At 46.8% G+C, this 57671-nt stretch carries 56 protein-coding genes (1 of these 56 cut by a window edge); 27 read left to right on the forward strand and 29 right to left on the reverse strand.

Annotated elements, in window-relative coordinates:
- The first annotated feature begins 21 nt into the window (after window positions 1-21).
- The 3 genes from BGP75_RS25675 to BGP75_RS25685 all read left to right on the forward strand — a co-directional run bounded on the left by BGP75_RS25675 (window position 22) and on the right by BGP75_RS25685 (window position 6016).
- Complete coding sequence (locus tag BGP75_RS25675) at window positions 22-1482, forward strand: efflux transporter outer membrane subunit (RefSeq protein WP_083705064.1); 1461 nt, start codon at window positions 22-24, stop codon at window positions 1480-1482.
- Window positions 1483-1486: 4 nt separating this feature from the next.
- A complete protein-coding gene (locus BGP75_RS25680) occupies window positions 1487-2767 on the forward strand; it encodes an efflux RND transporter periplasmic adaptor subunit (protein WP_083705065.1) in 1281 nt (426 codons plus the stop codon).
- A 117-nt stretch (window positions 2768-2884) separates the two neighbouring features.
- Window positions 2885-6016 carry an efflux RND transporter permease subunit gene (locus tag BGP75_RS25685; protein WP_076721737.1) on the forward strand — a complete coding sequence of 1044 codons (3132 nt, stop codon included), beginning with the start codon at window positions 2885-2887 and terminating at the stop codon, window positions 6014-6016.
- Between the two features lie 18 nt (window positions 6017-6034).
- Here BGP75_RS25685 and BGP75_RS25690 read toward each other — a convergent pair whose 3' ends face one another.
- The 4 genes from BGP75_RS25690 to BGP75_RS25705 all read right to left on the reverse strand — a co-directional run bounded on the left by BGP75_RS25690 (window position 6035) and on the right by BGP75_RS25705 (window position 9047).
- Complete coding sequence (locus BGP75_RS25690) at window positions 6035-6439, reverse strand: hypothetical protein (protein WP_076721738.1); 405 nt, start codon at window positions 6437-6439, stop codon at window positions 6035-6037.
- 427 nt (window positions 6440-6866) lie between these two features.
- Entirely contained in the window at window positions 6867-7604 is a 738-nt protein-coding gene (locus BGP75_RS25695) for an SDR family oxidoreductase (protein WP_083705083.1), read from the reverse strand.
- 81 nt (window positions 7605-7685) lie between these two features.
- Window positions 7686-8522: a S1 RNA-binding domain-containing protein gene (locus BGP75_RS25700; protein WP_076721739.1), complete on the reverse strand. Its 837-nt coding sequence runs from the start codon at window positions 8520-8522 to the stop codon at window positions 7686-7688.
- Window positions 8523-8651: 129 nt separating this feature from the next.
- Window positions 8652-9047 (reverse strand): DUF1761 domain-containing protein, encoded by a 396-nt coding sequence (locus BGP75_RS25705; RefSeq protein ID WP_076721740.1) that lies wholly within the window; start codon window positions 9045-9047, stop codon window positions 8652-8654.
- Window positions 9048-9237: 190 nt separating this feature from the next.
- Here BGP75_RS25705 and BGP75_RS25710 point away from each other — a divergent pair, with 190 nt between their 5' ends.
- Both BGP75_RS25710 and BGP75_RS25715 read left to right on the forward strand, forming a co-directional pair.
- Window positions 9238-9861 (forward strand): cytochrome c oxidase subunit 3 family protein, encoded by a 624-nt coding sequence (locus BGP75_RS25710; RefSeq protein WP_076721741.1) that lies wholly within the window; start codon window positions 9238-9240, stop codon window positions 9859-9861.
- Window positions 9862-9863: 2 nt separating this feature from the next.
- The gene (locus tag BGP75_RS25715) at window positions 9864-10181 is read left to right on the forward strand and encodes a cytochrome C oxidase subunit IV family protein (protein ID WP_076721742.1); all 318 of its coding nucleotides are present in this window, start codon (window positions 9864-9866) and stop codon (window positions 10179-10181) included.
- Window positions 10182-10314: 133 nt separating this feature from the next.
- Here BGP75_RS25715 and BGP75_RS25720 read toward each other — a convergent pair whose 3' ends face one another.
- From BGP75_RS25720 to BGP75_RS25755, 8 genes are all read right to left on the reverse strand, one after another.
- The gene (locus BGP75_RS25720; protein WP_076721743.1) at window positions 10315-10791 is read right to left on the reverse strand and encodes a DoxX family protein; all 477 of its coding nucleotides are present in this window, start codon (window positions 10789-10791) and stop codon (window positions 10315-10317) included.
- Window positions 10788-11576 (reverse strand): DNA-binding domain-containing protein, encoded by a 789-nt coding sequence (locus BGP75_RS25725; RefSeq protein ID WP_076721744.1) that lies wholly within the window; start codon window positions 11574-11576, stop codon window positions 10788-10790. Before BGP75_RS25725 ends, BGP75_RS25720 begins: the two co-directional genes overlap by 4 nt.
- The gene (locus BGP75_RS25730) at window positions 11573-12502 is read right to left on the reverse strand and encodes a DUF692 domain-containing protein (protein WP_233153029.1); all 930 of its coding nucleotides are present in this window, start codon (window positions 12500-12502) and stop codon (window positions 11573-11575) included. Before BGP75_RS25730 ends, BGP75_RS25725 begins: the two co-directional genes overlap by 4 nt.
- Window positions 12503-12540: 38 nt before the next feature.
- Window positions 12541-12801 carry a DUF2282 domain-containing protein gene (locus tag BGP75_RS25735; protein WP_076721745.1) on the reverse strand — a complete coding sequence of 87 codons (261 nt, stop codon included), beginning with the start codon at window positions 12799-12801 and terminating at the stop codon, window positions 12541-12543.
- A gap of 98 nt (window positions 12802-12899) precedes the next feature.
- Complete coding sequence (locus tag BGP75_RS25740) at window positions 12900-13160, reverse strand: DUF2282 domain-containing protein (RefSeq protein WP_076721746.1); 261 nt, start codon at window positions 13158-13160, stop codon at window positions 12900-12902.
- Between the two features lie 516 nt (window positions 13161-13676).
- Window positions 13677-14357 carry an anti-sigma factor domain-containing protein gene (locus tag BGP75_RS25745; protein ID WP_076721747.1) on the reverse strand — a complete coding sequence of 227 codons (681 nt, stop codon included), beginning with the start codon at window positions 14355-14357 and terminating at the stop codon, window positions 13677-13679.
- Window positions 14339-14911, reverse strand: a complete 573-nt coding sequence (locus BGP75_RS25750; protein ID WP_076721748.1) for a sigma-70 family RNA polymerase sigma factor — start codon at window positions 14909-14911, stop codon at window positions 14339-14341. The genes BGP75_RS25745 and BGP75_RS25750 overlap by 19 nt, the downstream gene beginning before the upstream one ends.
- Window positions 14912-15088: 177 nt before the next feature.
- On the reverse strand, window positions 15089-15907 hold the full coding sequence (locus tag BGP75_RS25755) for an endonuclease/exonuclease/phosphatase family protein (RefSeq protein WP_083705067.1): 819 nt from the start codon (window positions 15905-15907) through the stop codon (window positions 15089-15091).
- A gap of 307 nt (window positions 15908-16214) precedes the next feature.
- On the opposite strand from BGP75_RS25755, the gene BGP75_RS25760 reads away from it, so the two are divergent.
- Window positions 16215-17780: an HD domain-containing phosphohydrolase gene (locus BGP75_RS25760; protein WP_076721749.1), complete on the forward strand. Its 1566-nt coding sequence runs from the start codon at window positions 16215-16217 to the stop codon at window positions 17778-17780.
- A gap of 22 nt (window positions 17781-17802) precedes the next feature.
- Here BGP75_RS25760 and cobD read toward each other — a convergent pair whose 3' ends face one another.
- Together cobD and cbiB are read right to left on the reverse strand one after the other, a co-directional pair.
- Window positions 17803-18915, reverse strand: a complete 1113-nt coding sequence (gene cobD, locus BGP75_RS25765; protein WP_083705068.1) for a threonine-phosphate decarboxylase CobD — start codon at window positions 18913-18915, stop codon at window positions 17803-17805.
- A gap of 88 nt (window positions 18916-19003) precedes the next feature.
- On the reverse strand, window positions 19004-19975 hold the full coding sequence (gene cbiB, locus BGP75_RS25770) for an adenosylcobinamide-phosphate synthase CbiB (RefSeq protein WP_076721750.1): 972 nt from the start codon (window positions 19973-19975) through the stop codon (window positions 19004-19006).
- A 339-nt stretch (window positions 19976-20314) separates the two neighbouring features.
- Here cbiB and BGP75_RS25775 point away from each other — a divergent pair, with 339 nt between their 5' ends.
- The 4 genes from BGP75_RS25775 (at window position 20315) to BGP75_RS25790 (ending at window position 25579) form a co-directional block, all read left to right on the forward strand.
- Window positions 20315-21763: a cobyric acid synthase gene (locus BGP75_RS25775; protein ID WP_076721751.1), complete on the forward strand. Its 1449-nt coding sequence runs from the start codon at window positions 20315-20317 to the stop codon at window positions 21761-21763.
- A gap of 395 nt (window positions 21764-22158) precedes the next feature.
- A complete protein-coding gene (locus tag BGP75_RS25780; protein ID WP_076721752.1) occupies window positions 22159-23454 on the forward strand; it encodes a GGDEF domain-containing protein in 1296 nt (431 codons plus the stop codon).
- Window positions 23455-23727: 273 nt separating this feature from the next.
- Entirely contained in the window at window positions 23728-24930 is a 1203-nt protein-coding gene (fabV, locus tag BGP75_RS25785; RefSeq protein ID WP_076721753.1) for an enoyl-ACP reductase FabV, read from the forward strand.
- 250 nt (window positions 24931-25180) lie between these two features.
- Entirely contained in the window at window positions 25181-25579 is a 399-nt protein-coding gene (locus tag BGP75_RS25790) for a hypothetical protein (protein WP_076721754.1), read from the forward strand.
- Window positions 25580-25581: 2 nt separating this feature from the next.
- On the opposite strand, the gene hutG is transcribed toward BGP75_RS25790, so the two are convergent.
- Both hutG and thpR read right to left on the reverse strand, forming a co-directional pair.
- Window positions 25582-26517 (reverse strand): formimidoylglutamase, encoded by a 936-nt coding sequence (hutG, locus tag BGP75_RS25795; RefSeq protein WP_233153030.1) that lies wholly within the window; start codon window positions 26515-26517, stop codon window positions 25582-25584.
- Window positions 26518-26612: 95 nt separating this feature from the next.
- On the reverse strand, window positions 26613-27134 hold the full coding sequence (thpR, locus tag BGP75_RS25800) for an RNA 2',3'-cyclic phosphodiesterase (RefSeq protein WP_076721756.1): 522 nt from the start codon (window positions 27132-27134) through the stop codon (window positions 26613-26615).
- A gap of 379 nt (window positions 27135-27513) precedes the next feature.
- On the opposite strand from thpR, the gene BGP75_RS25805 reads away from it, so the two are divergent.
- Window positions 27514-29667, forward strand: coding sequence for an EAL domain-containing protein (locus BGP75_RS25805; RefSeq protein WP_076721757.1), 2154 nt, complete (start codon window positions 27514-27516; stop codon window positions 29665-29667).
- A 42-nt stretch (window positions 29668-29709) separates the two neighbouring features.
- Here the strand turns inward: BGP75_RS25805 and BGP75_RS25810 are convergent, their stop codons facing one another.
- The 6 genes from BGP75_RS25810 to pspF all read right to left on the reverse strand — a co-directional run bounded on the left by BGP75_RS25810 (window position 29710) and on the right by pspF (window position 37590).
- Window positions 29710-30414, reverse strand: coding sequence for a M48 family metallopeptidase (locus BGP75_RS25810; protein WP_076721758.1), 705 nt, complete (start codon window positions 30412-30414; stop codon window positions 29710-29712).
- An 80-nt stretch (window positions 30415-30494) separates the two neighbouring features.
- Window positions 30495-31898: a pyruvate kinase gene (pyk, locus tag BGP75_RS25815; protein ID WP_076721759.1), complete on the reverse strand. Its 1404-nt coding sequence runs from the start codon at window positions 31896-31898 to the stop codon at window positions 30495-30497.
- A 197-nt stretch (window positions 31899-32095) separates the two neighbouring features.
- Entirely contained in the window at window positions 32096-32827 is a 732-nt protein-coding gene (locus BGP75_RS25820; RefSeq protein WP_076721760.1) for an START domain-containing protein, read from the reverse strand.
- Window positions 32828-32915: 88 nt separating this feature from the next.
- Window positions 32916-34700, reverse strand: a complete 1785-nt coding sequence (locus BGP75_RS25825) for an ABC transporter ATP-binding protein (RefSeq protein ID WP_076721761.1) — start codon at window positions 34698-34700, stop codon at window positions 32916-32918.
- Complete coding sequence (locus BGP75_RS25830) at window positions 34697-36445, reverse strand: ABC transporter ATP-binding protein (RefSeq protein WP_076721762.1); 1749 nt, start codon at window positions 36443-36445, stop codon at window positions 34697-34699. Before BGP75_RS25830 ends, BGP75_RS25825 begins: the two co-directional genes overlap by 4 nt.
- A gap of 62 nt (window positions 36446-36507) precedes the next feature.
- Window positions 36508-37590, reverse strand: coding sequence for a phage shock protein operon transcriptional activator (pspF, locus tag BGP75_RS25835; RefSeq protein WP_076721763.1), 1083 nt, complete (start codon window positions 37588-37590; stop codon window positions 36508-36510).
- Between the two features lie 339 nt (window positions 37591-37929).
- Here pspF and pspA point away from each other — a divergent pair, with 339 nt between their 5' ends.
- Genes pspA through pspC form a run of 3 tightly spaced genes read left to right on the forward strand, consistent with a single transcriptional unit; the run spans window position 37930 to window position 39386 of the window.
- Window positions 37930-38610, forward strand: coding sequence for a phage shock protein PspA (pspA, locus tag BGP75_RS25840; protein WP_076721764.1), 681 nt, complete (start codon window positions 37930-37932; stop codon window positions 38608-38610).
- Between the two features lie 3 nt (window positions 38611-38613).
- A complete protein-coding gene (gene pspB, locus BGP75_RS25845) occupies window positions 38614-38886 on the forward strand; it encodes an envelope stress response membrane protein PspB (protein WP_076721765.1) in 273 nt (90 codons plus the stop codon).
- On the forward strand, window positions 38883-39386 hold the full coding sequence (gene pspC / locus BGP75_RS25850) for an envelope stress response membrane protein PspC (protein WP_076721766.1): 504 nt from the start codon (window positions 38883-38885) through the stop codon (window positions 39384-39386). Before pspB ends, pspC begins: the two co-directional genes overlap by 4 nt.
- A gap of 103 nt (window positions 39387-39489) precedes the next feature.
- On the opposite strand, the gene BGP75_RS25855 is transcribed toward pspC, so the two are convergent.
- The 4 genes from BGP75_RS25855 to purM form a co-directional block, all read right to left on the reverse strand.
- Window positions 39490-39990, reverse strand: a complete 501-nt coding sequence (locus BGP75_RS25855; protein WP_076721767.1) for a peptidylprolyl isomerase — start codon at window positions 39988-39990, stop codon at window positions 39490-39492.
- Between the two features lie 143 nt (window positions 39991-40133).
- Window positions 40134-40862, reverse strand: coding sequence for a DUF3108 domain-containing protein (locus BGP75_RS25860; protein ID WP_076721768.1), 729 nt, complete (start codon window positions 40860-40862; stop codon window positions 40134-40136).
- Between the two features lie 10 nt (window positions 40863-40872).
- Window positions 40873-41550, reverse strand: coding sequence for a phosphoribosylglycinamide formyltransferase (gene purN / locus BGP75_RS25865; RefSeq protein ID WP_076721769.1), 678 nt, complete (start codon window positions 41548-41550; stop codon window positions 40873-40875).
- A gap of 184 nt (window positions 41551-41734) precedes the next feature.
- The gene (gene purM, locus BGP75_RS25870) at window positions 41735-42796 is read right to left on the reverse strand and encodes a phosphoribosylformylglycinamidine cyclo-ligase (RefSeq protein ID WP_076721770.1); all 1062 of its coding nucleotides are present in this window, start codon (window positions 42794-42796) and stop codon (window positions 41735-41737) included.
- Window positions 42797-43078: 282 nt separating this feature from the next.
- Between purM and BGP75_RS25875 the strand changes: the two genes are divergently transcribed.
- The 4 genes from BGP75_RS25875 to BGP75_RS25890 all read left to right on the forward strand — a co-directional run bounded on the left by BGP75_RS25875 (window position 43079) and on the right by BGP75_RS25890 (window position 46392).
- Complete coding sequence (locus BGP75_RS25875; RefSeq protein WP_076721771.1) at window positions 43079-44167, forward strand: DUF2066 domain-containing protein; 1089 nt, start codon at window positions 43079-43081, stop codon at window positions 44165-44167.
- Window positions 44168-44169: 2 nt separating this feature from the next.
- The gene (locus tag BGP75_RS25880) at window positions 44170-45294 is read left to right on the forward strand and encodes an AI-2E family transporter (RefSeq protein WP_076721772.1); all 1125 of its coding nucleotides are present in this window, start codon (window positions 44170-44172) and stop codon (window positions 45292-45294) included.
- A complete protein-coding gene (gene hda / locus BGP75_RS25885) occupies window positions 45294-46007 on the forward strand; it encodes a DnaA regulatory inactivator Hda (protein ID WP_076721773.1) in 714 nt (237 codons plus the stop codon). The genes BGP75_RS25880 and hda overlap by 1 nt, the downstream gene beginning before the upstream one ends.
- Window positions 46008-46182: 175 nt before the next feature.
- Window positions 46183-46392, forward strand: coding sequence for a hypothetical protein (locus BGP75_RS25890; RefSeq protein WP_076721774.1), 210 nt, complete (start codon window positions 46183-46185; stop codon window positions 46390-46392).
- A gap of 121 nt (window positions 46393-46513) precedes the next feature.
- Here BGP75_RS25890 and BGP75_RS25895 read toward each other — a convergent pair whose 3' ends face one another.
- The 3 genes from BGP75_RS25895 to arsC all read right to left on the reverse strand — a co-directional run bounded on the left by BGP75_RS25895 (window position 46514) and on the right by arsC (window position 47937).
- The gene (locus BGP75_RS25895) at window positions 46514-46888 is read right to left on the reverse strand and encodes a DUF2069 domain-containing protein (protein ID WP_076721775.1); all 375 of its coding nucleotides are present in this window, start codon (window positions 46886-46888) and stop codon (window positions 46514-46516) included.
- A 99-nt stretch (window positions 46889-46987) separates the two neighbouring features.
- Window positions 46988-47587: an NAD(P)H:quinone oxidoreductase gene (wrbA, locus tag BGP75_RS25900; RefSeq protein ID WP_076721776.1), complete on the reverse strand. Its 600-nt coding sequence runs from the start codon at window positions 47585-47587 to the stop codon at window positions 46988-46990.
- Window positions 47587-47937 (reverse strand): arsenate reductase (glutaredoxin), encoded by a 351-nt coding sequence (gene arsC / locus BGP75_RS25905; RefSeq protein ID WP_076721777.1) that lies wholly within the window; start codon window positions 47935-47937, stop codon window positions 47587-47589. The genes wrbA and arsC overlap by 1 nt, the downstream gene beginning before the upstream one ends.
- A gap of 227 nt (window positions 47938-48164) precedes the next feature.
- Between arsC and BGP75_RS25910 the strand changes: the two genes are divergently transcribed.
- The 9 genes from BGP75_RS25910 to BGP75_RS25950 form a co-directional block, all read left to right on the forward strand.
- Window positions 48165-49457, forward strand: a complete 1293-nt coding sequence (locus tag BGP75_RS25910; protein WP_076721778.1) for a YihY family inner membrane protein — start codon at window positions 48165-48167, stop codon at window positions 49455-49457.
- Window positions 49458-49565: 108 nt separating this feature from the next.
- Window positions 49566-49841, forward strand: a complete 276-nt coding sequence (locus BGP75_RS25915) for an acylphosphatase (RefSeq protein ID WP_076721779.1) — start codon at window positions 49566-49568, stop codon at window positions 49839-49841.
- A gap of 142 nt (window positions 49842-49983) precedes the next feature.
- On the forward strand, window positions 49984-51840 hold the full coding sequence (locus BGP75_RS25920; protein ID WP_076721780.1) for a DUF3369 domain-containing protein: 1857 nt from the start codon (window positions 49984-49986) through the stop codon (window positions 51838-51840).
- A gap of 307 nt (window positions 51841-52147) precedes the next feature.
- Window positions 52148-54004: a bacteriohemerythrin gene (locus tag BGP75_RS25925; RefSeq protein WP_076721781.1), complete on the forward strand. Its 1857-nt coding sequence runs from the start codon at window positions 52148-52150 to the stop codon at window positions 54002-54004.
- Window positions 54005-54081: 77 nt separating this feature from the next.
- Window positions 54082-54882: a response regulator gene (locus BGP75_RS25930; RefSeq protein WP_076721782.1), complete on the forward strand. Its 801-nt coding sequence runs from the start codon at window positions 54082-54084 to the stop codon at window positions 54880-54882.
- The gene (locus tag BGP75_RS25935; protein ID WP_076721783.1) at window positions 54879-55184 is read left to right on the forward strand and encodes a hypothetical protein; all 306 of its coding nucleotides are present in this window, start codon (window positions 54879-54881) and stop codon (window positions 55182-55184) included. Before BGP75_RS25930 ends, BGP75_RS25935 begins: the two co-directional genes overlap by 4 nt.
- Window positions 55184-56035: an HDOD domain-containing protein gene (locus BGP75_RS25940; protein WP_076721784.1), complete on the forward strand. Its 852-nt coding sequence runs from the start codon at window positions 55184-55186 to the stop codon at window positions 56033-56035. Before BGP75_RS25935 ends, BGP75_RS25940 begins: the two co-directional genes overlap by 1 nt.
- Window positions 56036-56050: 15 nt before the next feature.
- Window positions 56051-57418: an HD domain-containing phosphohydrolase gene (locus BGP75_RS25945; RefSeq protein WP_076721785.1), complete on the forward strand. Its 1368-nt coding sequence runs from the start codon at window positions 56051-56053 to the stop codon at window positions 57416-57418.
- A protein-coding gene (locus BGP75_RS25950) for a response regulator (protein WP_076721786.1) crosses the window boundary here: on the forward strand, window positions 57415-57671 show its 5' end (the start). 271 nt of this gene lie beyond the right edge of the window; the window shows 257 of its 528 coding nt (coding positions 1-257); its start codon is at window positions 57415-57417; its stop codon lies beyond the right edge, outside the window. Before BGP75_RS25945 ends, BGP75_RS25950 begins: the two co-directional genes overlap by 4 nt.

Below are 57671 nucleotides of genomic sequence, written 5' to 3' on the forward strand. Positions count from 1 at the left end.
TGCATGGACAAGTAAACAGCTATGACAATACGACGTCTTGGACTCCTAACGTTGAGTCTGGTGATACTGAACGGATGTGAATCAGGCCTGAAGCCATTCGTTGTCGAAAAAGCTAACATTGACGTGCCTCCGGTTTGGCAGGAGCTTTCTCATCCTGGAGATCTTTCGGATCAGGGCTGGTTGGCGGAGATCCAGGACAGTCGGCTTCCTGATTTGATTGCTGAAGCTGTCGAGTCCAATCCGGATTTGCAGTTGGCTCGGGCAAAACTGAATGCTGGTTTAGCTCAGGTAACTGTAACAGGGGCCGCCTTGTTGCCCCGCGTTGATGGGCAGATAAGTGGTGCGCGTAGCCGCCGGTCAAGTAACGGCAGTCATAGTATAAGCAATTCGTTTAACGCTGAACTTCAATTCAGCTGGGAAGCAGACCTGTGGAATAAGTTGTCTGACAGTGAACGGGCGGCGGTGCTGGATGCTAAGGCACTTCGGCAGGACCTGAAGGCGGGGCGTCTGTCTCTTGCCGCTAATGTTTCTAAAGCCTGGTTTGCAGCGGTTGAAAGTAAACTGCAAGAGGAACTGAGCCAGAGTTTGGTGGATAACTTAAAGGCTAATCTGGAAATACTGGAAGAAGGGTATCGTTCAGGTATTTTTGGTGCTCTTGACATACATTTGTCCCGGGCAAATCTCGCTGCAGAACAAGGACGGCTTGCCGTAAACCGCCAAACTCATGGTGATCGTGTTCGCAGTCTGGAGGCTTTGATGGGGCGTTACCCAGGCAATGTTCTGGAACTGGTCTCAGACTTGCCGGAACTCCCTCCTCCGGTGCCTGCGGGCTTGCCATCCTCACTACTGGAACGTCGTCATGACATTCGCGCTGCGGATCTTCGTTTTGAGCGGAGTGTTGCGGAGCTTTCCCGTGCCCACAAGGATCGTTTTCCGAGTTTAAGGCTGACTGCCGATTATGGGATCAGTAGTGATGAATTGAAAGACCTTCTGAAAGGCAACAGCCTTGCATGGACCGCTTTGGCCTCATTGGCACAACCGTTATTTGATGGTGGACGGTTGGCAGCGCTTGAACAGCGTGCTGTTGCGGAGGCCGAACAAGCGAAAGCGATTTATATTAATACCGTTTTAGGCGCTTTTTCTGATGTTGAGTCTACGTTGCAGCAAGAACAGCAATTGATTAAAAAGACAGCGGCTTTACGTTTGAGCAGTGAGGAGTCTGAGTATGCCCAGAGTTTGGCTTTTGAACAGTATCGGGCTGGACTTGTCGATTATATAACAGTGTTAGAGGCTCAACGTAGGGCATTTATCGCTCGCAGCAGTTACCTGGAATCCCGTAGTCAGCAGTTGCAGAACCGCATAAACTTATATTTGGCACTCGGGGGAGATTTTATGACTCAGAGTAGAGGGGGAACTGACCTCCAGGCTTTTGAAACAGAGGGTGCTGATTCTCTGATCAAAATGGGAAAGGGCAAAAGGTGATTAGATGAAGTGGTTGAAATGGATGCTGCCAATTACGGTGCTGATAGTCAGTGCCTATGGTGTCAACTACATTGTCAATAACAAACCTGATGCCAAGCGGGGGCGTCCGCAGGGGCCACAAGCCATGACTGTTGAAGGGACGCGCTTGCACCGGCAGGATTTTCAGGTCTGGTTGGATTCTTATGGCGTAGTAAAACCGCGAACCGAAAGTCATCTGGTATCACAGGTAGCAGGGAAAGTTGTAAAGATTTCTGAGCGTTTTCGTGAAGGGGCATTTTTTGAAGCGGGGGATATTCTTATTCGGATAGATCCTCGTGACTATCAGGTTGCCGTGGATATAGCAGAGGCTGAATTGATCCAGGCGCAACTAGGCTTAAAAGAAGAGCAAGCACGTGTCGAACAGGCTCTTCGGGACTGGAAGCGGTTGGGGAAGGGGGTGGCAGGAGACCTCGTTCTGCGAAAACCTCAATTGGCTGCTGCTGATGCTGCAATATCTTCCGCCAAGGCCAAACTGGTAAGGGCCAAGCTGAGCCTGGAACGCACGCGCATTAAGGCTCCTTATGCCGGAAGACTGTTATCCAAGCAGGTTGATCTGGGACAGGTGGTTTCGTCCGGGACTGTTCTGGCGGAAATTTTTGCTGTGGATTACGTCGAGGTTCGGCTGCCTTTAAATAACCGCCAACTGGAGTATGTGAGCTTGCCAGAGCAATATCGGGGCGGTGAGCTTAGAAGTGGAAACTTACCCGAGGTCTCTTTGCAGGCTCAAATAGGGCGCCAGCAATATTCCTGGTCTGGAAAGGTGGTCCGGGTGGAAGGTGCAATCGATCAAGGTAGTCGTCAACTGTTTGTCGTTGCTCAAATAGAAGACCCCTATAGTCTTGGCCCCCAGGGCAACCCACCGCTTAAAATTGGGCAGTTTGTTCAGGCCAAGATTAAAGGGAAGCTGTTACAGGGCGTGTATGTTTTTCCACGCACCGCTCTTAATCAAGACAATACCGTGCTGATTATAGAAAAAGGGCGACTACAGTCTCGAATTCTTGACCCTCTGTGGACCGATGAAGAATCCGTAGTGGCTAGCAGCGGTTTAGAGAATGGTGATTTGCTAAACCTGACTCCGATGGGGGCAGGGGTTAGTGGTCTGGCCGTTCGTGCCGTGATTGATGGTGAGCCTCTGGTTAATAAGAATGGTGCGGACAAAGAAAGAAAACGCAAGCGCCCGAAGCAAGATGAAGATCGACTTCATCAAGGGGACCCGGAGGCAGCAAAGCCTGCTGTATCCGGATGATTTTTCCAGCACCTGTTTTGCTCTGCAGTAACCGGGCGGAAATGACCATCCAAAAAGGTTCCACTGTGACAGATGCCATAGGGGTGGATTCTTAATGCGAGGTGCAATGTGCATTCAATGATTACCTGGTTTGCTCGAAACCCGGTGGCAGCTAACCTGCTGATGATCTTGATTTTGTTATTAGGAGCAAATGCCCTTAATGGCAAGATCCCTTTGGAAGTGTTTCCATCTCGTCAGCTTGACCAGATTGTTGTACGGATAATGTATCCCGGATCCACACCGAGGGAGTCCGAAGAAGGCATTACCATCAGAGTCGAGGAAGAAATACAGGATCTGGAAGGAATTGAAGAGATAAAGTCCGGATCAGGTGAAGGTGCTTCGGTTGTCAGTGTGGAAGTTGCTGACGGTTACAATACTCGTGACCTGATGGATGATATCAAAAGCAGGGTTGATGGCATCAGCACCTTCCCCGAAGAAGCTGAACGACCGATTATCAGCATTAGTGCAAGACGCCATGAAGTAATCAGTACGGTTATTTACGGAGATCGCAGCGAGATGCAGCTGCGCCGTATTGCCGAAGAGGTTCGTGATGAAATAAGCAATCTTTCCGGTATTACTCAGGTTTCACTGGACAGTAGCCGGGACTATGAGTTGGCTATTGAAGTTTCTGAAGCAACATTGCGGGAATATGGCTTGACTCTCAGTCAGGTAGCTGAAGCGGTTAACCGAGGGTCAATTGATTTATCTGCCGGTAATATTCGTACTCTGGGGGCCGATATACTTGTTCGCACCAAAGGGCAGGCGTACAACGCTAACGACTTTCGACGTATTCCCATCGTTACACAAAGTGATGGATCAAGGATTGAGCTGGGGGACATAGCTACCATCAGGGACGGCTTTGAAGATAATCCGGTGAATATGCGCTTTGATGGTCAGCAGGCTGTTGCAGTGGATATTTATCGGGTTGGTAATCAAAGTTCTATCGAAGTCGCTGATCAGGTAAAACGCTATATTGAGCGTAAGCAGTCGTTGCTGCCAGAGGGGGTGAAGCTTGATTATTGGCGGGATCGTTCAAATATCGTCAAAGCGCGCCTGCAAACACTGACCAACAGCGCTATCCAGGGTGGTATTCTGGTACTTCTGTTGTTGACACTGTTCTTGCGTCCAACAGTGGCATTTTGGGTTTGTGCCGGAATCCCCGTCTGTTTCATGGGCGGCTTTATGCTCATGCCCGTTCTTGGTGTATCCCTGAATATTGCCAGTCTGTTTGCGTTTATTCTGGTATTAGGCATCGTTGTTGATGATGCTATTGTGACCGGCGAGAATATTTATACTCACTTCAACCGGGGCAGTGATGGTCTTACTGCAGCAATCCAGGGCACCCGTGAAGTAGCGATACCGGTAACCTTCGGAATACTGACCACGGTGGCTGCCTTTGTACCACTGGCAATGGTTGAAGGGCGTAGAGCGGTTTTATTTGAACAGATTCCCTATGTGGTAATCCCGGTGCTGCTATTTTCCCTTGTTGAGTCGAAATTAATTTTACCTGCCCATCTGAGGCACCTGAAGCCACCCTCAGACGACAACTGGTTGTCCCGTCTCCAGCAGACCATTGCCCGTGGACTGGAAAGAGGAATTCATCGGTTTTACAGTCCATTTCTGGATAAAGTGCTGGAGTTCCGATACCTAACCTTAGCTCTTATTGTTGGTTTCTCTCTAATTGTATTTGCGATGGTGTTCAGTGGATGGACGAAGTTTCTGTTTTTCCCAAGGGTGCAGAGCGAGCTGGCTCGTGCAACTTTGGTGATGCCAGCGGGTACCCCGTTTGCAGTGACGGACAAGCATATTGAACGGATCACTCTGGCAGCTCAGACACTTCAGGATAAATATTTGGACCAGGCTACTGGCAAGAGCATTATTACTCATGTTCTTTCAACTTCAGGATCCGGCGGGAGCTCGGCATCAGGGCATTTGGGACGAGTGATATTCGAGATAGTTCCGCCCGAGTATCGGACCTTGGATATTACCAGCTCTCAGTTGGTCCGAGAGTGGAGGAAGCTGATAGGTACCATCCCCGGGGCCGAGAGCATCAACTATCGAGCTGAAATCGGCCGTTACAGTGATCCCATCGATATTCGGTTGATGGGCGATGATCTTGATCAACTGAAAAGGCTTGCCGGTGAGCTTAAGGCCCGGCTTGCCACTTACTCTCAGGTGTTCGATATTGCAGATTCGTTATCCAATGGAAAACAGGAGTTGCAGATAAAGTTAAAACCGGAAGGTGAGCTGTTGGGAGTTAATCTGGTCAATATTGCTCGGCAGGTTCGCCAGGCCTTTTTTGGATTTGAAATCCAGCGTATTCAGCGCGGAAAGGATGACGTAAAAGTACTTGTTCGTTATTCAGCAGAAGAAAGAAACTCTTTAGAGACGCTGGATAGTATGATGATTCGTACCGATCAGGGCGTGGAGGTGCCGTTCAGGGAAGTTGCAGAATTGAGTTCGGATCGCAGTCCGTCGTCGATTACCCGAATCAACCGCAGGCGCACGGTGAATGTTTCTGCCGATATCAATAAGGATTCAGCTGATTTACCGGCAATCATGAGAGACCTGAATGGATTCCTTGAGCAGCGACTGGTGGACTATCCATCTGTTTCTACTAGTTTAGAGGGCGAGGCAAAAGAACAAAGAGATTCATTTAGCGGCTTGTTCTGGGGTTTGTTGTTTGTTCTTTTTATCACCTATGGATTGTTAGCCATTCCGTTCAGGTCCTATATTCAGCCCTTTATCGTGATGTCGGTCATTCCTTTTGGGGTGGTGGGCGCCATTGTCGGACACTGGCTTATGGGGATGAGCCTGACCATTATGAGTCTGATGGGGATGCTGGCGCTGGCCGGGGTGGTTGTTAATGATTCACTTGTTCTGGTTGATTACATCAATCGTCATCGACAGATGGGAGAGTCTCTTCATCGGACCATCAGGATGGCGGGGGTTGCTCGTTTTCGGCCGGTATTACTGACTTCTCTGACTACCTTTGCGGGTCTGATGCCACTGATATTTGAAAAAAGTACTCAGGCGCAATTCTTGATTCCGATGGCGGTTTCTCTTGGCTTTGGTATTCTTTTTGCGACTCTGATTACGTTGCTGGTGGTTCCGGTTAATTACCTTGTCCTGGAAGATCTTATTCGATTGTTTGGTCGACAGGATGAAGTTGCTACCAAAAGGGCACGGCAGGGAACACCCTCGTCCTGAGGACCTTAAGCATATCTTCTAAGCGACGCTGGCCTCTTTCTCCACTCTGCGTTGAAACAAACTCTGTCGTTCTTTTAAGTGAAGTGAAAGGCGTTTACGGTAATCATCAGAGTACTCTGACGTTGCTTTCTTGCATTTTACCAGTTGCCACCGGGAAAAATCCTGAACCTCCTTTAGCTTATTCTTGAATGAGTCTACGAACAGATGGTCCTGATCAATATCGGAAATATCGAAGTTTCCCTTGAGCAGCTGGATTTCATCATTTTCGTCACAGCAAACTCTTGATTCACAGAATTCGAATAAAAAGTTGGCATATTTCTCATCAAAGCACACGGGCAAATCGAATGGAGAACGCCTTCCTTTCGCTAACTTGAGTTCACCTAGTGGTTTTTTTACTGCGAGGACATAAGTGGGGATATGCATGGTTAAACCTCCGTGTTCTAACTCCTGTTCCTTCCTGTCGGAAGACCTGTAGAGCAGATCAAATTTTAACGAGTAGCTGTACCTTTTGCTTAACAGACCAGGAGATATAGGACTCCGTGGCGTCTGAATTGAGCAAATTTTTAACGTTGATATTGATTTATAGAAGCGCTGAACAACGTTGTCAAGCTGGTTAACTTAGCCAGTTACCGATTTTTGTCTTAAGGTATTGAATATAAAACGATACATTATTCAATAAATTTCAGGTCTGTTTTGTCTGAGAGGTTTCTGAATCGGTCGCGGCCTCCGGCTTTTATTTCCTTCAGGGGGTATGCCGACTTTATGAGCGCTTCAGTCACTCGCTTAATGCCGGAGTATAGCCTGCTCTGAGGGCAGCGTCGCAAGCTCAGCTGTTATGCTTAGATCTTTTTTAAATTCGCCCGCCGCTGACATCAATAAAGCTTCCGGTGGTGTAGCTGGCCTGGTCTGATAATAACCAGAGTATCGCCTGAGCGACTTCTTCTGATTCCCCGCCTCGTTTCATCGGCACTGAGCTTTTCAGTCGGTCAACACGGCCGGGTTCGCCACCACTGGCGTGTATGTCGGTATAGATAATACCAGGGCGGACGGCATTGACTCTGATTCCTTCTTCGGCCAGCTCCTTGGCAAGGCCGATGGTCATGGCGTCGATGGCCCCCTTGGAAGCGGCATAATCCACGTACTCATCAGGGGCACCGAGGCGGGCTGCAATGGATGAGAGGTTGACAATTGCGCCGCCCTCACCACCGTGGCGCTTAGACATCCGTTTTGCCGCTTCTCGGGCGCAAAGAAAACTGCCGGTTACATTAATTGAAAATACCCGGTTCAGGCGTTCCGAATCCATTTCCTCCAGGCGAGCCTGGCGAGCAAGAATTCCGGCGTTGTTAACCAAGTGGGTGATTGCCCCCAGTTGCTGGTCCAATTGTTCAAACATTGCAATAACATCGCCTTCCTGGGATACGTCCCCTGGCAGTGCGATTGCCTTGCCTCCGGCGCCGACTATTTCTTGCACAACCCGCTCTGCAGCCTGAGAGTTATGACAATAATTAATAGCCACAGAATAGCCATCAGCCGCAGCCAACTTAGCTGTAGCTGCGCCGATGCCACGACTTGCGCCTGTAATCAGCATCACCGGGTTGTTGATACTTTTGTTCAATTGATAATGTCCATGTCATCGCTGAAGAAAGAGACAGCTATAATTAAAAATCTATTACTTATCAGAAACTCGTCGAATTCCTGCGTCTTCGATCACAATCAACTTGTTTTTGTATAGCCCGCCAATAGCCATTTTGAATTTTCGTTTACTAACGCCGAAGAGGCGGGATATCTCATCTGCGGGGCTTTTGTCCGTTAACGGTGCGAACCCCTGATTACTATCCAGATGGGCCAGGATTTGGGATGACAAAGCGTCCAGTGCACCGTAGCCCGGTTGTTGCAGATGCAGGTCTATCTTGCCGTCACCCCGTACCTGTTTGATATAGCCCTTGATTCGCTGGCCGTAACGAACGGGTTTAAACAGCTCGTCTTTAAATATCAGCCCCCAGTGGCGGTTGTTGATTACGGCTTTAACGCCAAGATCCGTTTTGTCTGCAATCAGCAAGTCTACCTCCTGATGCTTATCATATTTGGGGCTGGACTTATTCAAATGGCGATTAAGCTTGCTGGAGGCTGCGATACGGTTGGTGTTATCCAGATATAGAAAACAGACGACTGATTGCCCTTCTTTAAGGGGTGTTTGTTGCTCGTTGAAGGGGACCAGAAGATCCTTGGGTAATCCCCAATCCAGAAAGGCTCCTACGGGGCCGGTAGATACGACGTTAAGACAGGCACATTCTCCTACCTGAGCAAAGGGGGTGAGGGTGCTGGCGATCAGTTTGTCGTCAGAATCCAGGTAAATAATGGCTTCCACTTCGTCGCCTTCTTTACAGCCCTTGGGTACCACTCTGTTTGGCAGCAATACCTCTCCCAGTTTACCAGCGTCCAGATAGACCCCGAAGTCGCGAATTTTGACGACTGTCATACGATTGATCTTGCCTAGCTGTGCCATTATTTCCCGGTGTCCTGTTGTCGACTGTTTCAGCCTGTATTGTGCCCTAAGCGCGGACCAGATTCCTCATTTAGATTGATATAAAAGCCCGGAGTATAAAAGCATAGGTTTGAGACTTGTCGCTGATTCTCAAGGCCACAGTCCAATAATCAGCCCCATCAGTGTTAATCGAAAGATATGGAACCCTCCATCAATGGCCCATAGAATGATGCTACGTCCGGCAAACTGATAGTTGATTCCGATGGATGTGGCGACCAAGCCCATTCCCATCAATGCCCCGGTAGCAGAACCGATCACCGGATCCCGGCTGGTACCGAGCACCCATGCCAACGAGATGGCAGCCAACAGAGTCAGAACAAAGGTAACTCCATAGACTCGGCCGGGGTTTGCAATGTTTTTGCTGGGGTCCAGACCGGTTTCCTTGCACCATGCCGGTAAGAACAACAATGGTGAATACCAAAGTGCACCAAATATAAAACTTGCTACTGTTGCCGCAAAAACAGCGAGCATATTTAGTTCATTCATAGCGAACTCCTTAGGGTCTTTATGAGTAAGTCCTGAGTGCCCCTTGCGAGCTTATCGCTTAAGGGACTGGTTCCTGGGTTCCTTATCTACAGTGCTTTAACACAATTGACAATTATCAAATCTATCTCAGTTCGCATTTTATACCATAGTAAAATACTAAAGAATTAATTGCGTCATAACGGATATCTTCATGTCCACTTCACTTTCCCCAAGCTTGGCTCCGACACTTGACAACCAGACAGCGGAGCGGTTGCCTCGCGATAATCGGATTCCCGGTAATGGTGCGGTATGGGTCGGTATTTTTGCTGAGTTGAGCGAATTTGCCTTGATGTTCTTAGTCTACTTTATCGCTAAAGTTCATTATCTGGAGCTATTCCGGGAAGGCCCCGTTGCACTGAATACAACCGCCGGTGTATTGAACACACTTGCACTTTTGACCAGTAGCTATTTTGTTGCAAAAGCCATGAGTTGCGTGCGTATGGGACGTATCAAGACGGCGATCAATTGGCTCTGGGGCACTATCGGTGCTGCAATCTTCTACTTGTTGGTCAAAGGGTGGGAGTACTTCTGGAATAACGCCCAGGGTATTGAGGTCGATACTAATGTGTTTTTCACTCTGTACTACTACATGACGTTCAATCATTTCCTTCATGTTGCCTGGGGAGGAGGCGCCATCTTGTGGGCAATCTTTCGATTAAAAACAGGTGGTTATACTGCGGAAGATCATGAGGGTATGGAAGCTATTGCCTGCTACTGGCACATGATAGATCTGGTCTGGATTATCATTTTCCCTTTGTTATATGTGTTGAGATAAATATGCGTAACTTGTCATACTTCAGGGCTGTCCCTTATCACCGGATACTGGATCTTATCTGGTTTGTGTTGATGGCTATGACACTGCTTAGCGCGTTGATCGCTGAGTCGGCTGAACCCAGTTTGCTGGTAACCGCTATTGTGGCATTGACCATTGGAATAAAGGGGAGGCTGGTTGTGGATCGGTTTATGGAACTGCGCAACGCTAACCCCCGAATTCGCTTTGCGATGAACCTCTATTTCTATCTGCTGCCTCTGGCTATTCTGATTGTCTGGTTGTTTCCTGAATTTCTGGCTGATATGACTCGTCTGAAGAAATAACCAGAGGCTGAATGGAATTGTTCTTAGGTTCCCTGAGACGTAGAGTGCAACCCGTTCTATCAGAAAATATGTGAGGCAATATCAGAGCTGATCTAAGCAGGGCACGAGAACTCATCTCGAACGCCCTGGATTTCTATTGAGGCTGCATTGAGACGGAAGCTGGAGCGCCACCAAACCGCTGGCGAAGCCAATGATCTATTGAAAGCTTTCCCGGTCCCCAGAGCACGATCATTAATAACATTAATCCCCAAAGCTGATGGTCAAGATATCCTTGCTCCCAGAGAACAGGGTAAGAAACCACGGCCATGATGTTAAAGCCGAATAATACTAGCGCCACAGGTCGGCTGAACAGTCCCAACAAAATTAAAGGGGGCAGGCAGAGTTCCACCGCCGCTGCGATGAAAGCTGCAGCTTCAAAAGGAAGGAGTGGGACCTGATACTCATATTCAAACAGGAATAAGGTGCTTTCCCAGTTCGCAATTTTGACTTGTCCTGCCTTAAAAAAAGCGATTGCTGTAAGTACGCGTACTGCCAACAGGACAAGCGGTGTTATCCATCGTTGTACCGTTAGTACGGTCGTATCATAAGTGGATAGAAACGTTTTAATCATGAGTGCTTCTCCAGACTGAAGTTGTTGATAACGCCCAGACTGATCCAGTGACTGAGTTGTTGCTGAAAGTCTGCAGCCAGTACCAAATCAGATAGTGCTGTTCCTGCTTTGAATGCTCTGATCAGCTGATAGTGATCATTCGAAATAAGGGTTAGTTCTGCTCCGGGGCGGCCCGTTGAAGGACTGGTTGGATAAATCAGTATCTGTTCTTTCTGAGACATATCCATCTGTTCCAGCTCGTTGTGTTCCGGGTTATCTGAATGGATTGCTTTCCATATTGAAAACACAGGAGACTGAGCATCGATAATGCTGACCCCAGGGGTTAGCAGAAAGCGAATATCGGATTGCTGGGCTTCAGCCAGTTCGGCGAGAGCTTTAAATGGAAATAGCTCAGTGTGGAAGCTGGTTTTTGCATTTTCCAAATACCACTCCAGTGTTGCCATTTCGGCTAGATAAGGAAGTTCTGCTGTAGGCGTATAGGTGCTGATAAAGGATGAAAAGCCAGTTCCATAATGCGCCAAAGGTGCTTCCGTTAAAGGGGTCTGTTGAATAAATTTTTTGCTCAGCTGTCGAAAAAACTCCTCACCGACAAGGGCTGAAACTGTTGGAAAGCAGGCTTCCAGATAGTCACAGAGACTGATGTAAAAGTTGTTACGATAGAGCTGTAATAACTGTTCAGCAGGAAAAGGCCCTGATATTTCCAGGCTTTTCAATTCAGCACTGAGCCTTAGGTTAGATCCCAGTAGCTGGTGGCAAAACAGACTCTGGACTTCTGATAAATTCATGCGACTACTCTCCGACTGAGCACTTCCGATTGTTCATTTTCTGCTCGTTGAGCTTCCTCGAGAAGAACGTCTAATTCAGGGATATCGGTATCCCATTCGATCAGTGCAGGGGCTCGGCAGATCTGGCGGTATTCTTTAAACAGCTGCCAGACAGGTTCTGATACGCGGCTGCCGTGGGTATCTATCAGTATTTCTCCGGTATCCAGCTGTTTGCGGGTAAACCCTGCCAGGTGAATTTCCTGTACCGCCTCGACAGGAATGTTTGTTAAGTATTCGGATGCGTCGAGTCCAAGGTTTATGCTATTTACATAGATATTGTTTAAATCCAGAAGCAGGCCACACCCGGTACGCTCATGAACTTTTCCAAGGAATTCGGATTCGTGGATAGTGCTACTGTCAAAACTCAGATAGGCGGTGGGATTTTCTATAAGAATCTGCCTGCCCAGATAGTTCTGTACCTGGTCGACTCTGTCGCTGAAATGGGCCAGACTTTCGACCGTGTAGGGAATAGGCAGTAGATCATTAAAATAGCGCCCTTTATTGGAACTCCAGCTAAGGTGTTCTGAAACCAGCGAAGGGTTATATTCTTCTATCAGGTCCTTAAGGGCCTGGAGGTGCCTGGTATTCAAAGGATCTGATGACCCCAGCGAAAGACCTACACCATGAAAGCTAAGAGGGTAGTGTTCGGCGATACTGTTTAGCTGGAAACGCTGAGGACTTTGAGGATCAAAAAAATTCTCACTATGAAGTTCTAACCAGTCTACGGCAGTCTGAGCATCCATAAAGTTCTGATGATGTGGAGATCTCAGGCCGATACCTATCGCCAGCTCTGCAATTTTGAGCTCAGCTTGCTGGCTTGAAACTGAGGAGGGTAATGGATGGGATTGCTGGGATATATTCATAAGTAAGGGCGGTTGCGACAGCAACCGCGTCTCCTGTCGAGTCAGATGGTTTGATACCGGAATCAGGACTTTGGAGTAAGGCTGCCGCCAGAAAGCTTGGCGCAAAGCCCCTTGGGGACTGCAATAAACGCATCACCCTGATTGTCCATTTTTGCGTGTCCTGCACAGGAGTTCATTTTGGTAGCGCAGTCGTTATGACCGGCTGCTGCAACTCCGTAACACTTTTCCTTATCACCGGCTAAAGCGGGAGTGGTGACCATGGCTGCACCCAGAGCAATGATTCCAGAAATGGCGGTAGTGGCTGCTATGTGATTCTTTTTCATGATGTTCACCTTATTTGATTTTGATTTATGGACTGAACAGACAATTATCGGGTTAATGAATAGATATTTATTAATGGTTATTCAGCGAAATAATAGAATTATGATTTAGGTGTTAAACTGCCACCGGAAAGCTTTGAACACAGACCTTTGGGAACAGCTATAAATGCATCACCCTGGTTATCCATTTTCGCAGTACCTGCACAGGAACTGTTTTTAGTAGCACAATCGTTATGCCCGGCAGCTGCTACGCCGTAGCATTTTTCTTTATCGCCGGCTAAAGCCGGAACCGTTATCATTGATGCGCCCAAAGCAATAATTCCAGAGATAGCGGTAGCTGCTGCAATGTTGTTCTTTTTCATATTTATTACCTTACAAGGTTTTATCTAATGGGTTTAAAAGACGCTGTTTATGTCGCGTTCAATAATCTATACGCGGCCAATTATTCTATGGATTCAAAAAAACAGATAAAAAATTTAAAAAAAAGTAACTTGTTGAAATTTAATGAATTATTATTTTTTATTTTGATGTGTCTACTATGATTATGAAATTATAAAAATAATTTTGAAGGGTGTTATCGATGATAAATATACAATTTTCATGGTCGTTCATAGTGAAATTTATGTTGACGAATAGCGATACGTATTGTAGAAAATCTGAGCTTTTGCTGAGATTCAATAATTAATAGAATTCCGAAAGCCTGTAAACAGAGAACACAATAGGTTTGTCCACGAGCTTCTTAACAAGCTCTTAGGCCAGGAAAGCGGGGCGTTAATTAGTCGGGACACAGGATGGAGTAGCGGCTAATAAGTAGTGGGGTATAAAAAAGGGCTCAAAATGAGCCCTTTTATTTCTAGATTAGATAATCTTTTAAGCTGTTAGAATTGTATTCGTTTCCAGTTTGTTTTATCTGATACGGGGCCCATTTCATATCCATTTGGTGCACCATTCGGGCCTTCCATGGTGACGACTATCTCGAATTTCATCAGTCGCTCTTTCCACTCGGCGGGAATTGTTATTCTCCGTTCACCATCTTCCGGTAAGAAACCGAGAGTAATCGGTTCTTTACCTTCTTCCATAAACCAAAGCTCATAAAAACTGTCTTCAGGCATGCTGACGGGACGCATTGATTGAATAATGAGCTGATTTTTTTCAAGAGCCGTATTGACGACCCAGCCGGGTTGCTGTTGCTCATTCTTGATTAAGTGAACATAAACGTTCTCCGGTTGATTTCCTTGCTGAAAGAAAAAGCCGATGGTTACCAGCAGAACCAGGGAAAAGGCAGCGATTGGCTGCCATGACCAGAATGAGAAACCTTTTTCAGGGGTGGTTTCAGCACTGATTTTTTTCCATAGCTCGGGGGAGGGCGCCTGTGGTTCGAGACTGGTATTGAATACATCAAGGTGCTCACGCCATTGCTCGACTTCTTCCTGAGCATCGCTGCTGACAGCCATTAATGCCTCAAATCGAGCTTTTGCTCGTTTGTCTAAAGTCCCGAGTACGTATTCAGCGGCAGCTTGATTACGCTCGTCAGGATCACTTAAATCGAATTCATGCATGTTTGTAACCTCGCCAGTCCGCGACGAATCCAGGTTTTGACCGTACCCAAAGATGTTTCTATACGCTCTGAGAGTCCTTGGTGAGTGAGTCCTTCAAAATATGCCAGCTCCAAGCACAACCTTTGCTGCTCAGGGATATCTTCCAGGCAGCGGTGCAGTTGTTTGCTACTTTGCCAAAGGCTAACCTGTTGCTCTTGGCTAGCTGCATTATCTTCTACTTGCAAAAGTGCCTCTTCACCGTCATGTTGTTGGTTGTGACGGTTTCGTCTGAGTATATCCAGCGCCTGATTCCGCGTAATGGTGTTCAACCAGGTCCTGGCTTTGGCTTTGCTGGAGTCATAGCTATCTGCGTGGTTCCAGACTTTTATGAATACCTGCTGTAAACAGTCTTCAGCAAGACCTCTGTCATTTAATATACGCAACGCAACGCTGAATAGATTCGCTGATGTGAACTGATAAAGCTTTTTTAGATCCTGGTGTTTCCCCTGGGAGCATCCTCGAAGGTATTCTTCAAGAAGCTCCTGCGGATCGTCAAGGCTATTTAACGTCCTCATGAATTGCTGGAGTCCTGTGCCGGATTAGTGTTAATCGGGGTTTCAGAATAGCAGGTGGCAACCCGAATCCTGACGCCAATGATAATGCCCCGCTGTCGTTTGGCAAACAAAGAATTCGAGCTTTTCTGTTATTCCCGTATTCGTGCAATCAGGCGGTTCAGTTATTGACCAGGTTCATTAAGGTGTTTTTATTTCCAGGGAAATGGGGCGGTGGTCTGAAATAGATAAATCGAGAACCTGAGTTTTGATAATCTGAAGGTTATCTGACACCAGAATGTGGTCGAACGCATGTGTCGGGCGCCAGCTTGGATAGGTGAGTAAGTTGGTTCCGAGATTTTGTAGGTTGCAGTCACTGAATGCGGTATGTTCCAGCAAATGACTTTGATGGCAATTAAGGTCACCCATCAGGACTACAGAGTGATGATCTCCGATAAGATCACGAATGTACTCTAATTGACGGAAGCGGGTTCGTTTGCCAAGAGACAGATGAAGGATAATTAATAACAACTTGTGTGGGTCGGGGCCGAAACTGGCGGTTATCGCTCCTCGCCCGGGAAGCAACCCCGGTAGGCGGTGATCTTCGATCCGGGTTGGGGTATGCCTGCTCAGCAAACCGTTACTATGTTGAGCCAGCATACCCAGATTACGATTCAACTGCTGGTACCAATAGGGGAAGCGGGCGGCCTGGGCCAGATAATGGACCTGATTTGTGTAGTTACTACGAAAGCTCCCTCCATCAACTTCCTGTAACGCAACAAAGTCATAGCCCTGAATGGTTTGTGCAATATTGTCCAGGGTTTTTTGTCGCTTGGAATGGGGCAGTACGTGTTGCCAGCTGCGGGTGACGTAATGATGCATCGCCTGGGTGCGAATACCGACCTGAATATTGAAGCTAAGAAACTTTAAGGTTGGGCCAAGCGCACCAGGTTGCTCGAACACCGGGAGGTGATGAGCAGCTGCTTGAAAGGAGTAGGGTTGAGTCTGCTTTAATAGCATTGATGTATCCCCGGCCCAAATAGGTGTAATGTAGATTGTAGTCTTTGTTGGCGTTGATAATATTCTGGCGCTACAGTTTTACAGATTTTTGCCGCTAGTAAAGGCGCAAGCGCGGCATTAATCCGGCTTTGTTACTAAACGATGCCATCTCTCAGGTCGTGGTATCGAAAAAAATCGACTATGTTAAAGGTTAGTGTAATTAGAGTTTATTGTGTTGGCCGGTTAATTAAGTGGTTCTGGCCGGTTTGAGTTGTGTTGTTAGGTTCTGTTGTTTTGCTAGGTAAGAATAGTCTCAAGAGGTACGTTGATGACTGACGAATTGATGTTTCAGGATGATGCTGAAATATCTTCACAGGCAATGCCGACATCGGCTCGTGGTACGTTGCCCCTCCCACCATGGATTTTGCTGGTTGTTGATGACGAGGAATCGGTCCATCAGGTGACCCGGTTGGCCTTACGAGATCTTGTGTATGATGGTCGTAGTCTAAGTATTCTGAGTGCACACAGCGCAGCTCAGGCTCGGAAAATTCTTGAAGATACGCCAGGAATTGCTGTTATTTTGCTGGATGTCGTCATGGAAACTGATCATGCAGGTCTGGAGCTGGCCCGCTATATACGTCAGGATCTTAATAATCATGATTGCCGGATAGTGCTGAGGACCGGGCAGCCCGGGCAGGCACCGGAGATGGATATCATCTCAACCTATGACATAAACGATTATAAGGATAAAACTGAACTCACTGCACAAAAACTCTATACGTTGATGCTGGCCTGCCTGAGATCCTATCGGGATATTGAAGTGCTTCACAACAGCCGCACGGGCTTGCAGAATGTTATTCAGGCGGCCCGAGTCATATTGCAGAAGCAGACGGTTGAGCTGTTTCTGGAAGCGGCGCAGGAACATCTGTGCGGACTCTTGAATCTGGATCCATCCATTGTCTATCTGTTTGAGGTTTCAGCCTATCAGTATCAGGACAACCGTTTTGTCAGGGTGGGTACTGCTGCACCAGATTTCTCCGCAGCAACACCGATAGGGCCAAGTGATCCTGTAAATCTGTTGCTGAGTCGTAGCCAGGCGCAGAAAGAAAGCTGCTTTGAAGACTATAGCGTCGTTGTATATTGTCGTGGTTACAGCAGAAATTTTTTGTTCCACCTGCACAGTCCCAGATTGCTGACATCACTTGATCGCAGCTTGCTTAGCCTGTTATCAGAGAATCTTAATATCGCGCTGGAGAATATCGATCTGAACGAGAAGGCAAGAGAATCACAGCAGGATATGATTTATCGGATGGGAGAGCTGGTAGAAACTCATTCTCCTAATGCGGGATCTCACGTTCGCAGAGTTGCGCTTTATTCGGAACTACTGGCTCGATTGGCGGGGTTGCAGGAAGTTGATGTTGATATGGTAAGGCGGTCTGCACCACTTCATGACCTGGGTAAAATAGGGATTCCCGACAAAGTCTTAAATAAGCCGGGGAAACTTGATTCTGAAGAATGGACACTGATGAAAAGCCATGCTGAATTAGGCTATCAAATGCTCTCAGGATCAGGATCTGCGTTGCTGGAAGCGGGCGCTATTATTTCTCTTTCTCATCATGAGCACTGGGACGGTTCCGGCTATCCTAAGGGGTTGAAGGGAGAGGATATTCCCATACTGGGACGAATCACTGCGTTGGCTGATGTCTTTGATGCTCTGGGTACAAACCGTTGTTATAAAGGTGAATGGGAAGTTGAAGCCATTGTCAGTTATATCGAAGCGCGCAGTGGATTGGACTTTGACCCCCATTTAGTGGAGATTTTTCGTCAGAATCTAGATCTGTTTTTGGAAATCCGAGACGCCACTCTTACTGAAGCGCCCCCGGTTGCTGTTTAATCTGTTTTGGCCGCGAGAACCCCTAACTGGAATAGCTGGTCACGGCAGGCTTCCTAATACAGCACAAGACGCTCTCCAGGCGTTGCCATTGGTCCTCACTGCCAGGAAGCCCAAACCGCAGTAACTGCGGATCCGGAAACAATCGGGTCAGTATGCCCTGCTGAGCCAGTTGTTGGTGATATTCTCCTGCCTTACTGGTTTGCACACACTGAAATAGTGGTGTTCCCCGTGCCTCCAGGCCCAAATTCTGTTCCAGAATGTTCTTTAATCTGAGTGACTGCCGGGAAAGTTCGCCCCTCATCTGTGCCTGCCAATCAGAGTCTGCCAGGGCTTGACGGCAAATATAACGACTGGGACCCGACAGAGTCCAGGGACCCAAGAGTTGTTCAAAGCGCGCTAATATCGTTGGTTCTGAAATAACGAAACCGCAACGAATTCCGGCAAGGCCGAAAAATTTCCCGATAGATCTTAACACTATCAGGCCGTTACGAGCGGGTATTGAAGCGATACTTAAATCCGGAGTGGAGTCAATGAAGGCTTCGTCTACCACTAACCAACCGCCGCGCTTACTCAACTGTGCGTGCCAACGTAGCAGTTCAGTTGAAGAAAATCGTTCGGCTCCCGGGTTGTTGGGGTTGATGACGACAAGTACATCGATTTCTTTAATAATTGATTCGATCCGGTTTGCAGGGACGTCCACTACCTGATGCCCGTTGCTGGCCCAGGCTGCCCGATGCTCGTTATAACCAGGATCGATAATGGCGACTCTACTGGGTTGCCGGAGCTTTGGGAGTAGCTGTATAGCCGCTTGACTGCCGGCGACCGGTAGTAAGGTCTTGCAGCCATAGTAAGTCTCAGCAGCCTGCTCCAGACCGTCATCGTTTTCTGGCAGTCTTTGCCAGCATTCGATAGGGACTGCCGGTACTGGCCAGGTCTGGGGATTAATACCGGTCGATAAATCTAACCATTGATCTCTGGGGCGACCATACTTTTTTACCGCTTCGCCCAGTCGTCCACCATGATGTTGCAACCCGCTGACAGGTTTACCGGTAAGTATCAGGGTATGGTCAGGGGTGGTATGCGGAGCAGGATCAGCTTGCGACACCTTGGCTTGATCTGGATTTTGTTGGGTCATGCAGTGCTGCTCAATCTGTGAGTTAGGTCGTAGGGCTCGCGGAGAACATAATGGAATTATTCGCAGGCTCCTTAGTCAGGGGATTGTATTAAAGGATCATATTAAACAAAAGTACGGTCAGAAACAGCAGTGCAAGCCAAAGCCCCACTGACTGATTAACCAGACTTATGCTCCGCTCAATATCATTCGGTAGGGCATCCCTCCCATTGCCGAGGACTGGACGTTGCTTAATAGAGCCATGATAGGTGGCGTTTCCACCGAGTCGGATGTTTAGAGCACCGGCTCCGGTCGCCATAATAACTCCGCCATTGGGGCTGTCGTAGTGCTTTGCCTGGTTGCGCCAGCAGCTTAGCGCTATTTTTGTTTGCCCGATTAAGGCTAGACTTAGTGCCCCCAGCCGCGCTGGAATCCAATTCAGCAGATCATCCAATCTTGCTGCTCCCCAGCCAAACTGCAGGTATTGCTCTGTCTTATATCCCCACATGGCATCCAGGGTATTGCTGAATCGGTGGAGCAGTGCTGCGGGAAGCCCCCCGACAATAAACCAGAACAAAGTCGCAAAACAGGCATCATTGGCATTTTCCAGTACCGACTCTGTTGTAGCCCGGGTTATTTCATTACTGCTCATCTTTCGGGTATCACGACTGACGATCATGGCAACCTTTTGACGGGCTGAGGGAAGGTCTGATGCGGACAAGGGGATCGCGATGGCACGGGCATGTTCCATCAAGCTCTTTCGGCCAATACACAGGTAGAGCCCGACAATCTGGATCAGGGCGGCAAAGAGGGTTTCTAACCCTTGATTATTAAATAGTGTGTCACCGGTTAATAGATAACCTATCAATAAATAGGCCAGGCAGGCAGGCAGTAGGGTAAGCGACAGAACTGCCAGTAATCCTTTGCTTCTGGCAATCAGGGTTGAATCGGCCTGAAAACGGTTAAGTCGTTTTTCCAGAAAGATGGCCAGGTTACCAAATCCGATTAAAGGATGGTAACGGCGAGGCTCACCCAACAACTGATCCAATAACAATGCTATACAAATAAAGCTGAATGTGACCATTTCTTCCCATTGACCATTTGTGTAGAGTGCGCGGTATCGATCCGTAGTCGTTTATCGCGTTGGGCATTTCGAGAGAGGCAGACATCATAGCGATGCCTCAGCAAAAGGCAAAGTTGGTTTGGGTCGTTTATATGGTAGGCGTCGCTAATTGGAGGTTGTTTGTCGCTATCAATGAGATGCAGGTGACAAATTAAGGTTAACTTGCCGGTAGTTTGAACAGGTAGGTGCCAATGGCTCTTTTTCTATACCGCAGTCGGCAAATGTCAGCATTATTTATGTGTTTCGTTTCAACTGCATTTTTGGGGTGGGAGTAATTATTTGAAAAGTCAGCAGACTTTAATGGTTCAGGGGACAACCTCTGATGCAGGAAAAAGTGCTTTGGTGGCGGCAATCTGCAGGGTGTTATACCGTCGAGGCATTTCAGTGGCTCCTTTCAAACCACAGAACATGGCACTGAATAGTGCCGTATCCGTGGATGGGGGGGAAATTGGTCGGGCCCAGGCGGTGCAAGCTTATGCCTGTGGTCTGGAACCCCATACTGATATGAACCCTGTGTTGCTGAAACCCAATACGGATATCGGTGCGCAGGTCATTATTCAGGGGCATGCCGTTGACGATATGGATGCCCGGGATTATCACCAATATAAGCCCCGAGCCATGGCTGCGGTGCTCGAGTCCTATGAGCGTTTAAAGCGCCAGTACGATGTTATTCTGGTTGAAGGGGCTGGAAGTCCGGCGGAAATTAATCTCCGAGACCGGGATATCGCCAATATGGGATTTGCCGAGGAGGTAGACTGCCCGGTAATTATTGTTGCCGATATCGACAGAGGTGGAGTGTTTGCACATTTGGTGGGAACTCTGGAACTGCTTTCAGCCAGCGAGCAGAACCGTGTTAGAGGGTTTGTTATTAACAAATTTCGTGGCGATATAGGGCTGCTGAAACCGGGTAACGAGTGGCTGGAACAGCGGACTGATAAGCCGGTGCTTGGAGTATTGCCTTACCTGATGAATCTGCATTTGGAAGCCGAAGATGCTGTTGCCAGGGATACTGTGGCCAGCGTTGATAAATGTTTACTGAAGGTCGTCGTTCCTGTCTTTCCGCGAATATCCAATCACACTGATTTTGATCCTCTTCGCCTTAATCCACAGGTTGATATTCAGTTTATCGGACCCGGACAGGCAATCCCAGCTGCTGATTTGATTATCCTTCCTGGATCCAAGAGTGTCGCTGCTGATCTCGAATGGTTGCGAACTCAGGGCTGGGAGAGTGCTATCCACAAGCATCTTCGTTATGGTGGAAAGGTTCTGGGTATCTGTGGTGGTTTTCAGATGTTAGGGCAGGAAATTAATGACCCCCATGGTATTGAAGGACCTGCAGGGTCCTGCCGGGGGTTGCAGTTACTGGATTTTAACACGACTTTACAGCCGGGTAAGCAGTTGCTGCGGGTCAGCGGAAAGATCAACCTTCCAGGAGCGCCTGTCATTGATGGATATGAAATACATACGGGGATAAGTGAGGGGTCTGCACTGGAGCGATCTGCGGTTAGTCTTGAAAATCGTTCTGATGGGGTTATATCAGAGGATAACCAGATTCTGGGTACTTATCTTCACGGGCTGTTTGAACAAAGTTCGGCATGCTCAAGCTTGCTGGAATGGTCGGGAGTTGATAAAGATCAGATAAAAACACTAAACTATCAACAGCTTAGAGAAGAGGGTGTCAATCGTCTGGCTGACACGGTGGAAGAGTATCTGGGGTTTGAGACTCTGGCAAAAATATTAAATCTCTAATTCGATTTGAATTTTTCCAGATTCACTTCCAAACTAGAGGGAAGGAATATTATACGGCCGTTTGAATATGTTGAACCAGATCAGCCCAACATAGGTTGCTGATAGTACAGAAATTGGATATTTTTGATCTAATTGTCTTGATAGGGGAAGATAAATTGGCTCAAAAATATACTATACGCTGATCAATCAGGATTTTGATACTATGGTTTTTCACCATAAAGTGGCGTAGGTTTGTACAAGGAAAATTGTGAGCCTTTACTGGAGACTCTGTCATCGTCTGCAGGTTTGCTGAGGCTCTCAATACCGGCCAATTACCAGAGGTCTGGGTAGTGATTTTATGTACCCCTAAACAATCTCAACACTGTGGCTGTCTAGATGTTTTATACAGGTCATTGATGATTGCTACCTTGCTTTTGCTGCCATCTATGCATGCTTTTGGTGATGTTCTTTCAGGAGATTTGCAGCATCTTTCAGTCGAGTACCTGCCCGTTACACTAGTCGTTAATACTCCTGTCTCTATGGAGATAAGCCTTCAAACAGATAGTTCTCAGCCTTCAGGTCGATCTGACAACGCTGTCCCCATGATTTCACCAACTAAACTCGATGACTCTGTTACGGAAGCGGATACAAGGGAGTCTGTGGTTACAGCAGCGGAAAAGAGCGGGGCAGACACTACTGGGTTTGACTGGGGGCATATCTATGTGCGCATAGGTATTGTCATCGCTGCTGGACTGATGTTCATGAGCGTATTGCTTAGTTACTTTAACAGGAGGTTGCGTCGGGAAGTTGAGCAACGCTGGCGTGTTGAGGAAAAACTGCAAGATAGCGAAAGCCGTTTAAGCCTGGCTTTGTGGGGCGCTAACCTGGGTTGTTGGGACTGGGATCTTGATACAGGGCTGGTTCATATTGATGCCCATGGTGCTGAAATGCTTGGTGGAAAAGCAGAAGCGTTGGATGTTGATATCAATCAGGAAGATAAGATTGCGGAAATATTCCTATCGCTTGTAGAGGATATGGATTCTGATGAGGTTAAGGCTGAACGGCACATTAAGGTGAATTCAGGGTCTCGTTGGGTGTTAATCAGAGGAAGACGGTTACGGCATAGCTCTGGTCGATCACGGGCCTTTGGCACGGTGATGGATGTCAGTACTGATCATGCGTATCAGGAAAAGTTAGTCAAGCTTTCAATTACCGATCCTTTAACGGGTCTTCTCAATCGCCGCTATTTCTTTGATCGCCTGAATCAAAGCTGTTCTCATTGTCAGCGAGACAATAATTTAATTTCTATTGCCTTATTGGATATTGATAACTTCAAAGAAGTTAACGACAACTACGGTCATTTGGCAGGCGATCAAACTCTGGCTCAATTTGCTCAGATGCTCAAAGAGGATTGTCGTCCTTATGATCTGGTGGCTCGTTTTGGAGGAGAAGAGTTTATTATTTTGTTTTTTGGTATGGGGAAGCATCAGGCGAATAAGGTTCTGGAGCGATACCAGGAGCGTTTGCGGACCACTCAGATCGTGACAGACGGTAATCGTTTATACTGCACTTTCAGTTGTGGTATAGCCGACAGCAATGAAATAGCTCCAGGTAAGCTGGGTTCTAATGAGATGGTGAAGTTGGCCGATGAGCGGCTTTATTACGCTAAAGGGAATGGTCGCAATCAAATAGTATTGGAATCGGTTGCATAGTGTTTTGAATTTTCTGTATTTTAGCTCTGGCCCCTGTAAACGATTCTGCGAATGATACTGCATTCCTGCGTATTCAGATAATGCAAACCTCCCCTGGCCGTATTGTAATTTTTCACTAACAAACCTCAGCTTTGAGGTTATAATCGCATTTTGCACAAATTCTTCAAATTCTGCTGCTGGCTGCTGATAGTAGCTTCGGTTTTTGTTACTGAGGCTGATGTACTGATGTCGCTTTTGCAGAATTAACTCAATATAACGGAGTCAAAATAGACTGTGATCATCAAACCGAAAATCCGTGGCTTTATTTGTACAACGACCCATCCTGTCGGTTGTGACGTTAACGTTCAGCAACAGATTCAATATACCCAGTCTAAAGGTCCGATTGAAGGCGGACCAAAGCGTGTGTTGGTTATCGGTTCTTCCAGCGGTTATGGACTTTGTTCGCGAATAGCCGCTGCTTTTGGTTCTGGTGCATCGACCATCGGTGTTTTCTTTGAAAAACCAGGAACTGAGCGAAAAACAGGTACCGCTGGTTGGTATAACTCAGCAGCCTTTGATAAAGCTGCCAAGTCAGCAGGTCTCTATTCTAAAAGCATCAATGGTGATGCTTTTTCTCACCAAGCTAAACAAACTGCGATTGATCTGATAAAGCAAGATCTGGGGCAAATAGATCTGGTTGTTTATTCCCTGGCATCTCCTGTTCGAAAGCTGCCTGATAGCGGCGAAGTTGTTCGTTCCTGTCTAAAACCGATTGGCGAGACATACCGTTCTACTGCGGTGGATACCAATAAGAACTGTATCATTGAAACTGAAGTTGAACCTGCCACTGAACAGGAAATTGAAGATACAATTACGGTGATGGGCGGGCAAGACTGGGAGCTGTGGATGGATGCACTTGATCAGGCTGGCGTTCTGGCTGAGGGCTGCAGGTCTGTTTCTTACAGTTACATTGGTACCAGTATCACCTGGCCGATTTACTGGGATGGCGCTTTGGGTAAGGCAAAAATCGATTTGGACCGCGCAGCCGGTGAAATCAATGCCAAGCTTGCTAAAAAAGGGGGCGGGGCAAACGTTGCGGTACTGAAAAGTGTAGTAACCCAGGCAAGTTCAGCGATACCGGTAATGCCTCTTTATATTGCCATGGCTTTTAAGGTAATGAAGGAGAAGGGGGTACATGAAGGCTGTATTGAGCAGATTGATCGTTTGTTCCGCACTCAGCTGTTTAAGGACGACGGTTCTTCATTCGAAACCGATGAACAGAATAGAATCCGCATGGATGATTGGGAGCTGGCTGATGATATTCAAGATGCCTGTCGAACTATCTGGCCGAAAGTGACCACTGAAAATCTCTCTGAGTTAACAGATTACCAGGGATATAAGGAAGAATTCCTGCGTTTGTTCGGTTTTGATATTGACGGTGTGGACTATGATGCGGATGTGAGTCCGGTCGCTGACTTTGACGTCATCAATCTTTGATCGTTAGTGTTGAGCAGGATTGTTCACGCCAGTAGATATCGTCAATAGCTTTTATTCTGGTTAAACGGAGAAGCGGTATTTTATATCGCTTCTTTTCTTGCCCTGTTTTCACTTGTTCTTTTCCAAAAAATAAAACCATATCTAAATCATGGTTTTGTGGTTTGCTTAGACTTTTGATGAATAGTCTTTTTATTTCACTTCGCTATGCTTTCGATTCTCAGAATAACAACTTTTCTTGAGGTTCGAAAAAATGGATCTGCAAGCAGCACTCACTCTAGCCAGCCAACATAACGCAGCAAACGTTATTGGGCTTCAGCTTCATGGTCGGTCTATTGAGGTCTATCGTCCCCGGTATAGTGAAGGTGGTAAACGCTGCCAGGTGGAATACCGTGAGGGCATGCTATTTCAAGACCCTGTAGGCTGTGATCTTTTAGAGAAAGATAGTCTTCCAGAGGATGCATCGCAATTGGATTATTTCGTTGCACCACTCAGTGATGACGAACTTGATGCAATTATCGATCAGCGGGGAGAGGTTATACTGCACCGCTTGTTGGAAGGCGCTCCCAACCCTGAGGGCTGTGACAGTCCGCGGCAAAAGGCAGCCTTTACTTCCTGGTGCATAGCAGCCTTAGCTCAGCGTAATGGATGAGTTTAATCATCCCTGAGGATTCGGTAGCATAACCGTGCCGCCAACTGAGCGGTGCGGTTATCAATATCCAGGTCAGGATTATATTCTGCAATATCTGCCATCCGCAGTTTACTGCCAGCCAAGCGTTTGCATTCATCTATAAGTACTTCCATCACATCCAGCGAAATTCCCCTCGGTGCAGGAGTGCTTACTCCGGGGGCATTTGCAGCAGGCAGTGAGTCCAGATCAATGGTCAGGTAGAGCGCAGCTAACGGAGTAATGAACTCCTCCAGTAACTTGAATGCTTTCTCCAGCTGCCAACCGTTTAATTGATCGTCTTTCAGGTATCTAACACCCAATTCTTTTGCTCGTTGGAATAGAGCCTGTGTATTGGAGCTTTCGCTGATACCTAAGCAGGCATAACTGAATTCGCGCCCAGATTGAACGCAGTGCTCTGCAATTTGTAAAAATGGGGTGCCGGAGCTTGGACGGTGATCCTGTTTGAGATCAAAGTGTGCATCAAAACTGAGAATGCCGATATTGCCAGTGACGCGGGTTGACAGAAATCGCTCCAGTCCAAGATAGTTTCCAACGGCTATTTCATGGCTTCCTCCGAGCACCAGAGGAAAGTGCCCTTGGTTTAAAAGCTTGTAAACCCAGTCTGTCTGCAATTCTGAAAGCTCAGTCAGGTTGCTCAGGTCACAGTGTAAATTGCCCGCATCATAAAGAGTTTTTTCCAGGTTCCAGGGCAAAGGGGCCAATGCTCTGCGGATACCGTTAGGGCCTTTTCTTGCTCCATGACGACCCTGATTTCGCCGCACGCCTTCGTCTGAACAGATACCTAGAATAGCAATGCCCGGTTGGTCCATCTGGTCTATAGGGTGAATAACCTGATGCCAGCGCTGGCAAGGTCCTTCTTCGTAGTCATCAATGCGCCCCTGCCAGATATCATTCTTCATTTCCTCATACATACTTATGGCCTCTCTGAATAGCGACAGAGTTGATGTCTAAACTAGGGTGAAAGAATGTCTGTATATATCTCCATAAGGGCAGGCTAGAGACATGTAAATGTTTGTTCAGCATAGTGCCGGGCTCCTTTTGGACTCAGTTGACTGGATAGCAGCTGGAACTCGGTAACGCTAAACGTGAAACGATGATTGTTATTCAAGGCAAGGAAATTATTTAGTTTTGGTGGGTTTTGGTGATCCATGCGTCCCAACGTTATATGAGGATGAAATTTCCTGCTTCCCAGCTTCAATGCTTTGAGTTCTGATAGCTGATAGCGAATGGCTTGTTCCAGGTTACGAAGATTCTGATCAAGCTGGACCCCAAGCCAAAGTACACCCGAACGAAAACTGCCGATGCCATGACAATTTAATTCAAATTCGGGGAACTGCACCATTTTCAGCTGCTTTGCTATCGGACTTAACTGAGAAGGGTTCACTTCGCCGATAAATACCAGCGTGATATGCCGTTGTTCGGAGGGCAACCAGCGAATCCGAGGTAAGCCCCAGCAAATTTCGTCAATTTTCTGCTTCATTGGCTCTGGTAAATCGATACTGGTAAACAATCGCATGATTCCCCCGGAAAACAATACTGAAAATGGAATATGCCTTCTGTGTATCTATCCTTAATTCAGAATAGTTTAGGAAACCTATGAATAGTTCTATTAAATAATAGCCATATTTAATGATAAGCGTAGAGATTCGCCTCTTGATGTTGACTAAATAGTCTATAGTTATACGAAGCTTAGGGATTCTATTTGGGATATTTACAATGGATGTTGAAGACTCATACCTTTTCCTTGATTTACAGCATAAGCCTATCGGCGTTCCCGTATATTCTGGACTTTTTTTCATTGTTTTTATCATTCTGCTGCAATGACAATATTTTGGCATCGTCTGTATTGGCCTGTGTTACAGGCTTTGACAAACCAAATGGAAAGAGGTGTATAAATGTGGAGCAATGAAGGTTCAAAGTTACTGGTGGTGGATGATGAGGCGGCCAATCGTAAACTACTGTCCGTAATCCTGAAGGCTCAAAAATATGATGTATTTTGTGTTGATGGTGGGGAGGCGGCGATCGAGGCTATGATCAGTTATGAACCGGATGTGATCATATCTGATGTGATGATGCCTTTGATGGATGGGTACGAGCTGACCCGTTTTTTGAAGAACGATCAGCGTTTCGAACATATCCCTATCGTTCTGGCTACCTCCCTGGCTGACCGGGACTCACGAATAAAGGGGCTGGAGGCTGGTGCAGAGGATTTTATCACCAAGCCTATTGATCGAATCGAGTTAATTGCGCGTGTCAATAATCTGCTGCGCCAGAAGAAGCTCAACGACTTATTGCGACGAAATAACCGGTTGTTGAGAGAGCATGATCTGCTAACCGGTCTTCCTGGTCGCGAAGGCTTTAGTGTCTATCTTGAGCAAGCACTTAAATCAGCAAAGCTGGCTGCTACAGCCGTTAATTTGATGACCATTGATATTGACCACTTTAAGAAGGTCAACGTCACCTTGGGACAAAAGATTGGTGATCAGGTGATCACTACAATGGCTGATCGCATAAATGCTGTTATTGGCTCTCAAGGCATTCTGGGGAGGAGTGGAGGCAATGAGTTTACTATTCTGTTCCATGACAAAGACTCGCAACAACTGATCATCCTCTCGGAGTCTATCCAGCAGGCCATCAGGAAGCTGATTATAGTTGCAGAAACGGAAGTTGTACTGACAGCCAGTATTGGTATTGCCAGTTATCCTCAGGATTCGAGCGATACAGATGAACTGATAAAGCGTTCCCAGGTGGCCATGCATCAGGCAAAGGCTGAAGGAGGGGACGCCTCCTTCTGGTATGCAGAAAAAATGGATGAAGGTGCCCATAAAAGATTAAGGCTTGAAGCAGAATTGCGACAGGCGCTTGAGCTTGGTCAGTTTGTTTTATTTTATCAGCCTCAGGTAGAGCTGCGAACAGGTCGAGTGATCGGTATGGAGGCGTTGATTCGTTGGCAACATCCGCAAAGGGGTCTGATACCACCAGCAGAATTTATTCCTATTGCTGAAGAAACCGGTTTGATAATCCCAATTGGAGAGTGGGTTTTACGTCAGGCCTGTTTGCAGAATAAGAGATGGCAGGAAAAGGGTATTCCTCCTATACGGGTGGCGGTTAATTTGTCCCCTGAACAATTTCGGGCATCTGACTTAAGTGCCAAGGTCGAGCAAGCACTCCAGGAATCCGGTTTGGAAGGGCAGTATCTTGAACTGGAAGTGACAGAAAGCGGCACCATGAAGGATATTGACAGCAGTATTGAGGTGATGAACTACCTGAAAAGTTTGGGTGTAGAGTTTGCCATTGATGATTTCGGTACGGGTTATTCTTGTCTCAGCTATCTCAAGAAGCTTCCGATTGACCGGATTAAGATTGATCAGTCATTTGTCCGTAACATGACAACAGAGCCCCAGGATGCGGTGATTGCATTAACAGTCATTGCGATGGCTCATAGTCTTAAACGAAAAGTTATTGCCGAAGGTGTTGAAACGATCGAACATGTTAATTATCTGCGTCGTAATGGTTGCGAGGATATACAGGGTTATTATTTCAGCAGGCCTCTGCCTGCAGAAGAGGCAACTCAGTTGCTGATAAACGATAGACAGATTATTTTCACGGAGCATGAAGCGGAAAGAACAAGGACTTTGCTACTGGTGGATGATGAACAGAATATTACGGCATCATTGGCCCGTGTACTCAGAAAGGCCGGCTATCGGATATTGATCGCAAACAGTGCTTTTGAAGGGTTGGATATCCTGGCAAGAGAACCGGTTGACGTGATTGTTGCTGACCAGATCATGCCTAAAATGTGTGGGACCGAATTTCTGCGGAGCGTAAAGGAATTACATCCTGATACCGTGCGAATCATACTCAGTGGGTACGCGCAACTGGAGCATATAACCCGTGCTATAAATGACGGAGCAGTATACAAATTCATGAGCAAGCCCTGGGATGATGAAAACCTGCGAGCGAGTATTAAAGATGCATTTGAGTATCTGGAGCTGAAACGCGTTTATACAGAGAAGGGTGCGATGAAAATATTGCCGTTTTCGGGTTAGCTTGCTTCAGTTTACCGGGTTGCCTGAGATAGTGGGCTTAGATCACTCTGGAAGTGATAGTTTGTGACCTTGATTGCGTAACCAGCGACGTTTTTGCAGATAATCCGGACAGTATTGCTCAACCAGTCGCCAAAACTCTGGAGAGTGATTCAGATGAACCAAGTGGCTTAATTCATGGATGATTACATAGTCAATGATAGCCACCGAAGCCATTATCAGGCGACTGTTAAGGGTGATTCTTCGGTAGCGATCGCAACTTCCCCAACGGCTTTTGTAGCTCCTTACCTTTAAGCTGGCGTAAGGCAGGCCCATATGATTACTGAGATGTTGAAGTCGATTGTTCAGGTAGGATTCTGCCTGTTGCTGGTACCATTCTTCCAGCAGCTTCAAACAAAGTTGGGATTGATACTTGGTTGATTGCTCCTTCAATTCAACCCAAAGCTGGTTGTTCCTTAGCGTAACCTGATTCCGGCTTGCTGAATGAATATGCAAAACATGTTCATTACCAAGAAAGGCTATCTTCATTCCGTTGCTAAGCTGATTATCAGCTGAAGGCTCTTGGTCACACTTCAGTAAGGTCAATTTTTCTCGAATCCAGTCCTGTCGGTCCTTAACCAGCTGTTTTAGCGTGGATTGAGGTGTGCGATAGGGTGCTAGAAGACAGACGCCGTTTTTTTGAATACGGATGCCGATACTGCCTTTACGTCGGGTATATTTGATTTCTACGTCAAATTCAAAAGTATTCACGTAAGTCAGGCTTCATGTCAAATATGGGTTGATGATCGGTTTGTTGATTGATTGCTTTGTCGACTGATAGTTACGTCTGATTATTCGGGTATCACGCGAACCTGGACGGCATCCACACCGGAACCCGCAATAATGTCTGAAATGACAACCACCTGATCTCCAGTAATAAAGGCTGCTTTTTCCTTAAGTGTTTCAAATGCAATTGCCAGCGTTTTTTCCGGATCCTGACTGAACTCAGTACGGAACGGGTAAACGCTGCGGTTAAGCAATAATTGCCTCCGGGTACGAGGGTCATTAGTAAAGGCATAAATGGGGGGCTTGTGAGGCTGGCAGTTAGTTACCAGATTGGCCATATACCCCCGGCGGGTAATGACAACGATTCCTTTGACACCAATGGATTCTGCCAGGTCAACCGTTGCTGCGGCAAGATGTTGCTTTTCATCTTTTTTGATGAGTCCTTTGGAAAACTCCAGACCGACCTCTTTTTCTGATGCCTGTGCTATTTTGTCCAGTATTTCGACACATTTGACCGGATATTTACCGACGGTTGTTTCTCCGGAGAGCATTACCGCATCTGTGCCCTCATAGATGGCGTTGGCCACATCAGTCACTTCTGCCCGAGTGGGGATGGGGTTCTCGATCATCGATTCCAGAAGATGGGTCGCGACGATAACCCGCTTACCGTGTTCGGCGCACAATCTCACCATCTTCCGCTGCACATTGGGGAGAAGTTCCACATTGATTTCAACGCCCAAATCACCTCTGGCGACCATTATTCCATCTGCTTCATCGATAATCTCTTCGAGATTGAGGACGCCTTCCTGATCTTCGATTTTGGCAATAATTTTTATTTTGTTGGCTTTCTCACCCAGGAAGTCGCGCAGTTCCCTGATGTCTTCAGCTTTGCGGACAAAGGACAGGGCAATAAAGTCCAGTTCCTGCTCCATCGCAAAGAGGATATCGCTACGGTCTTTTTCGGTAATGGCAGGGAGATTAACCCGGATTCCGGGAAGGTTGACATGGCGCTTGCTTTTTAACACGCCACCATCAATCACTCGGCAACGAAGAGTGCGTTCTCGCTTCTCCAGTACTTCGAGATTAATCAGGCCATTATCAACGGTAATTTTGTCGCCGGTTTCAACACTGCCGACCAAGTCATCATAGTTGACATGAATTGAGGTCTCTTCGACATTCTCACTCCCTCTGACAGTGACTGTAATCTCCGAGCCTTCATGCAAGTCCAGTTCATTTGCAATATCTCCAGTACGGATTTCCGGCCCCTGAGTATCCAATAAAACCGGGATCGGATACTTTACTTTTTTATTCAGTGTACGTATGGAGCGAATAACTTTAGCGTGGGATTCGTGGTCGCCGTGGGACATATTCAGGCGCACCACATTCATACCCGCATTGTAGAGCTTTTCCAGCATTTCAAGAGATTCACTGGCGGGACCTATGGTGCAGATAATCTTGGTTTTTCTCATGGAAATAGCGCGAGTCCGGTCAGAAATAATAAACGGGAATTAGCTTACGCTCTTATGTATCTTCCGGCAACGGATAAGCGCAACAAAAAAGACAGGTTCGGAAGACCGGTTGTCATCTCGTACTGATACCCTGAGGAATGTAAATTGCCCCGCTGACAAGAGGTTTATCCCTCACAGAGTTTTATCCCTCACAACGGCTACCAGTTTTTGATTTCGAATCCGACAGCAACACCGTTCTCATTATAGGCGAGTTTGGCTGTCTGATATTTTTCCTGCTGAACAATTTCTTTCAGTTTACCCAATGTGCTGAAAGGGACACTGACTAACATTGAATTGACCATCCAGTCGGGAAGATGTCCTCCGGGTTCGACGTGCTGCTGCCAGATGACTCTGGTGGTCATGTTGTTTATCGGTTCAAGACGGTAGGTGCCTTGAGAATGGCGTATACGAATGTTAGATGAGCGGTTGATCGGTTCACAGGTTGCCAGTGTATTGTTAAGGCAAAAATCAGGAGTTGCGTTAAGTTTTATGGTTATTGCCCGGGTTTTGGGGTTTTGGCTGACTCGGGCATGGTGAATAACGTCCCTGTTTTGTGCGGGGAATGGGAAGTCGCTGATTTGGTAAACGTAACGCTCGGTATAGCCCCGTGTCTCGATAATCGCAGGGTCTTTGCATTGGTGGACCCAAAGAGGGCAGGCCTTGATATCATTTAAAACACCCGACAGGCTATCGAGAGTACTGTTTATTTCGATGATACCCTTAAACTCGCGAATACTGGAACCAGGAACCTCTCTGGTAAAAACCTGTATTCCATCCTGATCTTTTGCTTTCTGCCATTCTGTATTAACAGTGTCTTCCTGCCCCAAGGACTGGCTGGAGTGTAGAACTGCCAACAACCCAACCAGCAATTCCATCAACGTAGTATTCATGTGTTGTATCTTCATATCAAAATATGTAGTTGATAATGAAGGCTAAAGCAACTGATGACGAAAATATCCATGATTCAGATGCTGAAGATCAATGGCTGTGCTCAGTTTCCTCCACAAGGCGGGCTTGTTGCTGTAATTGGTACATGGAACGGTAGAGGCTGTCTGGGGTTGCCATCAGTTGATGGTGGCTGCCACTTTCGATTATTTCTCCGTGAGACAATACCAGTATTCGATCGGCATTTCTGATGGTGGACAGTCGGTGGGCTACGACAATCATGGTAACGGTACCGTGCAGGTCATCTAATGCTCGTTGTACTACCTGTTCTGTTTCACTGTCTACACTGGCAGTTGCCTCATCGAGCAACAGAATTTTTGGTGATGTAGCCAGAGCCCGGGCAATGACCAGTTGTTGCCTTTGACCCGTTGACAGTCGTACCCCTCGTTCCCCCAGCATTGTCTGGTAGCCTTCAGGCATTGTCTTGATCACATCATGAAGGTGTGCTTTTTGGGCAGCCTGTTCTATTTCTGATTGCTTAAGGCCCCGGCCCATGTCGATATTGTCATAGATGGTTGCTGCCAGAATGAACGGTTCCTGAGGAATCAATCCAATGCCGGACCGCAACGATTGATGGCTGTATTGAGTTAACTTCTGATTATCAATCAGGATTTGTCCTGTTGAAGGCTGATAGAAGTTTAACAGCAGATTGAGCAGTGTGCTTTTGCCACTGCCCGTGTGCCCCACGACGGCATAAAGATTACCCGGAGGGATATCAATATCCAATTGTCTTAAGACTGTTTTTCCGGGCTGGTAGTGAAAATTAATATCTTTGAATAGCAGATGGCCGTTATCTATTTCATTTATCACACCCAGGGGTTGCTCTTCGGTTTCTTCAATGAGTTGATAGACCCGATTTCCAGCAACCATCGCCTGCTGATAGAGATTGAAGCGTTGAGTTATTTCCGCCAGCGGTTCGGTGAAACGGCCCAGGTAGCTTAAAAACGCATAGAGTACTCCAATCTCGGCAACACCCTCGACAACCTGCTGACCAAATCCCCAGATGATACCCAGTAGGGCCAGTATACTGAGCAGATCAATAGCGGGTCTGAGAAGGGCCGCACTGGCCTTGATGGATCGCATTCTGGCCTGATAATAGCTGTTGTTTAGATCTGAGAACTGCTTAATGAACTTCTGTTGCTGATTGCTTTCCTGAATCACCGACATACCTGAAATGGATTCGCTGATGTTGGCATTAATTTCAGAGCGCAGTTCGCGGGTTTTTGCAACGGCCGCTCCGCTGAGCTTCTGGTAAAGAAAAATAACACTGATGACTGCTGGAATGAGCAGCAGGGCAAAGAACATCAGTTGAATATTCAGGATGCCCATGGCCACGATAATACCGAACAGTAGTATGGTGTTGGTGAGGACAACCGACAAAAACTGCACATAGAGGTCTTTTATGGCTTCAGTGTCGTTAGTTATTCTGCTGACGAGCTGCCCCGTCATCGCATGATCAAAAAAACGCATCGGCAACTTCAGAATGTGACTGAATGCACGCTTACGAATATCGAGTACTGCTGCTAATGCCATGTCGGTAAATCGCAAGGTTTGTTGATAGCGAAGCCAAGCCGCTGATAGTTGGCTGATCAGATAAAAAATCAACAACAATGCCAAAGACGGAATATGGTAATTTGATTGCAACAGATAGTCGTCAATATATATTTTTGCCAGAATCGGACCGGTAACATCAGCAGCGGTTGCCAATAGAAGCAGGAGCAATGCCTTAGCCAATAAAGGCTTGTCTCGATAAACATAGTTCATCAGCAAACTGAAGGTATTGCCCTGATGTGAACTGCCGGGACCCTTTTGTTTCATGTTTCTTCCAGCCGTGCTTCCATTCGTTGATAGGTCCACATACGAGAATACCAGCCATCCTGTGTTATCAGTTGATCGTGATTGCCTTGCTGTTGCAAACAGCCATGAGTAAGAACCAGAGTTTCATCCGCATGTTCTACTGCAGATAATCGATGGCTGATAATAATGCTGCTTTGCTCATTTCTGCTGTCTTTCAAATGGGTGATTATCTGTTGTTCGGTATGAACATCCACCGCTGATAATGCATCGTCAAGAATCAGAACAGGGGCCTTGGAGAGCAGGGCGCGAGCGATACAGATTCGTTGTCGTTGTCCACCAGATAGTGTCACGCCCCGTTCACCGACCTGAGTCTGGTACGCCTCTGGAAAGCTCAGAATGTCCTGGTGTATGCAAGCGATTTTCGCTACTGCTTCTATTTCATCCTGGGATGCTGAGGGGCTTGTTAAGGCTATATTTTCGGCGATGCTGATGCTGAATAGAAACGAATCCTGAGGCACATAAGCATATTGATCACGTAGTGCTTTAAGGCTGTACTGACTTAGGGCGAGGCCATCCATCAGTATCATATCCGGCTCTGATTGCCATTGACGCATCAGTAGTTGGATCAATGTGGTTTTGCCCGATCCTGTCGGACCGACAATTGCCAGTACCTTTCCCGCAGGAAGATCAAAGCTAAGTTGGTTGAGCGTTGCTGTATGGCTGTTTGGGTAAGAAAATGTCAAATTCCGGACTCGTAGCTCAGCTCCGGTCGGAGTCAGTACCGCCTTATCATTAATGGTATCAGCGGTCTTTAATAGTTGGTCGACACGTTTGAATGCAGCGCTTCCTCTTTCAACAATGTTCAGTAGCCAGCCAAAAGCAAACATCGGCCAGATAAGCTGCCCGAGGTACATGGTGAAGCTGGCGAGCTGGCCAATGCTAAGTTGCTGTTGCCAGATAAGCCATGTGCCATAGGACATAGTGAATAGCAGGGCTGTTGACAGGCAAACATGAATGACTGGATCGTAACAGGCTTCTGCCTGGGCTACTCGATAGTTGCTGTCGGCTGCCTGTTCAGAAATACTGGAGAATGCTTGGCTTTCGATTTCCTCCCGCCCCATTGCTTTAACCAGTCGAATTCCACTGAGAGCCTCTTGTGTTTTTTGATTGAGGCGTGAGAAGCAGTCCAGAGCCTGTTGGAAGTGTTGGTGGACCGAGCGGGATATGCGGTGAAAGGCCCAAGCCATCACTGGGAACGGCATTAAAGCTACCAGTGTTAATCGCCAGTCGATAACAGCAAACATGATGATCAGTACCAGTATAAAAGTAAGCAGTCCATCAAAGCCTGACAGAACTCCTTCTCCAGCAGCTAATTCTATGGCATCTACGTCGTTTGTCGCTCTAGCCATAAGGTCGCCGGTGCTGTTGATGCTATAAAAAGCCTGACCTTGCTTACAGAGTCGCTGGTAGAAGCGGGCACGTAAAATACTGCCTAAACGGTATGAAGTTCCGAACAGAATCAGTCGCCAGCCATAACGGAGAGCATATACGCCAATACCCAGCACAAAGAGTGCTAACAGATAGGGTCTGATATCAGTTTCAGCCGTGGTGGTTTCAGTGGCAGTGATCAATTCGTCAATAGCCAGACCAATTAAATAGGGAACTGCCAGATTGAGCATTGCTACGCCAGCTAACATCAGCAGAGCGACGAGGTAAGTCCGCCAGTGTTCTCGAAAGAACCAGGATAAGTTGTTAAATAGTGTCATATAAGTCCGTCAATCTTCCCTGACAGGCGTGGACGAATTACTCAGGGAACACATAGTGTAGCTTATTCGGTGCTTGTTGATAGTTGATGTTTACGGATAAGTCCTCTTAGCTGGTGATAGCTAAGTCCCAGTCGTTCAGCCGCTTTTCGCTGATTATATTTACACTCCTTAAGCGTTTGGTTAAGGAGTCTGGTTTCAAACTGGCTGACCTGAGTTTTAAAATCGACCATTCTTTCTCTGGCAGCTGAAGGGGGGGAGGGCTCTGTTGTTTTGTCATGACCGGTTGCAGAGAGTAAATCTATGTTATTGTCTTCTTTGTCGTTTTGATGTGGGTTTTCTGCTGACTTGATGGATGCCCAAGGGCTTGTCAGTGGATCAAGTATAACGGTGCGCAGGGGCGCCTCTTCGTCAGCGCTACGGTAAACACTGCGTTCGACAGCATTTTTTAACTCACGAATGTTTCCGGGCCAGGGGTGGCTTTGCAGTTGTTCAACGGCGGTTTCATCGAATCCGGGGAAAAAAGGTCTTCCTAACTCGCGACTCATGCTGATGGCAAAGTGTTCAGCTAACAAGATGATATCTTCTTGCCTGAATCTTAATGGTGGCAGGTGAATAACGTCAAAGGCCAGACGATCAAGTAAGTCAGATCTGAACAGATTCCGTTCTGCCAGCTCTTGTAAATCCTGATTAGTGGCGGCTATCAGGCGCACGTCGGTATTTATACGCTGGTGCCCTCCCAGACGCTCAAACTCACCGTATTCGATCACTCTTAAAAGCTTTTCCTGAACTCTTAATGACGATGTAGCAAGTTCATCAAGGAACAGAGTGCCGTCATCAGCTCGCTCAAAACGTCCTTTGTGAGCACGACTGGCGCCCGTGAAAGCTCCTGATTCATGACCGAAAAGTTCAGACTCCAGAAGGTTCTCATTCATACTGGCGCAGTTAAGCTTGATAAAGGATTGATCCCATCGTCCGGAAAGGTAATGGATTCGATCTGCGATTAATTCCTTTCCTGTTCCCCGCTCGCCAACTATTAATACGGGTTTGTCCAAAGGGGCAATTCTGGAAACATGATCAAGCGTTTCCAGTAATGCTGAGGAGTGCCCGATTAAGGACTGTTTGGATATCTGCTGATTGATGTTCATGTGGCCAAATAAACCATATTTTGATCAAAAATGCTAACGATAGGCTTATTGTGCCTGCGTGTTTTTAATTCAAGAAGCATTGGAAGAATTGTTAAATATAAAAAACCTGTTATATGACAATAACATACGTTTATTTTTTATAACCTGGCACGAAACGCGCTATGTATTGGTATAAGTAAAAAGAGCTGATAACAAAAAGCTTGGTAAATGAAGAAATAAGAGGCTATCGAGAATTTTTAGATGCAGAACCGTGCAGAGATCAGCATCAACAAATCATTTTAACTAACTCTGCTTGAACCGTTTTTAAACGAATAATGTCATTTTACTGGAGAAGCAACAATGGGAATTTTTTCACGCTTTCAGGATATAGTTAACGCCAATATTACTGCGTTGTTGGACCGGGCTGAAGATCCGAAGAAAATGATCCGACTGATGATTCAGGAAATGGAGGAGACATTGGTTGAGGTTCGTACAACCTCTGCCCGTGTTATCGCGGACAAAAAAGAGCTTAAGCGCAGAGTTGAGCGTTTGCATAACGAGGCTAACGATTGGGAAAGCAAGGCAAAACTGGCGATTAGTAAGGGCCGCGAAGATTTAGCTCGTGGGGCATTACTGGAAAAAGCCAATCTTAATGAAAATACTGTTCAGTCAGAGACCGAGCTTGCTTTATTGGAAGAGCATTTGGGTGTGCTTAATGAAGAGATTGCCCAGTTGCAGCAGAAACTAAAGGATGCGAAGTCTAAGCAAAATTCACTGCTGGTACGGGAAAAAACTAATCGCTCGCGTATGGATATTCGCAAGCAGATTAATCGAGAAGCGCTAAATGATGCCTTTGATAAGTTCGAACGCTATGAGAGAAGAATGGATGATCTTGAAGGCCAGGTTGAGGCATTTGATCTGGGAGGGGAGCGCTCGCAGACGCTGGCAGATGAAATTGAAGACCTTGATAAGAATGAAAAGGTTGATGAAGAGCTGTTAGCATTAAAGACCCAACTGGAGGCTGAGCGAAAGGAAAAATAAATTATGTCGAGCTATCTGTTTTTTGTCCCAACGATCATTTTTCTGACAGTCGTTCTGCCTATTTGGTTGAGGCTGCATTATCGAACCAAAAGTCAGATGCAGAGAGGTTTGTCAGATGAGGATCGGCAAACTCTTGATGATGCGCTGGGAATGGTGGACAGGCTGGAAGATCGCCTGCGTACATTGGAACGTATTTTGGACCATGATCATCAAGGCTGGCGAGAAAGCAATGATGATTATACTGATCCGCAACAAGAACGAGGGGCCAGATTATGAGTCAGCGAAAGCCCGGTAAAGCCAATGGCTATAATATGAACCTGTATCGTAGACCCGATGATGGATGGTTTTTCGGTGTTTGTGCAGGGCTTGCGAATCATTTTGAAGTGCCGGAGTGGATGGCACGTTTGGTTGCCGTGACGCTATTTTTATTCACCGGTGAGTTAGCCATTTTGCTCTACGTAGCGGCTATCTTTTTATTGGCTAAACACCCCAGGCAGTCCCGAGTCAATCGAGGACGGGCTAGAAGAAGGCGTAAAGCGAACGGTGCTGGCAAGGCATCTAGAGATCAGTTCGATGACAATGATGAGGATTTCGTTGATGAGGGTTATGAGTCTTCTGGTCATCATGAGCATTTATTTAGCTATGGGCCTGCTCCGAGCTCCCGGTTGAAGGAGATGAAGGCAAGGCTTTCAGCATTGGATCAGAGACTGCGGTCGATGGAAACTTACGTCACATCAAAGAAGTATCGGTTTAATCAGGAAATTAATGACTTGTAAGATCGATATGTATTGTTCAACAGGATCTGAGCAGTAACAGGCCGCGTGTGGCGGCCTGATGGTATAGAGCTACATGTAGGCTGAAGTCTGGCCCGGTAGGTTTTTAGTGCTGATGTCCACCAGCGCCGTGCGCATGGCCATGAGCAGTTTCCTCTTCTGTTGCGTCACGTACGTCAACAATATCAATTTCGAAATCCAGTGTTTTACCGGCAAGCGGGTGGTTGGCATCAATATCTACTGACTTAAGACCCATTTTTATGACAGTAGCCTGTCGAATACCCTCTTTAGTAGACACTTCTATCTGTGTTCCTGGCTGTAAGCGGCCTTTTACCGGTTTTTGTCCAGGCAGCCTTATCTGTTTAACCGGGATTCGTCCTTTCGCGTCCTCGTGGCGATCGCCGTAGGCCTGTTCCGGTGGCAGGGTTATCTGAAAACTTTCGCCACTGCTTCTTCCTTCCATCGCATTGACGATGCCTTCCAGCATTCCTGCGTGTCCATGAAGGTAGAGAGCTGGCTGGTTTTCGTCAGACCGTTCCACTTCGTTACCGTTTTCATCTTTAATGCGGTAATGGAAACTCACTACTTTATTTTTTTCAATAATCATTCTGTTCTCCAGAGAAGTGTAATGGCATTGCTGGAAGCTAAGGAACCTATGAGCAAGTCTATTCGGCCTCTGCAAGACCACTGATAACACAATGGACTTATTCACAGATTCTCTGATGTGTTAGAGAGAAACTGATCGTTCTGTCAATGTTTCTGTTTATTATTCAGTTCTTTGATCACCAAGCTGAATTCCTTACCCTTTTTGTCTAACTGAGACAGCTTGACCAGAAGAAGGTCCAGATCCAGGGCAAACCAGAGCAGAGTTTTACGTTTGTCATCGGGACCTCGAATTCGCTGAACTTTGATCGTGTTCAGCTTGCCTAGCGGGGTATCTATCTGCTCTTGGCCAATAGCCTCAAAACGATAGTTCTTGATCAGACCGCCGTCGGCTACCAGGTATTCGAGTTTGGTTTTACCATTCAGGAGATCAAGTCTTAGCTGCAACTGATAATTCAGCTTATCAAGAGTTCCTGGTTTGATTGCCAGTTTCCAGGGCCTGTCCTGGACGTTATTTGTAACTAGGTGTTTATCCCAGTCAAACAGGAGTAGAGCATGACGCTTTTTACCCAATACCTTGCGTAAATACTCATAATCTTTGGGAATCACCTGTGAGTCGTCACTTTCAAACCGGCTGGTTTCATGAACGGTAGCAAACAAGGCGGTTGCATCCTGAGCAAATAACCATTGACCGTCAGCCAGCCTGCTTAGTTGCCGGGAAGCCTCGCCGCCAATGCTTAGTCCAAGTTTTGCACTGTAGTTAGCGTGAAATGGCGGTAAAGTATCAACCCCGCGCGTTGTGGCTGATAAGATGCTGGAGCTGAATGCCAGAGGGAGCGCAATCAAGCTAATGATCAGTGATTTCCCGAAAAGCATATACTGGCTCCTAGCTGTTATTATCCTGGCGACTATCCAGTTGCATTCCAGTTTCAGGTAATGGCTGACCATCAAAGACCACAAGGCCGTCTGAAAGTCGCATTCTTCCTTCGGTGAACCATTTTATGGCCAAAGGATAAATTACATGTTCTTGTGCCTGAACCCGGGCAGCCAAAGAGTCCGCGTTGTCATCGGGCTTTATTGCCACTATAGCTTGAATAGCCAGAGGCCCACCGTCGAGTTCTTCGGTAACAAAGTGCACGGTCACGCCATGTAAGGCATCATTAGCCTCTAGTGCTCGTTCGTGAGTGTGCAGGCCTCGGTATTTTGGGAGTAATGAAGGGTGAATATTAAGCATTCGCCCTTCATATCTGCGAACAAAATCAGGTGTCAGGATGCGCATGAACCCGGCAAGGACGACTAAATCAGGCTGATAGGTATCAATCTGACGCATCATCGCAACGTCAAATGCTTCGCGGCTGTCGTATTCTCTGTGGTCGAGGGCGTGTGTTTTTATGCCGTGGCTGCTGGCTCGCTCCAGGCCCTTGGCCTCCGGACGATTGCTGATAACGGCAGAGATTTCTGCTGTCATCTCACCGCTGCCTATGCTGTCTATTACCGCCTGAAGGTTGGTTCCGCTACCGCTGATGAGTACCACTATGCGTGGGGTTTCCGCTTCTGAATACATGCTGCTTATGCTCAGGGCCGTCAATAACTGGGATTATAACAACCCTGTGCTTTTGTTGATTGCACAGGGGTGTTGGATTGGGAGTGTGGCTTATCTGGAAAGGTCAATGGCAACCTGGGCTTGAACCGACCCTGATACCGATTTGCTCAGGGGATGGATCATACCAGGGCCGCCAACCGGCCGCTTATACCAGCTCAACCTGTTCTTCATCACCGTTTAAAGCTTCGATCTTACCGGCAATAAATGCATTTTCACCTTCGGCGTTTAACAAATTGATCGCTTCCTCAGCACATTCTGCAGGTACGCAGATAATCATGCCTACACCGCAGTTGAGGGTTCGGTACATTTCCGTAGCATTAACATTGCCTTGTTTCTGTATCCAGTTAAAGATTTCAGGGCGCTTCCAGGCACTGGTATCTATTACCGCCTTAGTGTTATCAGGAAGAACTCTAGGGATGTTTTCCAGCAATCCTCCACCGGTAATATGAGATAAAGCGTTGACCTGAGATTCACGGATGAGCTTAAGCAGCGGTTTTACGTAGATACGGGTCGGCTCAAGTAATGCTTCACCGAGTGTCTTATCCTGAAAGGGAGCGGTGATGTCTGCGCCGCTGACTTCGATAATTTTACGGATCAGAGAATAGCCGTTAGAGTGTGGGCCAGATGATGGCAGGCCGATAAGGACATCGCCAACCTTTACCTTAGAACCGTCAATGATTTCATCTTTTTCAACGACACCAACGCAGAATCCTGCTAAATCGTAATCATCTCCATCATACATCCCCGGCATTTCAGCCGTTTCGCCGCCGACCAGAGAACAGCCCGACAGTTCACAGCCTTCGCCAATTCCGTTAACCACATCTGCGGCCACGTCAACATTCAATTTGCCTGTGGCGTAGTAATCCAGGAAAAACAGTGGCTCAGCACCTGCTACTATAAGATCATTGACGCACATGGCAACCAGATCGATTCCGATTTTGTCGTGCTTATTTAGGTCCATCGCCAAGCGAAGTTTGGTACCGACTCCATCCGTACCTGAAACCAGCACCGGTTTTTTATAACCGCTGGGTAGTTCGCAAAGAGCTCCAAATCCGCCTAATCCCGCCATGACTTCGGGTCTGCGTGTACGTTTTGCTACTCCCTTTATACGTTCAACGAGCGCATTTCCAGCATCGATATCTACTCCTGCATCTTTGTAGCTAATCGAGGTGGCGTCAGAAGGGGTGGTGTTGGAAGGGATGGCCATAGTGCTTGGGTCTCAACGACGGTAAGTAATATTAAGGCGTGAATTCTATCAGTTTGTTATCGAACAGGCCATTTGTTAGCGAGTGTCAGTGAAGTTCTTTTTATCAGGAAGCGATGGTCGCAATACTGATATCTGTTGCTCTAAGTTTTTCACAATCTTTTCCAGTGTTTGCCGAAGCGAGACAGTGTATTATGCTTTTCGATTATGGGGTTGTCTGTGTTGAATGTGAGGTGGCAGAGAGACCTTGCTTATTGTTTTTCTGGCTACAGAGGATAATTTGGAGTGACGAGCAGGATCTGGTTAAGAGTTTTGGCGCTGTTTTTGTTCGCCAATTGTTTTGTAACAAACCTGGCATGGGCTGCGCGGGTAACCGACCTTTACAGGGCACAAATACTGGTGGCAGAGCAATCGGTTAAAGCAGACCCTTCGTTGGTTGGTAAAGCAATGGAACAGGTGCTGGTTAAAGTGAGTGGACGTAAAGATGTCGTGACTCACCCGCTGCTTCGTGCTGCTCTAGCCGATTCAAATCGTTATATACAGCAGTTCAGTTACCAGAGTACAGCTATTCCGATGCAGACGGAAGATGGTCGAGAGGTTCTTGCCGAACAGTTAAGGATTGATTTCAGCAGCGGTTTGATCGATCAGTTATTGAGTGATGCCAATATTCGTCCTTTGGGGGCGACCCGTCCAAGCGTTTTGTTGTGGATTGTGGAGGAGCGCGGTGGTAACAGGGAATACCTCGGTCGCAGTGAAGACCCCATATTTACATCCATGCTGAACAAGGCTTCTGAGAGGGGACTTCCGATTTATCGTCCGTTGATGGATCTTGAGGATGAGCAGGCGCTGCCGGTCAGCGATGCCTGGGGTTTTTTTGCCGACAGTATCCGCAAAGCCTCAAGCCGATATCAATCGGACGCCATTATGGTCGGGCGGATATATCGTGATCAGGCAGGCGACTGGAAGAGCCAGTGGCAGATAATATGGCCTCAGGAAATCGTTAATTTTGAAGGGAGAGGCCAAGCCCTGGATTCTCAGCTGGCTTCTGCAGTTGAATTTGCTGCAGACCGGTTATTTGCTGATTTTGTCAAACCGTCTTCCGGTTTTGATGATGGCGGTATACTGTTGCAAATAGAAGGGGTATCCGGACTGGACGACTATTTTCAGGTCAGTAACTATCTCAAAGAGCTTCCGGCTATCAGGGATTTTAAGATCCACGCATTACAAGGCGAACAGTTAGTCCTGAGATTGACAATAGACGGCTCTGTAAAGCAGGTGCAAAGTTCCATTGCACTTAATCAAAGGTTCAAACCGCCCGTTGGTTATTATCAAGAAAGTGGTTCGAACATTCTTATTTACCACTGGCAAAAGTGATTATGACAGATTCCCAACGCTGGTTTATGCTTTGTGTGACACTGATTGTCTTCACCTTTCTTTATTTGCTTGAGCCAATTCTGTTCCCATTCTTAACGGCGATGCTGTTGTCTTACCTGTGGGACCCGGTTGTTGATCGCCTTGAAGAGCGAGGGCTTACCAGGACTGTCTCAGTCATTATTGTTTTTGTTCTCTTCAGTATTCTTTTGGCCGTCGTTCTGGTTTTGTTATTGCCGATGCTTGGGCGTCAAATCGATGCTTTGGGGCAACGGATACCATTATTGCTGGAGCAGTTGGATACTGTTGTTATTCCCTGGATACAAACAACTCTGGGAGCCGATCCCCGTTCAGTGGATTTAAAGGTTGTTAGAGAAGTACTGCAATCAAACTGGAAGCAGGGGACAGACCTGGTTACTCAGATTCTCTCAAAAGCCTCCCATTCTGGATTGCTGCTGGCGGGCTGGTTAGCAAATATGGCATTAATACCGGTTGTCACATTCTATTTGCTACGGGATTGGGATGTGATGATAGCTAAAATACAGGCCCTTTTACCTCTTAGTGTTGAGCCAAGGGTCAGTCTCTTTGCATCGGAATGTGATGAAGTTCTGGGGGCTTTTATTAAGGGGCAATTGCTCGTTATGCTTTGTCTGGGTGGGGTTTACTCAATAGGTTTGGCGGCAATAGGCCTTGATCTGGCGTTACTTGTGGGTATGCTGGCGGGGCTGGCCAGTATTGTTCCTTATATGGGGTTCTTCGTTGGCATTATGGCCGCGGGTATAGCTGCTTTCTTGCAATTTCATGATTTTCTCCATCTTGGGCTGGTCGGATTAGTGTTTGGTATAGGACAAACACTTGAGGGTATGGTGCTGACACCCTTAATGGTTGGGGATAAAATTGGTCTGCACCCTGTTGCCGTTATCTTTGCGATTATGGCTGGCGGACAGTTATTTGGATTTACGGGCATACTATTGGCACTACCTGTAGCAGCAATAATTATGGTATTGCTACGGCATCTGCATGACGGTTATAAAATCAGTGAGTTATATCATGCGACACTTAATGCTGGGCATAGCCCAACAGGTGATCTCAATGACACGGTTACTGACCCAAAAGAAACAAAAGACTAATGATTTCGAATAATCCTCACCAAATTCCTCTGAGTGTCGGTCTGCGCGATGATGCGACCTTTGAGAATTTTTTGACGTACCAGAATCTTCAGGCCAAGCAGTTGCTGGAAAATATTTCCGGTGGCTTGACTGAGCAGGATAATCAATACGTTTATTTGTGGGGCATCAGTGGTAGTGGTTGCAGTCATTTATTACAGGCTGCATGCAATCGAATTGAAGAGCAGGGGGGGCAGGGGTTTTATTTGCCTCTGGATGGATTGATGGCTTACGGTCCGGAAGTTCTTGACGGACTGGAAGGTATGGCACTGGTATGCCTGGATCATATACAGGCCGTTGCCGGTGACCCTGCCTGGGAGCAGGCGTTGTTCCATCTGTACAATCGTTTACGGGATAATGGCCGAATCTTGGTAGTGGCGGGGAATCAACCTCCGCGACAGCTTGATATTAAGCTGGAAGACCTGAGTTCCCGTTTGAGTTGGGGATTGGTCTTTCAGATTAAAGGGCTGGATGATGATGCAAAAATGGAAGCCCTTCGTCTTCGTGCGCGTGGGCGCGGGATCGAATTGACGGATGAGGTGCTGCTATTTATTCTTCACCGAAGCCCTCGTAATATGGGGCAGTTATTTGCCATTCTTGATCGGTTGGATCAGGCGTCCTTAACGGCCAAGCGCAAAGTGACCATCCCCTTTATCAAACATACCCTGGGCTGGTAAGGTTTGCTCCCGTCTTGATTTTAATATTGTTAGCCTTTGTGCCGCTTTCCTGCTTTAGGGTGTTTGTGTAAAACTACCTCAAAAAAATAGCGGCAATCTGTCTCATGACAGGCTTTATCCGCAACGTTCCCTGATTATACAGTAATGGCAGATTTTCAAGTTTAAGGAGTTAGTTATGAGTCGAGAAGAGAGAGATTTTTATAAACGCCCGGAGGATGAGCAGCAGGAGTTTTTAACTAATACCTGGTGTAATGAATGTATGGAAGCCAATTTGGGAATGAAAGATCCACAGGAGTATGTTCAGGATAAAGCTGTGTTTATCGAAGGTAAGTGTAATCGTTGTGGTATGAGTATCGTTACGGAATTGACCGACGAGAATTTCTGACTTGTCGCTGCACATCTTTATAATCATACAGCTTTAAACCCTGAAAATTATAGCCCTGCAGAGTCTGGAGCTGGCTCTACACTCTGCGTCTGACTCCACATTTGACTTTGTTGTGTTGGCCTTAGCCTTCTTCCTTACGGGATTTTCCATTCCAGCGCACATACATCATTGCACTGCTGAACAATGCCATGGTTAACAGGCTCTGGATCAGGCCAATGGTTCCGTAGTAAGGGCTGGTAGCCTGGCTTACGCCGCTACAAAAATAGACCAGGACAAAAAAACAGAGCCAGATATGAGTTCGGGGTTTACCGCGGAAGATGCCGGGTAAAAAACAGGCCAGTGGAAGTGTCTGAAACAACCAAATGGTTACCGGATTTTCGATAGCTGTTGGAGGAAACCAAAGGGTCCAGGCGGTGATTGAAGCAATCAGCGTCAATAGTAGAAGCCGGGAAAGCTGCAGCATCAGCTGAGCGCGGCTAGCAAAGGAAGTCGTCATTATTAATCTCAAATAGTGTCGGTGCCAGCAAAAGTAAGTTGAGCCCTGCGTTTTAGCAGATGACTAAAGCTCTACTGATCTTTCTGCTGAGATAAGGACTCATGCCAGTCTTTTAACCAAATCCGCGATTCTTTTTCCCTGCGCCTTACAAAGCTGTTGCTCTATATCAGTGACTGGAGAGTCATTGTTCTTCCCTGATACGTGACTAGCGCCGTAGGGGGTTCCTCCAGCGGTTGTCGTTAACAACCCTCCTTCGCTATAGGGGATACCGGCAATGAGCATTCCATGATGAAGCAGAGGTAACATCATACTTAGAAGGGTACTTTCCTGCCCGCCATGAAGACTTGAGCTGGAACTGAATACGCCTGCGGGTTTACCACAAAGAGAACCGCTTAACCATAGGGCACTTGTTTGGTCGATAAACCCTTTAAGGGCTGCCGCCATATTGCCAAAGCGGGTAGGAGAACCCAACAACAATCCGGCGCAATTGGCCAGATCCTCCTCGGTGCAGTAGATTGCCCCTTCTGCGGGTACTTTGGGGGCAACTGCTTCGCACACACTTGACAGCTCGGGTACGGTTCGAATACGAGCTTCCACCCCGTCGACTTCTTCTATTCCGCGAGCCATGTGACTGGCCATCTTAGCGGTGGCGCCATGACGGCTGTAGTAAAGTACCAGTACGTACGGGGTGGCAGTCATTAAAGTAAATCCAATACAGACTCTGGAGGGCGACCGATAACAGCGCGTTCTCCTTTAATGGCGATAGGGCGTTGTATCAGCTTGGGGTATTCAATCAGTGCATCAATAAGCTGATCTTCGCTGAGATTAGTATCCTTTAAATTATTGTCTTTATATTCCTGCTCGGTTTTTCTTATCAGCTCCCGGGCACCGATACCCAGTTTTTTCAGTACTTCATGTATTTCCTCACGATTGGGTGGCGTTTCCAAATACAACCGAATAGTCGGCTGAACATTATTCTCCTCCAGCAACTTGAGAGTTTCGCGGGATTTTGAGCAACGGGGATTGTGATAAAGAGTAATGTCAGTCATTAGTGGCATAATCTCATAGAACTGTTAAAGAGGCCCGATTGAATTCTGGTAGTCGGATCTCAATCGACGTATATTTTTCTTATACTGATCTGGTGGCTATTCTAAACGTAAGCAGCGTCTTGGCAAGTAACGTTTTTGAACTGCCGATATTGATGGAATGACCCTTGGAATAAGACGGGTTTCTTCAGGTTTTTATATTTACAAGTGACAAAGTGAAAGGACTGGGAATGTACGCTGATAGCTGGAGCTTAAATATTAAGAAAAGGGTTAAGGAACTGTGGAGATTCCTGCGCTATCTATTCCGCCAATTCAGGCAAAACAAAGGTACGCTGAATGCTGCTGCACTGACTTATACAACGCTTTTTGCGGTTGTTCCGTTAATGACGGTCAGCTATGCAATGTTGTCTGCGATCCCCTCTTTTCAGGGAGTCGAACTACAGTTGGAAAACCTGATTTTTAACCACTTTGTGCCCACCAGTGGAGCGGCCGTTAAAAACTATCTGGGGGAGTTTGCCTCCCAGGCAAGAACCCTGACTGCTGTCGGTGTGGGGTTCCTGATTGTGACTGCGTACATGATGCTGAAAACCATAGAGGCGGCCTTCAATCATATCTGGCGTGTGGAACAGCCTCGCCGGGGCGTTTCCAGCTTTCTGCTTTATTGGGCCGTTCTAAGTTTGGGGCCGTTACTGTTGGGGTTAGGTTTTGCGTTAACTTCTTACTTGGTCTCACTGCCTCTTTTTACTGATGCCAGTGAATTGATTGGCGGTGATGGCCAGCTGTTAAAATTGCTGCCTGTGTTATTCAGTACGGTTGCCTTTACATTTATCTATGTTGCCGTCCCCAATTGCCCGGTAATCCTTTCTCATGGGTTTGTCGGCGGGCTCTGTGTTGCTCTGGTGTTTGAGGCGGCTAAGCAGAGTTTTACCCTGTTTGTCAGCCATTTTCCGTCATATGAGTTGATATACGGTGCCTTCGCTGCGGTTCCCTTGTTTCTGGCCTGGGTGTATATCTCCTGGCTGATAATACTACTGGGGGCTGAGTTGGTAAGAGCGATAAGTACCTATTCTTCAGCGACGACAGAGGTGTCCGATGAGCAGCATCTGGGTTGGGTTCTATTAATACTGGAGGATCTATGGGAGGCGCAACGGGGAGGAGGTTCGGTTTCAGAGGAAGATTTGCTGGAAAAACATTCGAATCTGGACCCGGGGCATTGCTGTAACTATTTAAATTATTTGCTTGACGGGGCTGTTGTTACTCGTACTGAGCAAGGTAATTATCTTTTGTCCCGGGACCTGCACCTTTTCAACCTTCGTTCCCTTTGTGATCTTATGCCTTGGAAACTTCCCGAGTCCCTTAGTATAACGTTTGAACGCCCCTGGTTAAGTACGGTTGATCGCTGTCTTAGGGATGTTTCCAGTTATCAATCGCAACAATTAGCCATTGATTTGGCCTCGCTGTTTGGTGAGCAAAGTCAGAGTCATGATCCCGGAGCGGGTATTGCTGAACTTCGAAAAATTTAGCTTGTCCGTCAAATATAACCAGTGGCAACCACGAGTCCGGGATTCATCTTATTAGATGTACATGAGCCTACGTGAGCAAGATTATTTCTACTTGCAGGGAGGAATATAATGAACCGTATCGCATTACATATATGGGTAACTGGTCGCGTACAGGGGGTCTGGTATCGGCAATCCACTAAAGAGCAAGCGGAAAGAAACGGGGTTTCTGGTTGGGTTAAGAACTTATCTGACGGTCGTGTAGAAGCGTTGTTGCAAGGAGAGGCTAATGCGGTCAGAGATGTTGAAGCCTGGATGAATCAGGGACCACCGCTGGCAACTGTCGCGGAAACTATTGTTGAACAAGCTGAGGTTGATGAAACCTTGAAGGGGTTTGAAGTTCACTGATTGAATAAGAGAAGCTATAGTAATAGTTAAGTTAGGTTTTGTGGCCATTTTGAATATTTATACTGTATTGGCCCTGCTTTAACTTCATGACCAGAATCGGCTTATTTGCTGCACCTTAAGCCACAATTGTTAAGGCCGACACATGAGTGATGTATTCGTTTTCGCCGAAGATGAAGAGCACCCGCAACCACAAGGAGGTGCAGCAACGCCAAGAGATGGCGATGATACAAGCGGCGCTGAGATTTTAGACCGTTGGAAGGTCATGATCGTTGATGATGACGAGAGTGTGCATCAGGTCACACGGTTGGCGCTAAAAAGAGTTGAGCTTGACGGACGACCTCTTGAATTTATTAGTGCGCACAGCGGTGAAGAAGCGAAAAACCTAATTCAGGAACATGATGATGTTGCCTTGGTTTTACTGGATATCGTGATGGAAACCGATAATGCGGGTTTCGAAGTTGCGAATTTTATTCGGCATGATCTGGGTAATCATATGACTCGCATCATTCTACGCACTGGGCAGCCGGGGGATGTGCCAGAAAGGGATGTCATTCTTAACTATGAGATCGATGGTTACAAAACAAAGTCTGAGTTGACCTCTCAGGCGTTATTTTCGGTCATACTGACTTCATTGCGGTCATATCGGGATCTATGTCGGGTCGAAGATAATAATCGCCGTTTAGACAGTGTGGTTGAAGCCACCTCGGAAATATTTGAACAGCATACCGTTGACTCTTTTGTTGACTGTTTGTTGCTCCACCTTAGAAATTTCATTCCCATGGCTCCTTCATCCGAGGGGGCGTTTTATTTTGCGGCAGATTATGTTGAAGGGCGCCTTGGTTTTCTGGCGGGCTCAGAGTCCATGGCGTTTAAATCAGGCGACGAGATTTTTCAGCATCTGCCCAGTGATGTCAGGGCGTTGGTTCTGGAAGCTCAGAATAAGAATAAACCGCTTTATCGGGATGGGCATCTGATTTTAGTCGGCAGAAGCAAAGCTGAGCGTTCTCTGACCCTTTATTTCTCTGATGTCAAACCGTTAAACGATTCGCTGTGGCATATGCTGGAGATACTCTGCCGAAACTTTGAAACAGCATTTGAAAACCTGCTGCTGGGTATTGAGAACGAAAACCATCGTCGTAACCTGGAAACCAGAGTTCAGGAACGAACCGTTCAACTGGGTGAGGCTCGCGACCGACTTATACATGCAGAGAGAATGGCGTCGATAGGTCAGTTGGCGGCAGGTGTTGCTCATGAAATTAACAACCCGCTGGGGTTCATAAAAAGTAACATTCTGATGTTGTCGGATAGCTTTGAGAAACTGCTCTGTTTATCAGAGCACTACCAGGCTTTGGAGGTGAAGGGGACCGATGAGCAGCTTGTGCAACTGAAAACACAGTTGAAATCTGCTGACTTGGCATATCTTAGTGATGAGTTGCCTTCCGCCATTTTTGAAACAGGTGAAGGTATTGACCGAATTCGTCGTATTGTCAGTGATCTAAGAGATTTTGCCAGTAATGAGGAAGGAAAGTTTCAGGAAACTGATTTAAACCTGTTGTTGGAAACCCAGCTCCGATTGTTGCCAAAGACATTAACCGGGGATGTTGATATTCGATGTGAGTTCGAGGTGCTGCCTTTGCTGCTATTGATGGATGTTCAATTAAAGCAAGCTATAACAAACATCATGACAAACGCGTTTGAGGCGATGAGTGGGAAAGGTACCTTTCGTCTTGCGACTGCACGACAGGACAATTCGGTCATAATTACTATTGCTGATACCGGTTGTGGTATCGCTGAAAATAACAAATCACGGATCTTTGATCCCTTTTTCACCACTAAGGATGTCGGCCAGGGGACAGGGCTGGGGCTGTCGCTTTCTTACAGTGTCATTAAATTTCATAATGGTGATGTCTCCGTGACATCGGATCCGGGTGTTGGCACAACGTTCTGTATTAAAATTCCTATAATGGTCGCAGACAGCCTGGATTCCAGTCATTTATAAGCCGTTGATGATTACCTCGGTGTGTTGGATAAACAGGTTTATTTATTCTGGTAATCGTTACGCAGGCAGCGAATGAGCTGTTTTTTTCTGCTGAAAGCACTTCTACAGATTTATGTTGGTTTTGCCTTGTTGCAGGTGATCTGCGCCTTTTGTCCCCCTCTCTTGTAACGGCATGCTTTAGAGCAAATGTTATGTTCTATGTTTCAGCTGCTTGTATTTTGGGGTTTTTTGCCAAGATTTTCCAAGCACCCTTTTTCCATAGACTATACTGCATCCTACGGAACGAGCCGTTTATAAGGGAACGCTAATGGCGCTTTTTGTTTGGGAACCTCGGTTCGAGACCGGACAGGGTCTAATAGATACTCATCATCGAAAGTTGGTTGAGCTGATAAATGCCTTAGGGGAAGCCGTTGCTCACAACAGTCAGCAATCCGGTGCGATTGCAGATGTTTATCGTCAGTTGGTCGACTACACTCGATACCATTTCTCATCGGAGGAGAAATTGATGCAACAGGCGGGAATGGACCAGTTGGCATTTCAGCAGCACCAGGAGACCCATCGGAGTTTTATTTGTTCACTTGAAAGCTATTCGGATGAGAGTTTTGATCAAGCAACGGGTGAAGCATTATTAGACTATCTGGTTAAATGGCTATCCAAACACATTCTTCTGACTGACAAGCAGATGGTCGAAGCCCTGGGTATAGGGTCAATTTCCTCGAAGGAGGATTTAGATCCTCAGAAGTTGGTTGCCGCTCAGTTGCTGTCTGCCTATCGTGAAAGTGAAGAACGATTTCGCTCTTTGGCTGACAGTACGCCAGCAATGATGTGGTTGTCGGGAATAGACGGCAGTCGGTCATTCTTTAATCAAAGCTGGTTGTTGCATACATCGCAGATTTTATCCGAAGCAGATGGGAATGGCTGGCAGAGTTTGATCCATGAAGATGATAAGGACGCTTATCTGGAACGCTATCACTGCGCGCACAGAACTCATGTGGGATTCAATGCGGAGCTTAGAGTTAACACGATTGAAGGGCGTACCCTATGGCTTCTGGAAACCGCTAACCCACGTTATCGTGATAACGGTGAGTTTATTGGTTGCTCTGGATGCTGTGTTGATATTTCTGCGCAAAAAAAGGCGCAGTTGGAGCTGGAGAGGTTAAATCTGTCTCTGGAGGAGCAGATTCAGGAGCAAACACTGGCATTAACGACGGCCAATGAGTATCTGTTAGCTGAAGCTGAAAGACGGCATAGCTATCAGAATCAGCTGGAAAAGGAAAAACTGGCTCAGCAGCAATTGATAGACAAGCTTCAGCAAACTCATGATCAGTTATTGCAGTCGGAAAAAATGTCTGCAATCGGGCAATTGGCTGCGGGTGTTGCTCATGAAATAAATAACCCGGTGGGTTATGTCAGCTCTAATCTGGGAACTCTGACCCAGTACGTTTCCAATTTACAAACGCTGCTGAAAACTTATGAAGAACTTGAGTCTCACCTAGAGCCAGGAGGAGAGGCTCAGAAACAACTGGCCAATGCCAAACAGTCCATTGACTATGAGTTTATTAACGATGATATCGCTGATTTGCTCAAGGAATCTCAGGAAGGGGTGGAACGAGTCAGCAGAATTGTCAAAGACCTGAAAGACTTTTCACATGTTGACCAGGGCGAGTGGCTATATGCTGATCTGCATAAATGTATCGATAGTACCCTTAACGTTGTTTGGAATGAGCTTAAGTATAAGGCTGAAGTCGTTAAGGAGTATTCGGATCTGCCGGAAGTGTACTGTTTGGCCTCTCAGCTTAACCAGGTGTTCATGAATCTGTTAATCAACGCAGCACATGCGATTAAAGATCATGGGACGATCACTATACGCACCCGGGCAGAGGATGAGCAGATCTGGGTTGAGATTCAGGATACAGGCTGCGGCATATCTGAAGAAGTGAAAAAGAGAATTTTCGAACCTTTTTATACCACCAAAGAAATTGGCACCGGGACGGGGTTGGGCTTGTCTCTTTCCTACGGAATTATAGAAAAACACCAGGGACACATTGAAGTTGAAAGCAAAGAAGGTGAAGGTAGCCGGTTTCGTGTGTGTATTCCCTTATGGGATGTTGAGGAGGTTGGTGCTCCTCCGGTAGAGCTTCAGATGAGTGAATCCCATGTATAACGGGCAATTATTGGTATATAAACAAAACCTCCTAAGCACGCGCGTGATTCGAAAAGAATACCAGTAGGGATACAAAAATGGACATAAACCGGGAACGGACACTGCTTCTTGTCGATGATGAAGAGAATATTATCAGATCATTACGGCGGCTTTTTCGGCGCGAAGGGTATCGTATTCTTACAGCAAACAGTGGTAAAGAAGGCTTACAGGTTCTGGAGCAGGAGTCTGTTGGGGTCATTGTTTCGGATCAGAGAATGCCTGAAATGACCGGCAGCGAGTTCTTGCATCAGGTAACAAAATTATATCCCGATACCGTTCGTCTCATCTTGAGTGGTTACACTGATCTTGAATCGGTAACCGATTCGATCAATCGCGGAGCCATTTACAAATTTTTAACCAAACCCTGGGAAGATGACCTGCTTTGTCAAAATGTTCGTGAAGCATTCAGGATTTTCGAACTTAATGAGGAAAACCTGCGACTGACCGAAGCGTTGAAAGTTGCCAATCAGGAACTGGAGCAACGGGTCGAGAAAAAAACCCGTGAACTGCAGTTTAATGTTCAGGCGCTAAAAATCTCTCAGGATATTCTGGAAGAGTTACCAATGACCGTTCTTGGGGTTAGTGAGGGGCTGATCATTGTTGCCAATCAGTGTGCCAGAGAGTTGTTTTCAGAATCGCCTTTGCTGATGGGGATGCCGCTTGATGAAGTCTGTCCGGAAGAAGTGGTTAACGTCTACGAAAAGGCAGTAAGCGATGGTGAATTAGCTTTAAGTGACTTTTCTTTCAAAGGAAACCTGGTTCGTTGCCAGTGTCAACGCAATACCAGCGATGGACCGCACGAAGGATTTATTCTTACGATGAGGCAGGTGAATATATGAATTCTGAGTCAAGAGTCATGCCTTTGGAAGGCATAGAACCTGGTTTGGAACTGGCAGAAGACCTTGTTAATGGAGCGGGGCAGTTATTAGTTAATAAAGGAGCCAAGCTAACCGATAAACTTTGTGAATCGTTAAAAAACAGGGGAGTAGAAGAAGTCTGTGTTCAAGTGGTTAACCCGGCTCCCGGTTTGGAAGAAATTCAGTCTCGTCTTGATAAGCAGTTTTGTCACACAGAGAAAACTGAAACGATGATAGCGTTCAAAGCGATGTTGGAGCGATTTCATACCCGGGAGGATCGTTGATGGAAAAGGAATTGCTCGAACGGCTGAAAATTCGACTTAACCAACCATCACCTTTTCCTGGTTCCGTGCAGTCTGCGTTGGCCGAAATGGATGTCCAGCCGCTTGATATTAATGCAGTATGCCAGTATCTGGAATTAGATCCGATACTGGCGTCGGCTATTCTAAGGCTGGCAAACTCTCCGTTCTATGGCTTTGCTCGAAAAATTGGTAAAGTCCAGGATGCAGCTGTTTTGTTAGGCGTGCACAGTCTCAGGCAACTGGTGATTTCCTTTTCATTGGTGAAGAGTTTTAATGAGTCAGGAAATGATACCGGAGGATTGAATCGAAACGCGCTGTGGAGACATTCCGTGGCGGTGGCCGTGGTGGCTAAGATTCTTGCAGAAAAGACCGGGCACAATCCAGACGATGCCTTTATCGCGGGTATGTTGCACGACGTAGGGCAGTTTATCCTGGAACAGTGTTTTGTTGAAGAATACGCGAAAGTGCTTCAATACCGGGACGAAAAGGAGTGCGGCCTCTGTGCTGCTGAGCGGAAACTGCTGGGTATAGATCATGGCCAGGTGGCAGCTGCCGCGATTCATAAATGGAAATTACCTGAGCATTTTGTTGAGGTTGCCAAATATAATTTTGTCGTATCAAGAAAGCCACCGTCGAGTCCTCTGACTGCTTTGGTTCACTTGGCGGATGTTCTTGTCAAAGGGCTGTGGATTAGTCCGGAGAATGATGTTTGGATGGTCAATCTTTGTCCTGATACGCTGGATTTATTGGGATTGGACTGGGATCGGCTGGAAAAGATGCTGCCGGAAATGGAATCGATGAGTCAAGATGTGATCGGGCGCTTTTTGCCCTAAGGAGTGGGTACCGGAATGACTGAGCAGATAAGCCAGATCGCAGAAAACCAAGGGGTGGGAGTCCTCACGCAGGAAGCTGATTTGCCTAGGGAAAGTCTGCTGTTTGTTGATGATGAGCGGAATATACTGTCGTCACTTCGACGCTTGTTCCGGCCACTGAATTATACCGTCCACCTGGCCAGCAGTGGCCGTGAAGGACTTGAAATCCTCAAGCAGCACCCGATAGATCTTATTGTTTCTGATATGCGTATGCCTGAGATGGATGGAGCCGAGTTTTTGGCAGAAGCTGCGAAGCTGTATCCAGAATCGGTTCGAATACTGCTTACCGGGTTTTCTGACTTAACCTCAACAATTGATGCGATTAACGAAGGGAAAATTTATCGTTACCTGAGTAAACCCTGGGAAGATACCGAAATCACTCTGGCCGTCGATCAGGCGCTAAAAACCAAACGATTGGAGCGAGAAAAAAGGCAGTTACTGGAGTTAACCGAGCGTCAGAACAAGGAGCTGAAAGATCTCAATGAAAATCTGGAGGCTAAAGTTCTGGCCCGGACCGAAGAGCTACAGCAAACTGCTGACATGCTCGATCTTGCCTATAAGGAACTAAACGAGAGCTACCAGCATACAATACGTGTTTTTTCCAGCCTGATTAGTATGCGAGAGCACCTCTCAAGCCGGCATGCTCAGAAAGTCGCAGAGCTGGCCAGGACAATAGCCAAGTCAAAGAAGCTGGACTCTGATACCGTTCGGGATGTGTATTTTGCCGGTTTATTACATGAGTTGGGTAAGCTCAGCCTGCCTGATTATCTGCTTGATCGACCGGTGTTCAGTCTTAACCGGGGTGGGCGTGAAAAGTATCAACGCCACCCCATTAAGGGTCAGACTGCATTGATGGCGGTGGAGGCGCTGCAGCCAGCAGGTAATCTGATTCGTGCTCACGAAGAATACTATGATGGCAGTGGCTTCCCTGATCACTTGAGGGGTGAAGACATTCCTTTAGGGGCGAGAATTCTCTCAATAGCCAAGGACTTTTACGGATATCAGAATGGCAAGCTGCTAACCAATACCCTGTCTTCCAAAAATGCACTCGAGAGAATTCAACAGCATAGCGGCAAACAATATGATCCTTCTCTGGTTGCGATATTGACGGCGCTGGTCAATAAGCGATTGGAGGATACGCCGCAACAGAAGGAGCTTCGTGTTATTTCAGAACAGCTGGTTCCGGGAATGACGCTTTCTCGGGACATATACAGCCGAAACGATATGTTATTGCTGACCAAAGGAAGGGTGTTATCTGAAATACTGATCCGTAAGCTGATCCAGTTAGAAGAACATGAACAGCAAAGCTATGATTTTTACGTTTATGAAGGGATGCCTAAATGAATCGGGTGATGATAGTCGATGATGAACCTGGAGTGCTAAATTCGCTTAAACGTGCTCTGCGTGGTGAAAGCTGGGTATTGATGACTTATAGTGACCCGGAAGAAGCGCTGAACGTAGCCGCTAAAGAAGTCATTTCGTTAGTGATTTCAGATTATCGAATGCCACAGATGGATGGTGTGACTTTTTTAAAGGAATTTAAGGCCATTCAACCCGAATCATTCCGAATGGTTCTTAGCGGCCAGGCAGATATGGC

The sequence above is a fragment of the Motiliproteus sp. MSK22-1 genome (assembly GCF_001968815.1).
Classification (GTDB): Bacteria; Pseudomonadota; Gammaproteobacteria; order Pseudomonadales; family Balneatricaceae; genus Motiliproteus.

Coding starts and splice junctions, on each gene's coding strand:
- BGP75_RS25675 (WP_083705064.1), top strand. CDS start 22: ATGACAATACGACGTCTTGGACTCCTAACGTTGAGTCTGGTGATACTG.
- BGP75_RS25680 (WP_083705065.1), top strand. CDS start 1,487: ATGAAGTGGTTGAAATGGATGCTGCCAATTACGGTGCTGATAGTCAGT.
- BGP75_RS25685 (WP_076721737.1), top strand. CDS start 2,885: ATGATTACCTGGTTTGCTCGAAACCCGGTGGCAGCTAACCTGCTGATG.
- BGP75_RS25690 (WP_076721738.1), bottom strand. CDS start 6,439: ATGCATATCCCCACTTATGTCCTCGCAGTAAAAAAACCACTAGGTGAA.
- BGP75_RS25695 (WP_083705083.1), bottom strand. CDS start 7,604: ATGCTGATTACAGGCGCAAGTCGTGGCATCGGCGCAGCTACAGCTAAG.
- BGP75_RS25700 (WP_076721739.1), bottom strand. CDS start 8,522: ATGGCACAGCTAGGCAAGATCAATCGTATGACAGTCGTCAAAATTCGC.
- BGP75_RS25705 (WP_076721740.1), bottom strand. CDS start 9,047: ATGAATGAACTAAATATGCTCGCTGTTTTTGCGGCAACAGTAGCAAGT.
- BGP75_RS25710 (WP_076721741.1), top strand. CDS start 9,238: ATGTCCACTTCACTTTCCCCAAGCTTGGCTCCGACACTTGACAACCAG.
- BGP75_RS25715 (WP_076721742.1), top strand. CDS start 9,864: ATGCGTAACTTGTCATACTTCAGGGCTGTCCCTTATCACCGGATACTG.
- BGP75_RS25720 (WP_076721743.1), bottom strand. CDS start 10,791: ATGATTAAAACGTTTCTATCCACTTATGATACGACCGTACTAACGGTA.
- BGP75_RS25725 (WP_076721744.1), bottom strand. CDS start 11,576: ATGAATTTATCAGAAGTCCAGAGTCTGTTTTGCCACCAGCTACTGGGA.
- BGP75_RS25735 (WP_076721745.1), bottom strand. CDS start 12,801: ATGAAAAAGAATCACATAGCAGCCACTACCGCCATTTCTGGAATCATT.
- BGP75_RS25740 (WP_076721746.1), bottom strand. CDS start 13,160: ATGAAAAAGAACAACATTGCAGCAGCTACCGCTATCTCTGGAATTATT.
- BGP75_RS25745 (WP_076721747.1), bottom strand. CDS start 14,357: ATGCATGAATTCGATTTAAGTGATCCTGACGAGCGTAATCAAGCTGCC.
- BGP75_RS25750 (WP_076721748.1), bottom strand. CDS start 14,911: ATGAGGACGTTAAATAGCCTTGACGATCCGCAGGAGCTTCTTGAAGAA.
- BGP75_RS25755 (WP_083705067.1), bottom strand. CDS start 15,907: ATGCTATTAAAGCAGACTCAACCCTACTCCTTTCAAGCAGCTGCTCAT.
- BGP75_RS25760 (WP_076721749.1), top strand. CDS start 16,215: ATGACTGACGAATTGATGTTTCAGGATGATGCTGAAATATCTTCACAG.
- cobD (WP_083705068.1), bottom strand. CDS start 18,915: ATGACCCAACAAAATCCAGATCAAGCCAAGGTGTCGCAAGCTGATCCT.
- cbiB (WP_076721750.1), bottom strand. CDS start 19,975: ATGGTCACATTCAGCTTTATTTGTATAGCATTGTTATTGGATCAGTTG.
- BGP75_RS25775 (WP_076721751.1), top strand. CDS start 20,315: ATGGTTCAGGGGACAACCTCTGATGCAGGAAAAAGTGCTTTGGTGGCG.
- BGP75_RS25780 (WP_076721752.1), top strand. CDS start 22,159: ATGATTGCTACCTTGCTTTTGCTGCCATCTATGCATGCTTTTGGTGAT.
- BGP75_RS25790 (WP_076721754.1), top strand. CDS start 25,181: ATGGATCTGCAAGCAGCACTCACTCTAGCCAGCCAACATAACGCAGCA.
- hutG (WP_233153030.1), bottom strand. CDS start 26,517: ATGAAGAATGATATCTGGCAGGGGCGCATTGATGACTACGAAGAAGGA.
- thpR (WP_076721756.1), bottom strand. CDS start 27,134: ATGCGATTGTTTACCAGTATCGATTTACCAGAGCCAATGAAGCAGAAA.
- BGP75_RS25805 (WP_076721757.1), top strand. CDS start 27,514: ATGTGGAGCAATGAAGGTTCAAAGTTACTGGTGGTGGATGATGAGGCG.
- pyk (WP_076721759.1), bottom strand. CDS start 31,898: ATGAGAAAAACCAAGATTATCTGCACCATAGGTCCCGCCAGTGAATCT.
- BGP75_RS25820 (WP_076721760.1), bottom strand. CDS start 32,827: ATGAATACTACGTTGATGGAATTGCTGGTTGGGTTGTTGGCAGTTCTA.
- BGP75_RS25825 (WP_076721761.1), bottom strand. CDS start 34,700: ATGAAACAAAAGGGTCCCGGCAGTTCACATCAGGGCAATACCTTCAGT.
- BGP75_RS25830 (WP_076721762.1), bottom strand. CDS start 36,445: ATGACACTATTTAACAACTTATCCTGGTTCTTTCGAGAACACTGGCGG.
- pspF (WP_076721763.1), bottom strand. CDS start 37,590: ATGAACATCAATCAGCAGATATCCAAACAGTCCTTAATCGGGCACTCC.
- pspA (WP_076721764.1), top strand. CDS start 37,930: ATGGGAATTTTTTCACGCTTTCAGGATATAGTTAACGCCAATATTACT.
- pspB (WP_076721765.1), top strand. CDS start 38,614: ATGTCGAGCTATCTGTTTTTTGTCCCAACGATCATTTTTCTGACAGTC.
- pspC (WP_076721766.1), top strand. CDS start 38,883: ATGAGTCAGCGAAAGCCCGGTAAAGCCAATGGCTATAATATGAACCTG.
- BGP75_RS25855 (WP_076721767.1), bottom strand. CDS start 39,990: ATGATTATTGAAAAAAATAAAGTAGTGAGTTTCCATTACCGCATTAAA.
- BGP75_RS25860 (WP_076721768.1), bottom strand. CDS start 40,862: ATGCTTTTCGGGAAATCACTGATCATTAGCTTGATTGCGCTCCCTCTG.
- purN (WP_076721769.1), bottom strand. CDS start 41,550: ATGTATTCAGAAGCGGAAACCCCACGCATAGTGGTACTCATCAGCGGT.
- purM (WP_076721770.1), bottom strand. CDS start 42,796: ATGGCCATCCCTTCCAACACCACCCCTTCTGACGCCACCTCGATTAGC.
- BGP75_RS25880 (WP_076721772.1), top strand. CDS start 44,170: ATGACAGATTCCCAACGCTGGTTTATGCTTTGTGTGACACTGATTGTC.
- hda (WP_076721773.1), top strand. CDS start 45,294: ATGATTTCGAATAATCCTCACCAAATTCCTCTGAGTGTCGGTCTGCGC.
- BGP75_RS25890 (WP_076721774.1), top strand. CDS start 46,183: ATGAGTCGAGAAGAGAGAGATTTTTATAAACGCCCGGAGGATGAGCAG.
- BGP75_RS25895 (WP_076721775.1), bottom strand. CDS start 46,888: ATGACGACTTCCTTTGCTAGCCGCGCTCAGCTGATGCTGCAGCTTTCC.
- wrbA (WP_076721776.1), bottom strand. CDS start 47,587: ATGACTGCCACCCCGTACGTACTGGTACTTTACTACAGCCGTCATGGC.
- arsC (WP_076721777.1), bottom strand. CDS start 47,937: ATGACTGACATTACTCTTTATCACAATCCCCGTTGCTCAAAATCCCGC.
- BGP75_RS25910 (WP_076721778.1), top strand. CDS start 48,165: ATGTACGCTGATAGCTGGAGCTTAAATATTAAGAAAAGGGTTAAGGAA.
- BGP75_RS25915 (WP_076721779.1), top strand. CDS start 49,566: ATGAACCGTATCGCATTACATATATGGGTAACTGGTCGCGTACAGGGG.
- BGP75_RS25920 (WP_076721780.1), top strand. CDS start 49,984: ATGAGTGATGTATTCGTTTTCGCCGAAGATGAAGAGCACCCGCAACCA.
- BGP75_RS25925 (WP_076721781.1), top strand. CDS start 52,148: ATGGCGCTTTTTGTTTGGGAACCTCGGTTCGAGACCGGACAGGGTCTA.
- BGP75_RS25930 (WP_076721782.1), top strand. CDS start 54,082: ATGGACATAAACCGGGAACGGACACTGCTTCTTGTCGATGATGAAGAG.
- BGP75_RS25935 (WP_076721783.1), top strand. CDS start 54,879: ATGAATTCTGAGTCAAGAGTCATGCCTTTGGAAGGCATAGAACCTGGT.
- BGP75_RS25940 (WP_076721784.1), top strand. CDS start 55,184: ATGGAAAAGGAATTGCTCGAACGGCTGAAAATTCGACTTAACCAACCA.
- BGP75_RS25945 (WP_076721785.1), top strand. CDS start 56,051: ATGACTGAGCAGATAAGCCAGATCGCAGAAAACCAAGGGGTGGGAGTC.